Source organism: Dietzia sp. UCD-THP, assembly GCF_000349585.1.
GTDB classification, from domain to species: Bacteria; Actinomycetota; Actinomycetes; order Mycobacteriales; family Mycobacteriaceae; genus Dietzia; species Dietzia natronolimnaea_A.
The window spans coordinates 1-57,534 of sequence record NZ_AOSR01000002.1; the positions used below are offsets into that span (position 1 = coordinate 1).

Annotated in this window: 52 protein-coding genes and 3 tRNA genes (1 of these 55 only partly in view); 28 read left to right on the forward strand and 27 right to left on the reverse strand. The window is 69.4% G+C overall.

Annotated elements, in window-relative coordinates:
* Window positions 1-2: 2 nt before the first annotated feature.
* Window positions 3-85: transfer RNA gene (locus H483_RS20520), tRNA-Leu, on the reverse strand.
* A 208-nt stretch (window positions 86-293) separates the two neighbouring features.
* On the opposite strand from H483_RS20520, the gene H483_RS40430 reads away from it, so the two are divergent.
* From H483_RS40430 to pknB, 7 genes are all read left to right on the forward strand, one after another.
* Window positions 294-1,172 carry a DUF3662 and FHA domain-containing protein gene (locus tag H483_RS40430; protein WP_017835105.1) on the forward strand — a complete coding sequence of 293 codons (879 nt, stop codon included), beginning with the start codon at window positions 294-296 and terminating at the stop codon, window positions 1,170-1,172.
* An 86-nt stretch (window positions 1,173-1,258) separates the two neighbouring features.
* Complete coding sequence (locus H483_RS20530; protein ID WP_017835106.1) at window positions 1,259-1,717, forward strand: FHA domain-containing protein; 459 nt, start codon at window positions 1,259-1,261, stop codon at window positions 1,715-1,717.
* Window positions 1,714-3,228: a PP2C family serine/threonine-protein phosphatase gene (locus H483_RS20535; protein WP_017835107.1), complete on the forward strand. Its 1,515-nt coding sequence runs from the start codon at window positions 1,714-1,716 to the stop codon at window positions 3,226-3,228. Before H483_RS20530 ends, H483_RS20535 begins: the two co-directional genes overlap by 4 nt.
* Before the next feature lie 3 nt (window positions 3,229-3,231).
* Entirely contained in the window at window positions 3,232-4,674 is a 1,443-nt protein-coding gene (locus H483_RS20540) for an FtsW/RodA/SpoVE family cell cycle protein (RefSeq protein WP_017835108.1), read from the forward strand.
* A gap of 7 nt (window positions 4,675-4,681) precedes the next feature.
* A complete protein-coding gene (locus H483_RS20545; RefSeq protein ID WP_017835109.1) occupies window positions 4,682-6,154 on the forward strand; it encodes a penicillin-binding transpeptidase domain-containing protein in 1,473 nt (490 codons plus the stop codon).
* The gene (locus tag H483_RS20550) at window positions 6,151-7,722 is read left to right on the forward strand and encodes a serine/threonine-protein kinase (protein WP_017835110.1); all 1,572 of its coding nucleotides are present in this window, start codon (window positions 6,151-6,153) and stop codon (window positions 7,720-7,722) included. Before H483_RS20545 ends, H483_RS20550 begins: the two co-directional genes overlap by 4 nt.
* A complete protein-coding gene (gene pknB, locus H483_RS20555; protein WP_017835111.1) occupies window positions 7,719-9,737 on the forward strand; it encodes a Stk1 family PASTA domain-containing Ser/Thr kinase in 2,019 nt (672 codons plus the stop codon). The genes H483_RS20550 and pknB overlap by 4 nt, the downstream gene beginning before the upstream one ends.
* A gap of 170 nt (window positions 9,738-9,907) precedes the next feature.
* Here the strand turns inward: pknB and H483_RS20560 are convergent, their stop codons facing one another.
* Window positions 9,908-10,588 carry an aminodeoxychorismate/anthranilate synthase component II gene (locus H483_RS20560; RefSeq protein WP_017835112.1) on the reverse strand — a complete coding sequence of 227 codons (681 nt, stop codon included), beginning with the start codon at window positions 10,586-10,588 and terminating at the stop codon, window positions 9,908-9,910.
* A 103-nt stretch (window positions 10,589-10,691) separates the two neighbouring features.
* On the opposite strand from H483_RS20560, the gene crgA reads away from it, so the two are divergent.
* Window positions 10,692-10,958: a cell division protein CrgA gene (gene crgA, locus H483_RS20565; protein ID WP_031264343.1), complete on the forward strand. Its 267-nt coding sequence runs from the start codon at window positions 10,692-10,694 to the stop codon at window positions 10,956-10,958.
* A 334-nt stretch (window positions 10,959-11,292) separates the two neighbouring features.
* Window positions 11,293-11,799 (forward strand): PH domain-containing protein, encoded by a 507-nt coding sequence (locus H483_RS20570; RefSeq protein ID WP_238556187.1) that lies wholly within the window; start codon window positions 11,293-11,295, stop codon window positions 11,797-11,799.
* On the opposite strand, the gene H483_RS20575 is transcribed toward H483_RS20570, so the two are convergent.
* Both H483_RS20575 and H483_RS20580 read right to left on the reverse strand, forming a co-directional pair.
* The gene (locus H483_RS20575; RefSeq protein ID WP_017835115.1) at window positions 11,789-12,523 is read right to left on the reverse strand and encodes a rhomboid family intramembrane serine protease; all 735 of its coding nucleotides are present in this window, start codon (window positions 12,521-12,523) and stop codon (window positions 11,789-11,791) included. The genes H483_RS20570 and H483_RS20575 overlap by 11 nt on opposite strands.
* Before the next feature lie 118 nt (window positions 12,524-12,641).
* Window positions 12,642-13,172, reverse strand: a complete 531-nt coding sequence (locus H483_RS20580; protein ID WP_017835116.1) for a peptidylprolyl isomerase — start codon at window positions 13,170-13,172, stop codon at window positions 12,642-12,644.
* A gap of 71 nt (window positions 13,173-13,243) precedes the next feature.
* On the opposite strand from H483_RS20580, the gene H483_RS20585 reads away from it, so the two are divergent.
* The 4 genes from H483_RS20585 to H483_RS20600 all read left to right on the forward strand — a co-directional run bounded on the left by H483_RS20585 (window position 13,244) and on the right by H483_RS20600 (window position 16,791).
* A complete protein-coding gene (locus H483_RS20585) occupies window positions 13,244-13,900 on the forward strand; it encodes a hypothetical protein (RefSeq protein WP_017835117.1) in 657 nt (218 codons plus the stop codon).
* A gap of 10 nt (window positions 13,901-13,910) precedes the next feature.
* Window positions 13,911-14,393, forward strand: coding sequence for a GNAT family N-acetyltransferase (locus H483_RS20590; protein WP_017835118.1), 483 nt, complete (start codon window positions 13,911-13,913; stop codon window positions 14,391-14,393).
* Window positions 14,394-14,433: 40 nt separating this feature from the next.
* Window positions 14,434-15,765 (forward strand): TrpB-like pyridoxal phosphate-dependent enzyme, encoded by a 1,332-nt coding sequence (locus tag H483_RS20595; protein WP_017835119.1) that lies wholly within the window; start codon window positions 14,434-14,436, stop codon window positions 15,763-15,765.
* Window positions 15,766-15,861: 96 nt separating this feature from the next.
* Window positions 15,862-16,791, forward strand: coding sequence for an SDR family oxidoreductase (locus H483_RS20600; protein WP_017835120.1), 930 nt, complete (start codon window positions 15,862-15,864; stop codon window positions 16,789-16,791).
* 34 nt (window positions 16,792-16,825) lie between these two features.
* Here the strand turns inward: H483_RS20600 and H483_RS20605 are convergent, their stop codons facing one another.
* Window positions 16,826-18,691, reverse strand: coding sequence for an ABC transporter ATP-binding protein (locus H483_RS20605; RefSeq protein ID WP_031264344.1), 1,866 nt, complete (start codon window positions 18,689-18,691; stop codon window positions 16,826-16,828).
* A gap of 254 nt (window positions 18,692-18,945) precedes the next feature.
* On the opposite strand from H483_RS20605, the gene H483_RS40435 reads away from it, so the two are divergent.
* Complete coding sequence (locus H483_RS40435) at window positions 18,946-20,505, forward strand: fatty acid desaturase (RefSeq protein ID WP_031264345.1); 1,560 nt, start codon at window positions 18,946-18,948, stop codon at window positions 20,503-20,505.
* Window positions 20,506-20,548: 43 nt separating this feature from the next.
* On the forward strand, window positions 20,549-21,184 hold the full coding sequence (locus H483_RS20615; RefSeq protein WP_238556188.1) for a TetR/AcrR family transcriptional regulator: 636 nt from the start codon (window positions 20,549-20,551) through the stop codon (window positions 21,182-21,184).
* Window positions 21,185-21,212: 28 nt separating this feature from the next.
* Here H483_RS20615 and H483_RS20620 read toward each other — a convergent pair whose 3' ends face one another.
* A complete protein-coding gene (locus H483_RS20620; RefSeq protein WP_017835124.1) occupies window positions 21,213-21,971 on the reverse strand; it encodes a PaaI family thioesterase in 759 nt (252 codons plus the stop codon).
* 12 nt (window positions 21,972-21,983) lie between these two features.
* Here H483_RS20620 and H483_RS20625 point away from each other — a divergent pair, with 12 nt between their 5' ends.
* Window positions 21,984-22,805: an SDR family oxidoreductase gene (locus H483_RS20625; RefSeq protein WP_042328650.1), complete on the forward strand. Its 822-nt coding sequence runs from the start codon at window positions 21,984-21,986 to the stop codon at window positions 22,803-22,805.
* 16 nt (window positions 22,806-22,821) lie between these two features.
* Here H483_RS20625 and H483_RS20630 read toward each other — a convergent pair whose 3' ends face one another.
* From H483_RS20630 to H483_RS20640, 3 genes are all read right to left on the reverse strand, one after another.
* On the reverse strand, window positions 22,822-23,517 hold the full coding sequence (locus H483_RS20630; RefSeq protein WP_017835126.1) for a PaaI family thioesterase: 696 nt from the start codon (window positions 23,515-23,517) through the stop codon (window positions 22,822-22,824).
* Window positions 23,518-23,539: 22 nt separating this feature from the next.
* Window positions 23,540-24,103: a PaaI family thioesterase gene (locus tag H483_RS20635; protein WP_017835127.1), complete on the reverse strand. Its 564-nt coding sequence runs from the start codon at window positions 24,101-24,103 to the stop codon at window positions 23,540-23,542.
* 62 nt (window positions 24,104-24,165) lie between these two features.
* Window positions 24,166-25,617 (reverse strand): FAD-dependent oxidoreductase, encoded by a 1,452-nt coding sequence (locus H483_RS20640; protein ID WP_017835128.1) that lies wholly within the window; start codon window positions 25,615-25,617, stop codon window positions 24,166-24,168.
* 52 nt (window positions 25,618-25,669) lie between these two features.
* On the opposite strand from H483_RS20640, the gene H483_RS20645 reads away from it, so the two are divergent.
* Both H483_RS20645 and H483_RS20650 read left to right on the forward strand, forming a co-directional pair.
* Complete coding sequence (locus H483_RS20645) at window positions 25,670-26,224, forward strand: nuclear transport factor 2 family protein (RefSeq protein WP_017835129.1); 555 nt, start codon at window positions 25,670-25,672, stop codon at window positions 26,222-26,224.
* A gap of 10 nt (window positions 26,225-26,234) precedes the next feature.
* On the forward strand, window positions 26,235-26,702 hold the full coding sequence (locus tag H483_RS20650) for a hypothetical protein (RefSeq protein ID WP_017835130.1): 468 nt from the start codon (window positions 26,235-26,237) through the stop codon (window positions 26,700-26,702).
* Here H483_RS20650 and H483_RS20655 read toward each other — a convergent pair.
* The 5 genes from H483_RS20655 to gyrA form a co-directional block, all read right to left on the reverse strand.
* Window positions 26,695-27,912, reverse strand: a complete 1,218-nt coding sequence (locus H483_RS20655) for an MFS transporter (protein WP_017835131.1) — start codon at window positions 27,910-27,912, stop codon at window positions 26,695-26,697. The genes H483_RS20650 and H483_RS20655 overlap by 8 nt on opposite strands.
* Window positions 27,913-27,998: 86 nt before the next feature.
* Window positions 27,999-28,071: transfer RNA gene (locus H483_RS20660), tRNA-Ala, on the reverse strand.
* Between the two features lie 59 nt (window positions 28,072-28,130).
* Window positions 28,131-28,204 (reverse strand) — tRNA-Ile (locus H483_RS20665).
* Window positions 28,205-28,295: 91 nt separating this feature from the next.
* Complete coding sequence (locus H483_RS20670; protein ID WP_017835132.1) at window positions 28,296-28,937, reverse strand: DUF3566 domain-containing protein; 642 nt, start codon at window positions 28,935-28,937, stop codon at window positions 28,296-28,298.
* A gap of 6 nt (window positions 28,938-28,943) precedes the next feature.
* Window positions 28,944-31,466 carry a DNA gyrase subunit A gene (gene gyrA, locus H483_RS20675; RefSeq protein WP_017835133.1) on the reverse strand — a complete coding sequence of 841 codons (2,523 nt, stop codon included), beginning with the start codon at window positions 31,464-31,466 and terminating at the stop codon, window positions 28,944-28,946.
* Between the two features lie 264 nt (window positions 31,467-31,730).
* Between gyrA and H483_RS20680 the strand changes: the two genes are divergently transcribed.
* Complete coding sequence (locus tag H483_RS20680; RefSeq protein ID WP_031264347.1) at window positions 31,731-33,080, forward strand: alpha/beta fold hydrolase; 1,350 nt, start codon at window positions 31,731-31,733, stop codon at window positions 33,078-33,080.
* A gap of 74 nt (window positions 33,081-33,154) precedes the next feature.
* Here H483_RS20680 and gyrB read toward each other — a convergent pair whose 3' ends face one another.
* From gyrB to dnaA, 5 genes are all read right to left on the reverse strand, one after another.
* Complete coding sequence (gyrB, locus tag H483_RS20685) at window positions 33,155-35,305, reverse strand: DNA topoisomerase (ATP-hydrolyzing) subunit B (protein ID WP_017835135.1); 2,151 nt, start codon at window positions 35,303-35,305, stop codon at window positions 33,155-33,157.
* Window positions 35,306-35,422: 117 nt separating this feature from the next.
* Entirely contained in the window at window positions 35,423-35,977 is a 555-nt protein-coding gene (locus H483_RS20690; RefSeq protein WP_081615059.1) for a DciA family protein, read from the reverse strand.
* On the reverse strand, window positions 35,974-37,161 hold the full coding sequence (gene recF / locus H483_RS20695; protein ID WP_017835137.1) for a DNA replication/repair protein RecF: 1,188 nt from the start codon (window positions 37,159-37,161) through the stop codon (window positions 35,974-35,976). The genes H483_RS20690 and recF overlap by 4 nt, the downstream gene beginning before the upstream one ends.
* A 25-nt stretch (window positions 37,162-37,186) precedes the next feature.
* Complete coding sequence (gene dnaN / locus H483_RS20700; RefSeq protein WP_017835138.1) at window positions 37,187-38,362, reverse strand: DNA polymerase III subunit beta; 1,176 nt, start codon at window positions 38,360-38,362, stop codon at window positions 37,187-37,189.
* 657 nt (window positions 38,363-39,019) lie between these two features.
* Window positions 39,020-40,522 (reverse strand): chromosomal replication initiator protein DnaA, encoded by a 1,503-nt coding sequence (gene dnaA / locus H483_RS20705; RefSeq protein WP_017835139.1) that lies wholly within the window; start codon window positions 40,520-40,522, stop codon window positions 39,020-39,022.
* Between the two features lie 566 nt (window positions 40,523-41,088).
* On the opposite strand from dnaA, the gene rpmH reads away from it, so the two are divergent.
* The 9 genes from rpmH (at window position 41,089) to H483_RS20745 (ending at window position 47,550) form a co-directional block, all read left to right on the forward strand.
* Window positions 41,089-41,232: a 50S ribosomal protein L34 gene (gene rpmH, locus H483_RS20710; RefSeq protein WP_007629603.1), complete on the forward strand. Its 144-nt coding sequence runs from the start codon at window positions 41,089-41,091 to the stop codon at window positions 41,230-41,232.
* A gap of 18 nt (window positions 41,233-41,250) precedes the next feature.
* Window positions 41,251-41,616, forward strand: a complete 366-nt coding sequence (gene rnpA, locus H483_RS20715; RefSeq protein WP_031264349.1) for a ribonuclease P protein component — start codon at window positions 41,251-41,253, stop codon at window positions 41,614-41,616.
* A complete protein-coding gene (gene yidD, locus H483_RS38350) occupies window positions 41,613-41,906 on the forward strand; it encodes a membrane protein insertion efficiency factor YidD (RefSeq protein ID WP_081615060.1) in 294 nt (97 codons plus the stop codon). The genes rnpA and yidD overlap by 4 nt, the downstream gene beginning before the upstream one ends.
* 13 nt (window positions 41,907-41,919) lie before the next feature.
* Window positions 41,920-43,119: a membrane protein insertase YidC gene (gene yidC / locus H483_RS20720; protein ID WP_017835141.1), complete on the forward strand. Its 1,200-nt coding sequence runs from the start codon at window positions 41,920-41,922 to the stop codon at window positions 43,117-43,119.
* Between the two features lie 129 nt (window positions 43,120-43,248).
* Window positions 43,249-43,737, forward strand: coding sequence for a R3H domain-containing nucleic acid-binding protein (locus tag H483_RS20725; protein ID WP_017835142.1), 489 nt, complete (start codon window positions 43,249-43,251; stop codon window positions 43,735-43,737).
* Window positions 43,738-44,048: 311 nt separating this feature from the next.
* A complete protein-coding gene (gene rsmG, locus H483_RS20730) occupies window positions 44,049-44,756 on the forward strand; it encodes a 16S rRNA (guanine(527)-N(7))-methyltransferase RsmG (RefSeq protein ID WP_017835143.1) in 708 nt (235 codons plus the stop codon).
* A gap of 114 nt (window positions 44,757-44,870) precedes the next feature.
* Window positions 44,871-45,794 carry a ParA family protein gene (locus H483_RS20735; RefSeq protein WP_017835144.1) on the forward strand — a complete coding sequence of 308 codons (924 nt, stop codon included), beginning with the start codon at window positions 44,871-44,873 and terminating at the stop codon, window positions 45,792-45,794.
* Window positions 45,791-46,891: a ParB/RepB/Spo0J family partition protein gene (locus tag H483_RS20740; RefSeq protein WP_031264351.1), complete on the forward strand. Its 1,101-nt coding sequence runs from the start codon at window positions 45,791-45,793 to the stop codon at window positions 46,889-46,891. The genes H483_RS20735 and H483_RS20740 overlap by 4 nt, the downstream gene beginning before the upstream one ends.
* Complete coding sequence (locus H483_RS20745; protein WP_017835146.1) at window positions 46,888-47,550, forward strand: hypothetical protein; 663 nt, start codon at window positions 46,888-46,890, stop codon at window positions 47,548-47,550. The genes H483_RS20740 and H483_RS20745 overlap by 4 nt, the downstream gene beginning before the upstream one ends.
* Window positions 47,551-47,591: 41 nt before the next feature.
* Here H483_RS20745 and H483_RS20750 read toward each other — a convergent pair whose 3' ends face one another.
* The 8 genes from H483_RS20750 to H483_RS39935 all read right to left on the reverse strand — a co-directional run.
* A complete protein-coding gene (locus H483_RS20750; RefSeq protein WP_017835147.1) occupies window positions 47,592-48,782 on the reverse strand; it encodes an N-acetylmuramoyl-L-alanine amidase in 1,191 nt (396 codons plus the stop codon).
* A 91-nt stretch (window positions 48,783-48,873) separates the two neighbouring features.
* Window positions 48,874-49,215, reverse strand: coding sequence for a thioredoxin (gene trxA / locus H483_RS20755; RefSeq protein ID WP_017835148.1), 342 nt, complete (start codon window positions 49,213-49,215; stop codon window positions 48,874-48,876).
* A gap of 42 nt (window positions 49,216-49,257) precedes the next feature.
* A complete protein-coding gene (gene trxB, locus H483_RS20760) occupies window positions 49,258-50,190 on the reverse strand; it encodes a thioredoxin-disulfide reductase (RefSeq protein ID WP_017835149.1) in 933 nt (310 codons plus the stop codon).
* Between the two features lie 94 nt (window positions 50,191-50,284).
* Complete coding sequence (gene sigM, locus H483_RS20765; RefSeq protein WP_152427814.1) at window positions 50,285-50,893, reverse strand: RNA polymerase sigma factor SigM; 609 nt, start codon at window positions 50,891-50,893, stop codon at window positions 50,285-50,287.
* Window positions 50,894-50,988: 95 nt separating this feature from the next.
* Window positions 50,989-52,680, reverse strand: a complete 1,692-nt coding sequence (locus H483_RS0118870; protein WP_017835151.1) for a protein kinase family protein — start codon at window positions 52,678-52,680, stop codon at window positions 50,989-50,991.
* A gap of 88 nt (window positions 52,681-52,768) precedes the next feature.
* Window positions 52,769-54,604 carry a murein biosynthesis integral membrane protein MurJ gene (gene murJ / locus H483_RS0118880; protein WP_031264353.1) on the reverse strand — a complete coding sequence of 612 codons (1,836 nt, stop codon included), beginning with the start codon at window positions 54,602-54,604 and terminating at the stop codon, window positions 52,769-52,771.
* Entirely contained in the window at window positions 54,601-57,135 is a 2,535-nt protein-coding gene (locus H483_RS20770; RefSeq protein WP_017835153.1) for a hypothetical protein, read from the reverse strand. The genes murJ and H483_RS20770 overlap by 4 nt, the downstream gene beginning before the upstream one ends.
* Window positions 57,132-57,534: the 3' portion of an NUDIX hydrolase gene (locus H483_RS39935; protein ID WP_017835154.1), read on the reverse strand. 251 nt of this gene lie beyond the right edge of the window; 403 of the gene's 654 nt are visible here — the last part of the coding sequence; the start codon falls outside the window, past its right edge; the stop codon is at window positions 57,132-57,134. Before H483_RS39935 ends, H483_RS20770 begins: the two co-directional genes overlap by 4 nt.

The following is a 57,534-nucleotide window of genomic DNA, read 5'->3' on the forward strand; positions in this document are numbered from 1 at the left end:
TGTGGGCGAAGGGGGACTTGAACCCCCACGTCCCGAAGGACACTGGCACCTGAAGCCAGCGCGTCTGCCATTCCGCCACTCGCCCGAGTAACGCCCGGATACGTTAACACGGGCCACACCGGCCGAACTAATCCGCTGGTGGAGCACGGTTACGGCCCCCGCGGTTCTCGGAGGCGTGCTTCGGGCCGCTCCCGCCTCTATGATCGACCGGATGCCGCCCACTCCAGTGGCGGGGCAGAGGAACCAGACGCACACCGCGTACCCGGGCACACACCACAGAAGAGGAGGCACTCATGGGCATCGTCGGCAAGTTCGAACGCACACTCCAGGGTGCGGTGGGGGACGCCTTCGCCCGACTCTTCGGTGGCAAGGTGGTCGCGGCCGAGGTGGAGTCACAGCTGCGCAGGCAGGCGGAGGCCTCGCTCAAGGTGGTCGACGGTCACCTGCTGGTCTCCAACAGCTACACCATCACCCTCGCCCGGTCGGACTACGCGTCCTTCACGGAGGACGAGGCCCTGGCCGTCAAGACCTTCTCCCGCCACCTCTCGGATCACATCGCGGAGCAGGGATGGGAGACCTACGGCCCGGTCACGGTCACGTTCGTCGAGCGCGACGACCTCCATACCGGACAGCTGCGCATCAACGGGGTCGTGGACCCCGACGCCGTCCCCTTCCACATCTCGGCCGCCGCGCCGGCACCGGCACCGGGCCATCCGGCCCCGTCGTCACCGGTCCCCGCGCCGCCGGACGCCAGTCAGGAGAGACAACCCATGCAGGCACCCGCCTCGAACTATCCCGTCGCCACCCGCTCCGGGTCCGCAGGCCAGAGCACCGGGTGGGGCGGTCCGTCCGACGCCCCCACGCAGATCACCCAGGGACGCGCCTCGCTCTCGGTGACACTGCACCTCGAGGACGGATCCGGTCGGACGTTCCGCCTCCAGCGCGGCTCCAACCTGCTAGGACGCGGCCAGGACGCCGCCTTCCGCCTGCCGGACACCGGGGTGTCCCGGCAACACGCGGACATCCACTTCGACGGCCGCGAGGCGGTTCTGTCCGACCTGGGCTCCACCAACGGGACCACGGTCAACGAGGGCCCCGTGCAGGACTGGCAGCTGGCGGACGGCGACGTGATCCGGGTAGGACACTCGGAGATCACCGTCCGGTTCGACTAGCCTCGACAGGCATGGACCCCCGGGAACCGCCGGGGGCGATCACACGTTGCCCGAGGTGACCTGACCGGAGAGGGAGGACCGAACTCGTGCAGGGACTCGTTCTGCAACTCTCGCGTGGCCTCCTCCTGGCGATGCTGTGGCTGTTCATCTACCTCGTCCTTCGGGCCCTGAAGACCGATGTCTTCGGCAACGTCGGGATGAGATCGGGTGGCCAGGGTGAGCGTCGTGGTGGATTCCTCGGCCGCGGCACCAAAGCGATACGCCACCTCGTCGTCACCCAGGGCGCCCTGGCCGGGACCCGCATCACCCTGTCCGAGCAGCCGGTCCTGCTCGGCCGCGCCGACTCGTGCACGTTGGTGATCGACGACGACTACGCGTCCAACCAGCACGCCAGACTGTCCCCCCACGGGCCGGACTGGTTCCTCGAGGACCTGGGTTCGACCAACGGCACCTATCTGGACAGATCGCGGGTGACCACGCCGGTCAAGGTGGCCGCGGGCACGCCGATCCGGATCGGCAAGACCGTGATCGAGCTGCGCGCGTGACCCCGTCGCTCAGCTACGCCGCCCGCTCCCACACGGGGATGGTGCGCGAGAACAACGAGGACTCCGCCTACGCCGCTCCCCGCGTCCTCGTATTGGCCGACGGGATGGGAGGCCACGCCGCGGGCGAGCTGGCCAGTCAGATCATGGTCGCGACCCTGGCCAGGCTCGACGAGGACCAACCCGGTTCCGACCTGGCCGGCGCGCTCAGCCGCGCGATGAACGAGGGCAACCGGGCGATCGCCGCGCACGTCGAGGCGCATCCGGAGGCCGACGGCATGGGCTGCACGCTGACCGCCCTGCTCTTCGACGGGCGACGCATGGGGCTGCTCCACGTGGGCGACTCACGCGCATACCTGCTCCGCGACGGCGTCCTCACTCAGATCACCAAGGACGACACCTTCGTCCAGTCGCTCGTGGACCGCGGCGAGCTCACCGCCGAGGAAGCCCACGTGCACCCGCGACGCTCGCTCATCCTCAAGGCCCTCACCGGCGAGCCCGTCGAGCCCACCACCGCCGTCCGGGAAGCCCGGGTGGGAGATCGTTACCTCCTCTGCTCGGACGGCCTGTCCGACCCGGTGAGCACCGAGACCATCGCCGAGACCCTCGCCACCGGATCCGCCGATGCCGCCGCCGAGCGACTGGTCCAGCTCGCGCTGCGCTCCGGAGGGCCCGACAACGTGACGGTCGTCGTGGCCGACGTGGTCGACTCCCCCCGCGGCGGCTCGATCGTGCCCGTGGTCGTGGGCGCGGCCTCGACGGACGAGCCCGGCGAGATCGCCGTCAACGCCGACACCGCCGCCGGCCGGGCCGCGGCCTTCTCCCGTGCCCAGGTCGCCTCTCAGAACGGCACGGGAGGCGCCGAGGACAAGGCCGACGAGGGGACGCCGGCCGGGAGCACGGAGCAGCGAGCCGCAGACGAGTCGGACCCCGCCGCCCCCCGCGGCACCCGCTGGCGTTTCGCGGTGAGCGTCGTCGGGGTGATCGTGCTGATCGCGGGACTCGTCGGGGTCTCCGCGCTGCTCGTGCGGAGCAACTACTTCGTCGCCGAGGAGGACAGCCAGGTGGTGGTGAAGCGCGGCATCTCGGGCGAGGTCTTCGGCATCTCCCTCGCCTCCGTCAGTCAGAAGGCCTGTCTGACCGACGACGACGAGCTCACCCTTCACGACGCCGGGACGCTCCCGTCGCCCTGCAACGTCTTCACCATCGGCGATCTGAGCGAGCCGGCCCGCGAATCGGTGCGGGCGGGAATGCCGTCGGGCAGCCTCGCGGACGCCAGGGCCCAGATCTTCCGACTCGCCCAGGACAACCTGCTGCCGCCGTGTGCGCCCCGGCGCGACGGGGGCAGGACCACGGACCCGGCGGAGACCATCACCTCGCCGTCGCCCACCACCACGTCGCCCACCACGTCACCCGGCTCCGCCCCGGAACAGTCCCCCGAGCGCTCTCCCGAACCCACTCCACGCCCCTCCCCGGCCCCCGTGCCGGGAGTCGACTGCCGGGCGGTGAGCTGACCTGTGACCACCCCCGCATCCGGAACGCCCGCGGTCACCGTCCCGCCCCGCCGTGGCAAAGAACTCGTCCTCCTCGTCGCCGCGTCGGTGATCGTCGGATTCTCCCTGTTCCTCGTCCAACTGGCCCAGGAGCAGGAACTGAGCCTGACCCTGATCTGGCTGACCCTGGCCTACCTCGGCCTGTGCGGGGTGGCGCATCTGCTGATCCGGTGGTTGGCGCCGTACTCGGACCCCGTGCTTCTCCCGGCCGTCGCCCTCCTCAACGGCCTCGGTCTGGTGCTCATCTACCGCCTCGACCTGGCCTACGCGGCGCGCGCCGTGGCCAACGGCAACGACCCGCCGGGGATGGACGTCACCAGGCAGTTGCTCTGGACGCTGATCGGCCTGGCCTTCATGGCGGCCGTGTTGTACTTCCTCCGCGACCACCGGGTGCTGTCCCGGTACGGATACACCATGGGCTTCTCCGGCCTGGTGTTGTTGGCGATCCCGGCAGTCCTCCCCGCCCGGTTCTCCGAGATCAACGGCGCCAAGAACTGGATCATCCTGCCCGGCTTCACGATCCAGCCCGGCGAGTTCGCCAAGATCCTGCTCATCATCTTCTTCGCCTCGATCCTGGTCGAGAAGCGTGAGTTGTTCACCAGCGCCGGGCGTCGCATCCTCGGCGTGGACCTGCCCCGCGGGCGGGACCTCGGGCCGATCATCGTGGCGTGGTTCCTCTCCCTGGGCGTGCTGGTGTTCAACACGGACCTGGGAATGGCGCTGCTGCTCTTCGCCACCGTGCTGACCATGCTGTATGTGGCCACCGAGCGGGTCAGCTGGCTGCTCATCGGCGTCGTCCTCGTGGGCATCGGGGGCGTGTTGGCCTACGCCCTGTTCGGCCACGTGCGGGTGCGGTTCCAGATCTGGCAGGACCCCTTCGCCTACTTCGACACCGGCGGTTACCAGAGCTCACAGGCCCTGTTCGGGCTCGCCTCGGGGGGCATGGGCGGCACCGGGCTCGGCAACGGGCGGCCGGACCAGGTGCCGTTCGCGGGCACCGACTTCATCACCTCCACGATCGGTGAGGAGCTGGGCCTGATCGGCCTCGCAGCCGTGCTGATGATCTACGCGATCGTCGTCCTGCGAGGGATCCGGGTGGGCCTGACCATCAGGGACAGCTTCGGCAAGCTGGTCGCAGTCGGCCTGGCGTTCACCGTCGCCATCCAGGTCTTCGTGGTGGTCGGCGGGGTCTCCACCCTCATCCCGCTCACCGGGCTCACCCTGCCGTTCATGGCCTACGGCGGGTCGAGCCTCCTCGCCAACTACGCCCTGTTGGCCATCCTGCTCCGGTTGTCGCACGACGCCCGTCGGCCGATGCCCACCCCGCGTCAGACACCCGCCCTCGCCGAGGCGGCCACCGGCATGATGCGGACCCCGCTGCTGGCCCGCGTCCGGAAGGCCGGGTGAGCACCGGGTGAACGCCGCCATCCGCAGGGTCGCGGTCGCCGCCATCGTCATGGTGGTGGCGCTGCTCCTCCAGCTCACCTGGGTCCAGGTCTTCCGCGCCGACGAACTGCGGGCCGATCCACGCAACACCCGGATGCTGCTCGACGAGTACTCCCGCCAGCGCGGGCAGATCACCGCCGGAGGCCGGGTACTGGCCATGTCGGTGCCCTCAGACGGTAGGTACGAGTTCGAGCGCACGTATCCCACCAGCCCGGTCGCGTTCGGTCCGACCGTGGGGTACTACTCCCTGCAGTTCGCCACCTCCGGGATCGAGCAGTCCCAGGACGCCTTCCTCAACGGGTCGGACCCCAGGCTGCTCTCCCAGCGCATCTCCGGGCTCATCTCCGGCCGGACCCCCCAGGGCGGGTCGGTGGAGCTGACCCTCGACCCCGCCGCGCAGGAGGCGGCCTTCGGGGCACTGCAACGGGGCGCCGGCCAGGGGCCCTTCGTCGGCTCGGTGGCCGCCGTCCGGCCCTCGACCGGGGAGGTGCTGGCCCTGGCCTCCAGCCCGGCGTTCGACCCGAACGCGCTGTCCAGCCAGGAGCAGACCGTCCGCACCCAGGAGATGGAGCGGATCGAACAGAGCCCGGACCGGCCGCTGCTCAACCACGCCACGCAGCAGTCCCTGCCGCCCGGGTCCACCATGAAGGTCATCACGACGGCCGCCGCACTCGAATCCGGGATGGGACCGGAGACCCCGGTGTCCGGCGCGGACCGCACGCTGTTGCCCGGCACCTCCACGTTCCTGCAGAACTACGCCGGCCAGACCTGTGGTGGCGGCACCGTCACCCTCCGCACGGCGTTCGAACTCTCCTGCAACGTGCCGTTCGTGGAGCTCAGCCAGGAGATCGGCACCGACGCGTTCACCGAGATGGCCGAGCGATTCGGTCTGGACGGCGGGGAACCGGACGAACTCGGGATCCCCGCGGCACCGTCCGGACTCGGCCAGATGGAGGACGCGGCGCAGCTCGCCATGAGCTCGATCGGTCAGAGCGACGTCCGCATGACCACCCTGCAGAACGCCATGGTGGCGGCCACCGTCTCCAACGGCGGGGTACGCATGCAGCCCCAGTTGATCCGCTCCCTCACGGCGCCCGACCTCTCCGTGGTCCAGGGGTTCACCCCCGAGGACGCGGGGCGCGCCCTGACCGACGAGCAGGCCGCCACCCTCACCGAACTCATGGAGGGAGCGGAGCGCAACGCCGGCGGCGGGCTGCCCGGGGTGACCATCGCCTCCAAGACCGGTACCGCCGAGCACGGGGTGGACGCCGCGACGACCGTCCCCTACACCTGGTACATCGCCTTCGTCCCCGGCCAGGACGTGGCCGTGGCCGTGGCGCTCGAGTCGGGTCCCGGCATCACCAGGGACACCGTGGGCTCCACCTATGCCGCCCCCATCGGCCGCGAGGTCCTGGGGGCACTCCTCGGGGGCGCGGGATGAGCCTGAACTCCGGAGCGGTGCTCTCCGGCCGGTACCGACTGCTGCGCCTGATCGCCACGGGCGGGATGGGGCAGGTCTGGGAGGCCGCCGACGCGGTCCTGGACCGACACGTCGCGGTCAAGGTCCTCAAGGCCGAGTTCTCCTCCGACCAGGAATTCGTGGAGAGGTTCCGGTCCGAGGCCAAGGTGACGGCGCGGATCTCCCACCCGGGTATCGCGACGGTCTACGACTACGGGCAGATCGACGACCCGGCCTCGGGGAACCCGCTGTCCTACCTGGTCATGGAGTTGGTGGTGGGCGAGCCGCTCTCCGACGTCCTGTCGCGCGAGGGGTCGCTCCCGCTACGCCACACCCTGGACATGCTCGAGCAGACCGGTCGCGCGCTCAACGCCGCGCACGCCATCGGGTTGGTCCACCGGGACGTCAAGCCGGGCAACATCCTCATCACGCCCTCCGGGCAGGTCAAGCTCACCGACTTCGGCATCGCCAAATCGATGGGGTCCGCGGCGGTCACACAGGCCGGGATGGTCGTGGGCACGGCCCAGTACATCGCGCCCGAGCAGGCCATGGGCCACGAGACCACCCCTGCCGGCGACGTCTACTCCCTCGGGGTCGTGGGATACGAGTGCCTGTCCGGGCGTAGGCCGTTCGTGGCCGACTCCCCGGTGAGCGTGGCGATGATGCACGTCCGCGAGACGCCGCCCCCGCTCCCCGACTCGGTACCGCCGCCGGTGCGCAGGCTCCTGTCCGACGCCATGATCAAGGATCCGAACCGGCGGTACCCCGACGGGGAGGCCTTCGCCGAGGCGGTCGCGGACGTGCGCGCGGGCCGTGACCCCCGGCCCCCGCAGGCGTTCGCCGCGGCCGCCGGGGGGGTCCTCGGTGCAGCCGCCGGCGCGGGCGCGGCCACCGCCGCCACCACGGTGCTGCCCGACGAGACCCCCGGGCCGGGCACCGGGGCGCGTCCGGATCCCACCCGGGCGTACACGGCACTCCATCCCGGGTCGGCCGCGCAGGCCGGGTCACGACCGCCGTACCGGACGCAGCGGGCACCCGCCCAGTCCCCCGCACAGGCGCCCGCGCGCCGCCACCCCGCCCCGCCGGTCACCTCACGGCCCCCCCGACGACGCGGCGGTGCGGGGTGCGCCGGCTGGTTCCTCGTCGTGGTGATCGTGCTCGCGGCCCTCGCCGTCGCGGCCGCGATCGCACTGTCCAACGCCGGCGTGTTCGGGCCCGGAGGCCTGTTCGGCGGGACCACACCCACGACCCCGCCCGCGACCTCGGTTCCGCAGACCCTGACCCAGACCCAGACCACCCAGGTTCCGGCCCCCGCCCCGGAGCCCACCCCCGAACCCACTCCCCCTCCCGAGCCGACGCCGACCGAGACACCCCCGCCGCCCGACCTGCAGGACATGCTCGATTCACTGACCTCCGAGTTCAACTCCTTCGTCCCGCAGGCCCAGGCCGGTGGCGGCAACCCGGGCGGCAACGGTGGCGGCAACCCGGGCGGCAACACCGGGCCCGACGCGGCGGCCCCCGGCCCCGGCAGGGCAGGTGACCGCGGATGACCACGCCCCATCTGCTCGCAGGCCGGTACGAGATCGGCGAGGTCCTGGGATTCGGCGGGATGTCCGAGGTCCACCGGGGACGGGACACCGTGCTCGGCCGCGACGTGGCGGTCAAGATCATGCGGCCCGAACTGGCCCGCGACGAGACCTTCTACCAGCGCTTCCGCCGGGAGGCCCAGAACTCCGCGTCGCTCAACCACCCCTCCATCGTCGCGATCTACGACACGGGCGAGGAGCGCACCGACGACGGTGCACTCCCGTACATCGTCATGGAACTGGTCGAGGGCGACACCATCCGGGACATCGTCAAGATGGACGGCCCCATGGAGATGGAACGCGCTCTCGGGGTGATGGCCGACGTCTGCGGTGCTCTCGACTTCTCCCACAAGAAGGGGATCATCCACCGGGACGTCAAGCCGGCGAACATCATGATCTCGCGCGACGGGGCCGTCAAGGTGATGGACTTCGGCATCGCGCGCGCGGTCAGCGACTCGACCTCGACGCTCACCACCACCTCGTCCGTGCTCGGCACCGCCCAGTACCTCAGTCCCGAACAGGCCCGCGGCGAGACGGTCGACGCCCGATCGGACCTGTACTCGGCCGGCTGCGTGTTGTACGAGATGGTCACCGGAACCCCCCCGTTCAGCGGCGAGTCCCCTGTCGCGGTGGCGTACCAGCACGTCCGGGAGTCCCCGCAGCCTCCGTCGGCGATCAACCCCGAGGTCGGCCGGTACGTCGATGCCGTGGTCATGCAGGCGATGGCGAAGAACCCCGAGAACCGGTACGAGACCGCCGGGGACATGCGCACCGACCTGCTCACCGTCCTGAGCGGGGGTCGTCCCGCCGCGCCGCTGGTGCTCTCCGACGACGAACTCGACGACGGCCAGCGGCCCGACGCCCCCCACGGGTTCGCCGGGGCGGGCTTCGGCTCGGGCCGGCCCGACCGGATCCCGCCGTCCGAGGCGCCCACCGAGGCGCACGCACTGCCCGGGCTCACCGCCGGTGCCGCCACCGGTGTCGGAGCCTCGCGGGCTGCGGGCCCCGGCGACGGTGACGGCGGCCGGAGACGCCCCCGCGCGGCGACGATCGCGATCGCGGCCCTGCTCGTCCTCGCCGTCGTGGCGGGTCTGTCGATCTGGGCGACGTCCGACCGCAACGGCGCGGTCGTCCAGGTCCAGGAGGTGACCGTCCCGGAGGTCGCCCAGCGGCCCGTGCAGGAGGTGGTCGACGAACTGACCGCCCTCGGCCTGGAGCCGGTCCAGAACCCGCAACCGGATCAGAGGGTCCCCGCGGGCCTGGTGGTCGCCTCCGACCCGATCGCCGGCAAGCGCCTCCCCGTCGGCTCGGAGATCATTCTCCTGGTGTCCACCGGCCGGCCCATCCTCACGGTTCCCAACGTCATGGGGATGTCACCCGTGGACGCGCGGGTGGCCCTCGAGGAAGCAGGGTTCGAGGTGGTCCCGGAGAACGAGGCCCGCCCCTCGACAACCGAGGACCAGGACAAGGTCGTGGACACCGATCCGCCCCCGGGCGCCCAGGTGCCCTCAGACCGTCCCGTCAGGTTGACGGTGGGGTCCGGCCCCGAGGAACTGCAGGTGCCGGGGGTGGTGGGGCAGTCCATCGACTCGGCCCGGGCGACCCTCGAGGGCCTGGGATTCCGGGTCGACACCCGCAGGGTCGACGGCACCGCGCCGGAGGGTCAGGTGGTGGACCAGTCCACCCCGGCCGGGCAGACGCAGCTCAAGGGAGCCACGATCACGCTGCAGGTCTCGGCGGGGAACCGGTTCCTCATGCCCAACCTCGTGGGAGACACCGTGCCCGAGGCGCTGGCCGAGCTCGAGCGCGCCGGGTGGCGGGGAGGCCGCGGTCAGCTGGTCGAGCTGCCGCAGAACGATCCGGATCTCACCCGGGTGGGGCAGATCTATTCGCAACAGCCGCCTGTCGGCGAGGCCGGGGTGAACGACCAGGTCGTGGTGCGCGTGATCCGCTTCGGGCTGGTACCCGGCCCCGGCTGAGCCCCGCCCCTTCGTCGAGAAGACTGTTCCGCGCACATCGGCCGAGTGGATCTGTGCGGAACGCTCTTATCGATGAGAGCGCAGGGCCGGGTGGGGGCGGGCGCGGGCGTGCGGGGGACTCGGCGCGGGACTCGGCGCGGGACTCGGCGCGGGTGGGGCGGCGCGGCGGCTCAGGCGAGCGCGGCGCCCCGGGCCCGGTCGAGCTCCTGCTCCAGACCCGCCACCAGGGCCTCCTCCGGCTGCTCGCCACACATCCCCAACCAGTTGGCGAGCATGCGGTGGCCTCCGTCGCTCATCACCGACTCGGGGTGGAACTGCACCCCGTGCACCGGCATCTCGCGGTGCCGCATCGCCATGACCAGACCGGACGCGGTCCATGCGGTGGGCACGAGGTCCTCCGGGATGGTCTCCGGCAGCACCGTCAGCGAGTGGTAGCGGGTCGCCGTGAAGGGACTGGGGATCCCGGCGAGGACGCCGGAGTCGTCGTGGGTGACCCGGCTCGTCTTACCGTGCATGAGTTCGGCGGCCCGGTCGACCGTGGCCCCGAACGCCTCCCCGATCGCCTGGTGTCCCAGGCACACGCCCAGCACCGGGACTCCGGCGCGTCCGCAGACCCCGATGAGCGGGATCGTGGCCCCCGCCCGGTCCGGCGTACCCGGGCCGGGGCTGAGCAGGACGCCGTCGAACTCCGCGACAACGCTCGCCAGCGACGCCGGGTCGTAGCCACCGTCGGGTCCGGCGAGCCTCTCGTCGTCGTTCCTCCACACCTCGCACGTGGCTCCCAACTGGCCCAGGTACTGGACCAGGTTGTAGACGAAGCTGTCGTAGTTGTCGACGACGAGGATGCGCATAGATGCAGCGTACTGCCGTCGGTGGGATGAACGTCCGGGGTGGGGCTTGGTAGACTGCCCTGGATCAGCCCCACCAGTGCAGCCCCACCAGCGCGAGGACGTCATGCCCAAGTCAAAGGTCCGGTCGAAGACCGAGTACACAGACGCGGCCGTCAGCCGCACCCCCGTCAAGGTCAAGGGGACGCCCACGTCGCAGTGGTACATCATCGTGATGTTCGGTCTCATGATCCTGGGGCTCGCGTGGTTGGTGACCTACTACATCGCCGGTGAGCGGATCCCGTTCATGCAGTCCCTCGAGACGTGGCAGAACTTCGCCATCGGGTTCGGTCTGGCTGTCGTCGGGCTCCTCATGACGATGAACTGGCGCTGACACCCGTTCTCACGGAGCCCCGTTCCGGGTAATCCACAGTCTTATACACAGGTCACCCCCCGCATCACGCGGGGGGTGACCTGCATTTTCTTATCGAATTGACATCAACGCAGGTCAACGTGGTGCATACGGCGAAGTGACCGCTGTTACCGCTGACCCGACCCGCCCACACAGGCTGTGGACAACTCCCTCCACACTGGGGACAAACCGCCGACGACGACGACGAAGACGACTCCGCAGGTCGGGGTGCCGGGCTCTCGAACGCGGATCGAACTCCACCCGTGTGATTCATCCACACTGTGGATGCCGCCTGTGGATGAGGGAGGATGGGGGGATGAGTGAGCCAGCGGCGTCTCCCGGCGGGCACGGTTCGGGTTCGGGGGGTCCGGATTCGGCGAGTGCGGATTCGTGGGGAGCGGATTCGTGGGGTCCGGGGGTGCTGTGGCCGAGCGCGCAGATCGCCCTCGGTGTCGGTGCCGTGGCGGTGGGGTCGGCGAACGGGGACCCGCTCGGGCTCATCCTCACCGGACTCCTGGCGGTGTTCGTGATCCCCGCGGGGGTGATGCAGCTGATACGGCGTCCCCGCATCGAGGTGGTGGACGGGCAGCTCGCGATCAGGAAGCTCAGGGGCGTGGTGTTCGTCCCGCCCGCCCGGGTCGTCGAGGCGCGGGCACTGGGGGTCGCGCGATGGGGCGTGCGGCAGCACCTCATGCGGCTGGAGTACGTGGACGACCGGGGTCGGGAGGTACTCGAGGTGTTCACGCGAGGCGACCTGGGGACCGATCCGCGTGAGGTGACCGACCGGTTGGTGGAACTGGGGTTCGGGGGCTCTACCCTCTGAGGACGAACCCCGGCGACATGGTGTCGGCCGCGTACCAGGCGGCCGCCGCGACTATCGCCACCAGCACCAGGTAGCCGAGCCACGACACGGCCTCCCGTCCGCCACGGCCCACCCGCCTCGGTAACCGACGGGGCAACGCCACCAGGACCAGCGCGCCGAGCGCACCCACCAGCAGACCGCCCAGATGCGCTGCCAGCGAGACGCCCGGGACCAGGAAACTCACGCCGATGTTCAGGATCAGCAGTATCCCGATCCCCTTGACGTCCACGCGCATCGACATCGCGACGATGGCATAGGCACCCATGAGCCCGAAGATCGCGCCGGACGCCCCGGCCGTGAGCGCGTTCTGGCCGTAGAACATCACGGCGGCGGACCCGCCGAGGGCCGAGACCAGGTAGAGCGCGAGAAACCGCGCGTGGCCGATGCTGCGCTCGACACCCAGACCGAGGATCCACAGCATGTACATGTTGAGCAGCAGATGCATGGGGCCGAAGTGCTGGAACGCCGATGTCATCAGACGCCACCACTCGTCCCGGGCGGCGACCACCGGCGGATACAGCGCCGTGGCCTGGAACAGCGCGGCGGAATGGTTGGCGAGCAGACTCCGCGACTGGGCGACCGTCGCGGCGTAGACCGCGAGGTTGGCGGTGATGAGCCACGCGGTCACCGGCTGGAGGCGTAAGAAGCGGGAGACTGCGCCGCCGCTGTGGGTCTGAGTGGTCATGGCGTGGTGGGGTGTCACCGTTTCTGCATCGTCATGGAGACAGCGACGGCGCGGGACCGGGGTACCGGTGCCCGCGCCGCTGGCCGGGTCGTGTCGCCACGACCCCGGGGATCAACTGTCAGGAGATCTCGATGGACTCGATCACGATGTCCTCCACCGGACGATCCATGGCCCCGGTCTTGGTGGTGGCGATGGCGTCGATGACCTTCTGCGAGTCGGCGTCGGCGACCTTCCCGAAGATGGTGTGCCGGTTGTTCAGGTGCGGCGTGGGGCCCACGGTGACGAAGAACTGCGAACCGTTGGTCCCCGGGCCCGCGTTGGCCATGGCCAGCAGGTAGGGCTCACTGAACTGGAGCTCCGGGTGGAACTCGTCCTTGAACTGGTACCCCGGACCGCCACGACCGGTGCCCGTGGGGTCGCCGCCCTGGATCATGAACCCGGAGATGACGCGGTGGAAGATCGAACCGTCATAGAACGGGCCGCTCTTCTCGCCCTTGGCGTTGGCCTGCGAGTAGTCCTTCGAACCGTCGGCCAGGCCGACGAAGTTCGCGACCGTCTCCGGGGCGTGGTTGCCGAACAGCTCGACGACGATGTCGCCCTTGGTGGTGTGGATGGTTGCCTTCTGCGTTGCGATGCTCACGGCGACCATCCTGCCACGCGGTACCGGTGGATGTCGGTTAGGTGGTGGTCGGGGTCCGGGCCCTGTGCCACCATCTACCCATGAGCACACGAAGTGATCAAGCCGCTGAACGTAAGGCCATCAAGTCCGCCGAGAAGGACCTGGAGAAGGCCGGCACCGCCGCCCGGAAGGCATTCGACCTCAAGGATCCCCGCTTCTTGGGTGAAGCGGCGGTGGCCGCCACCCGCGGGCCCGCGGGTCTGGCCCTGTTCGGCGCCAGCCGCGGCATCCAGGTGCTGCGCGAACGGCGCGCGGAGCAGGCGGAGATCCTGGGCAACCTCGCCGCGGACGCCAAGGAACACGCCGAGTCCCTCCGGGAGCAGACCTCCGTTCTCACCGCCCCCCAGGACACGCCGAAGAAGCGGCGGCGCCTCGCGCCCCTGTGGATCGTCGGACTCGCCGGCGGCGCCGCGGTCGCGGGTGCTGCCGCGTACTTCCTGCGTGGCCAGGAGTACTCCGGGGCCGCGCCCACGACGACCCCCAGGACCACGGCCTCCACCGAACCGGCGGGCACCGCCGGTGAATCCGAGGCCGGCGAAGACCTCACCATCGAGTCCCCCGACCCCGAGGGTCCCGCAGATCAGCCCGACGGCACGGCGCCCGCGGCCGGCAGCGCCGCGCCCGGCCCGGCCGCCGGCTCCGCGCCGCAACCGTCGGACGACGACCCGGCCGCTGGTTCCCCGGCCGACAAGCCCTGACCTGCAGTTGATGGGTGAGCACGACCCTCCGTGGAGAGTCGTCGCCTCTCCGCTGGCCGGGCTGGGGCCGTTGGACGTCCACGCGCTGTACAAGCTGCGCGTGGACGTCTTCGTCGCCGAGCAGGACTGCCCGTACGCGGAGATCGACGAGGTCGATGCCGACCCCGGCACCACGCACCTGTTGGCCTGGGCTCCGGCCACCGAGTCCGGCCCGGAGGAGTTGGTGGCGACCCTGCGCGTGTTCGGGTCGGGGGTCCACGGTGGGGTCATGCACCTCGGCCGGGTGTGTACGGCGCCCGGGTGGCGAGGGCGGGGGATCGCCGGTGTCCTGATCCGTCACGGCCTCGGGCTCTGCGGCGCGATGCCCGTCGAGATAGGCGCCCAGTCCCACCTCGAGGGGTGGTACGAGCAGTTCGGGTTCCTCCGCTGCGGACCGGAGTATCTGGATGAGCGGATCCCACACCTCCCCATGCGGCGCGACCTCGTAAGATGAGGTGTGGCTCACCCCTCCCGACATCTCCCGAGGACACCACATGACGTCTGACGCTGCACCGCCGGTCACGGCCCCTCTGGTCAAGGCACTGCTCCCCGAGAGCGAGATGCCGACCCATTGGTACAACATCCAGGCCGACCTGCCCGAGCCGATGGCGCCGCACCTGCACCCCGGCACCAAGGAGCCGCTCGGCCCGGAAGACCTCGCCCCGCTCTTCCCCATGGCGCTCATCGAGCAGGAGGTCACCGCTGAGAGGTACGTCGAGATCCCGGAGGAGGTGCGGGAGATCTACCGCCTGTGGCGGCCCTCGCCCCTCATCCGTGCGCGCCGACTGGAGAAGGCGCTCGGTACGTCGGCGAGGATCTTCTACAAGTACGAGGGCACCAGCCCGGTCGGCTCGCACAAGCCCAATACGGCCGTGGCCCAGGCGTACTACAACGCCGCGGAGGGCATCACCAAGCTCACCACCGAGACGGGCGCCGGGCAGTGGGGTGCCTCGCTGGCATTCGCAGGCCAGGCCTTCGGCATCGAGGTGGAGGTCTGGCAGGTCAAGGCGTCGTTCGAGTCCAAGCCGTACCGCCGCATGCTCATGGAGACCTTCGGCGCGTCCGTTCACCCCAGCCCCTCCGACCTGACCGAGGCCGGACGGTCCTTCCTCGCCAAGGACCCCCGGACCCCCGGTTCGCTGGGCATGGCGGTGTCGGAGGCGGTCGAGGTGGCGGCGGGTGATCCCGAGTCCCGCTACTCCCTGGGTTCCGTCCTCAACCACGTGTGCCTGCACCAGACGATCATCGGCGAGGAGGCCCTCAAACAGTTGGAGATGTTCGGCGAGACGGCCCCCGACTACGTGTTCGGGTGCGCCGGAGGCGGCTCCAACCTCGCCGGTCTGGCGTTCCCGTTCATCCGCGAGAACCTGGCCGGCGCGCGGACGAGGATCGTCGCGGTCGAGCCGTCCGCGTGCCCGTCCATGACCGAGGGCGAGTTCCGCTACGACCACGGGGACGTCGCGGGGCTGACCCCGCTCATGAAGATGTACACGTTGGGCCAGGACTTCGTTCCGGACCCGATCCACTCGGGCGGTCTGCGGTACCACGGGATGGCACCCCTGGTCAGCCACGTCAAGCACCTCGGGCTGCTCGACTCGATCGCGGTGGAGCAGAACGTCGCCTTCGCGGCCGGTGTGGAGTTCGCCAAGGCCGAGGGAATCGTGCCCGCGCCCGAGTCCACCCATGCCCTCGCCGGAGCGCTCGACGAGGCCCGCCGGCACACCGGGGAAGCGGGCACGGGCCCGTCCATCGTGATCGGACTGTCCGGTCACGGGTTCCTCGATCTCCCGGCCTACGAGTCGTACGTCCGCGGCGAGCTGGGCTGAGCCCGGAGCCGGCGGGGACCTCGCGCGGTCACGGCCTCGTCGCCGCACAGCCACCCACCAACTGAACCGACCCCCTCTCGACATCAGGAGTCACCCATGGTCAATCCCATCGATTTCACCGACCGCGTCGCGATCATCACCGGCGCCGGAGGCGGCCTCGGCCGCGCCTACGCCCTCGCCCTGGCCGAGCGCGGCGCCAAGGTCGTCGTCAACGACCTCGGCGGCGACGTCCACGGCGAGGGTGGCACGTCCTCACCCGCCCAGCGAGTCGTCGACGAGATCGTCGCCACCGGCGGCGAGGCCATGGTCGACGGCAATGACATCACCGACGAGGCCGCGGTCGACGCGCTGGTCTCCTCGGTCATCGACAAGTGGGGCCGCATCGACATCCTCATGAACAACGCGGGCATCTTGCGCGACAAGTCGTTCGCCAAGATGGACAACGACGACTTCCGCAAGGTCCTCGAGGTCCACCTCATGGGTTCGGTCAACTGCACCAAGGCCGTCTGGCCCCACATGGCCGAGGCCGGATACGGCCGCATCCTCATGACCACCTCGTCCTCGGGCATCTACGGCAACTTCGGCCAGAGCAACTACGCCGCCGCCAAGTCCGGCCTGGTCGGTCTCATGAACGTGCTCGCCATCGAGGGCGCCAAGAAGAACATCAAGGTCAACTCCATCGCCCCCACGGCCGCCACCCGCATGACCGAGGACCTCCTGCCGCAGCGGGTGCTGGACATCATGGGCCCGGAGACCATCGCGCCCGGCGCGCTGTTCATGGTCAGCGAGGACGCGCCCACCAAGACCATCCTCGGTGCCGGCGCCGGCGTGTTCGCCGTCTCCCAGATGGTCGAGAGCCGCGGGGTCTACCTCCCGGACAACGCCCGCACCCCGGAGGTCGTGGCCGAGAGGTGGAACGAAATCGCCGACCTCACCGACGCCCAGAGCCTGGAGAGCGCATTTGAACAGACCTCCAAGTACGCCGCGCTCGCGGCGCGCGAACTGGGGCTCCACCTGGAGAGCTGACCACGCCCTCCCCCGCGCCGCCGCGCGGGGGTCGTCACTCCTGGTCGGCGAACTGTGTCTCGTACAACTCGGTGTACCGCCCGCCCGCTGCCAGCAGTTCGGCGTGGGTGCCCGACTCCGCCACGCTGCCGTCCTCCAGCACGAGGATGAGGTCGGCGGCGCGGACGGTGGACAACCGGTGCGCGATCACCAGCGACGTCCGGTGGGACATGGCCTCGGTCAGGGCCTCCTGGACCGCGGACTCGTTGGTGGAGTCCAGCGCGCTGGTGGCCTCGTCGAGGACCACGACGGACGGCTCCGCGATGAGCAGTCTCGCGATGGTCAGTCGCTGGCGCTCGCCGCCGGACAGGCGGTACCCGCGGTCTCCGATGACGGTGTCCAGCCCGTCGGGCAGCGACCGGACCAGGTCCTCCAGCCGCGCCCGGCGCAGGGCGTCCCACACGAGTTCGTCGGTGACCTCCGGGCGGGCGAAGGTCAGGTTCGCGCGGATCGTGTCGTGGAAGAGATGACCGTCCTGGGTGACCATGCCCACCGTCCGGCGCAGTGACGACGAGGTGACCCCACGCACGTCGAGGCCCGCGACCCGCACCGCTCCCGAGTCCACGTCGTAGAGGCGCGGAAGCAGCGACGCGATGGTGGACTTGCCCGCGCCGGAGGACCCGACCAGGGCGATCATCTGACCTGGTTCGGCACGGAAGCTGACCCCGTGCAGGACCTCCTGACCACCGCGGGTGTCGAGCACGGCGACCTCCTCGAGCGAGGCCAGGGACACCTTGTCGGCCGAGGGGTAGGAGAACCGGACGTCGTCGAACTCGATGGCGGCCGGTCCCTCCGGCACGTCGACCGCGTCGGGGGCGTCCTTGAGCAGCGGGTCCAGATCCAGGACCTCGAAGACCCGCTCGAAACTCACGACGGCGGTCACCACGTCCATCGGCGCGTTGGCCAGAGAGGTCAGGGGTCCGTAGAGGCGGGTCAGCAGGAGCGCGAGTGCCACGACGGACCCGGCGTCCATCCCGCCGGAGAGGGCGAACCAGCCACCGACGCCGTAGACCAGCGCCAGTGCCAGGGTGGAGACCAGTGTCAGCGAGTTCATGAACACGCTCATCAGCAGCGCGGTCCGGACCCCGATGTCCCGCACCCGGCCGGCGCGGGAGGCGAATTCCGCTGATTCGGCGGCGGGGCGGCCGAAGAGCTTGACCAGGGTCGCGCCACCCGCGTTGAAGCGCTCCGTCATCTGGTCGTTCATCGACGCGTTGAGGTCGGAGGCCTCGCGACGCAGCCTGGCCAGCCGCCTGCCCACGTAGCGCGCGGGGAACAGGAACACCGGCAGCAACAGCACTGACATGAGTGTGAGTTGCCAGTTGATCCCGGCCATCACGACGAGGGTCAGGATGAGCTGGACGAGGTTGGACACGACCCCGGAGAGGGTGTCCGAGAACGCACGCTGGGCGCCCATGACGTCGTTGTTGAGTCGACTGACCAGCGCACCCGTCCGGGTTCGCATGAAGAATGCGATGGGCATGGTCTGGACGTGGTCGAACACCGCACGCCGCAGGTCGAGGATCAGGCCCTCGCCGATCCGGGCCGACCAGAATCGGGTCACCACGGCGTTGACCGCCTCGACGACGCCGATCACCGCGATGGCGGCGGCGAGGAGGAACACCACTCGTACGGCGGTGCCGTCCACGATCGCCGTGACGACGCGGCCGGCGAGCAGCGGGGTCACCACCGCGAGGGAGGCGCCGAACACGGACAGGATCAGGAACAGGACGATCCGCCTGGTGTGCGGTCTCGCGAACTGTCCGATCCGCCGGAAGTTCTCGCGGGTGAACACGCTGCGGTCGAGGGTGATGTTGTTGTTCTCGGCCCGCATCAGGGTGCGCATGGCGGCCTGCTGCATCGTCACGTCCGCCACTCCTCCTGCGTCGGAGAGGGGTTTCCGACGACCTGACGGTACAACCGGGCATGTGGTGCCCTTATTCCGCGGTGGCTGAGCTGACCGGGCCACCGGGCCGACGACGCGGAGGGGCCACGGAAGGGTCACGTTTGGACAAAGCGGGAGATCGTGTCTAGACAAGCCACTGGATTTTGTCTAATCTCGACTTCATGCAGTGGCGTATGCCACATCCCGAGTGAACTTCGGAGGTCGTGACGATGTCCAGCACCGAATACATCCGCCCCCGCGGCGGAGCCCAGAATCCCGACCGGGACCACCTGACGTCTCCCGCGGGGCGGGCCGACTCCCCCGTGGGCGACGCCGCCGAGGGAGCCACCGAGGGCGCCGTCGAGCCCTACGCCTGGACCGACGCCAAGCGGTACCTGTGGCTTCTCGGGTTGATCCCGGCGATGGGCCTGTTCCTGTCGATGCCGTTCGTCGCCGGGTTCAACTCCCTGGGTCTGGGCTGGGCCGCCTCCGCCGCGTGGTTCCTGCTCCCCGTCCTGGTGTACATCGTGATCCCCCTCGGTGACCTGGCGATCGGCGCCGACGGCGAGAACCCGCCGGACGAGGTGATGGACAAGCTCGAGGCCGACCCGTTCTACCGGTGGTGCACCTACCTGTACATCCCCTTCCAGTACGCGTCGCTCATCGTCGCCTGCTACCTCTGGACCGCCCAGGACCTGTCGTGGCTCGGGTACGACGGGGGTCTCGGTATCGCGGCGTCGATCGGCGTGGCCTGGACCGTGGCCATCACCGGAGGGATCGGGATCAACACCGCCCACGAGCTGGGGCACAAGATCGCCGGGAGCGAGAAGTGGCTGTCCAAGGTCGCCCTGGCCACCACGGGGTACGGGCACTTCTTCATCGAGCACAACCGCGGTCACCACGCCCGGGTCGCCACCCCCGAGGACCCGGCCAGCTCGCGCTTCGGTGAGTCGTTCTGGGCGTTCCTCCCGCGCAGCGTCGTCGGTTCCGCACGATCGGCCTGGCACCTCGAGGTCGAGCGCCTCGGTCGTCTGGGCAAGGGGCCGTGGACCATCCGCAACGACAACCTCAACGCCTGGCTCATGACGGTCGTCCTGTTCGGCGGACTCATCGCGGTGTTCGGCTGGGAGGTCGCGCCGTGGCTCCTCGTGCAGGCGGTCTTCGGCTTCTCGCTACTGGAGGTCGTCAACTACCTCGAGCACTACGGTCTGAAGCGACAGAAGACCTCGGCCGGCCGCTACCAGCGCTGCCGCCCGGAGCACTCGTGGAACTCCGATCATCTGGTGACGAACATCTTCCTCTACCACCTGCAGCGTCATTCCGACCACCACGCCAACCCGATGCGCCGCTACCAGGTGCTGCGCAGCTTCGACCAGGCCCCACAGCTTCCGTCCGGCTACGCGACCATGATGGTTCTGGCCTACGTGCCGCCGCTGTGGCGCAAGGTCATGGACAAGCGGGTCCTGGCCCACTACGAGGGCGACATCACGCGGGCCAACATCCAGCCGTCCAAGCGCGAGAAGATCCTCGCCCGCTACGGCGTCGACGCGACCGGTGACGGCACCAGCGCGGTGGCGGAGAAGGTCGTCGTCGACACCGACATCGCCGCCGACCAGTCCTCACCGACCGGCGAGTACGTGTGCCCGAACTGCGGGCACCACTACTCCGAGGCGGCCGGTGAGCCCCGCGAGGGCTTCCCTCCCGGTACCCCGTGGTCGGCGATCCCTTCCACCTGGCGGTGCTCGGACTGCGGCGTCCGCGACAAGGTCGACTTCCTGCCCGTGAAGTAGCCCACCACTCCGCGCGGACATCAGATCAGGAACAATGGACCTCATGCCGCGCCGCCCGTCGACACGTGACCAACGCTCCTCCGGGGACTCCCAGGGGGGGCGTTGGTCGCCCCGCCTCACCGTCTTCGACGCCATGCACCAACTATTGGAGTCCCGCGACTGGTCGGCCGTGACCATGTCGGACGTGGCCCAGGCCGCGGGACTGAGTCGGCAGACGCTCTACAGCACCTTCGGCAACCGTCAGGGGCTGGCGCAGGCGTACGCGCTCCAGCTGTCGGAGAAGTTCGCCGGCGAGATCCGGGACTCGATCATCAGGCACCCAGGGCAGATCGAGCTCGCGCTGAGTGAGGGGATCAACGGGTTCCTGCGGTCCAGTAGCCGCGATCCGCTGATCCGGGCGCTCGTGACCGGGGACATCAAGCCGGACCTGCTGCGTCTGATCACCACCGAGGCCGGGCCGCTCATCGAGCGTGCCACGGAAGTTCTCATGCCGGCCCTGTCGGAGAGCTGGATGCGGATCGAGGCCAGCCAGGCCCGGTTGGCCGCGTCGATCATCGCCCGGATCGGCATCAGTTTCATCTCGCTCCCGCCCGAGGACCCGGACCAGTTGGCCTCGGGCCTGACCGAGGTGATCGCCCCCTACCTACAGAAGGTCGTGCAGGTCGACGTCCAGCAGTGACGGTGCGGCCCAGGATGCGACGGACCGGTCAGGCTCCGTCCCCCACCGTCGACCGCTGATCCGGTCGACCCGGGACCGCGACACTGGCCTCGAGGAAGAGACCACGGGCCTCCACGCACAACCGCTCCCCCGCGTGGATGGTCGCCTTGGTCCAGGTCTTGCGCCCGGCCACCTCGTCCACCCACGAGCGGAACGTCAGGGGCTTCAGGAGCGGGGTGGGTGAGCGGTAGTCGATCTCGTAGTGGGCGGTCATTCCGTACCGGCCTCCCCAGTGGTTAGCGAAACCCATCATGTGGTCGATGATGAGCGCGCTGATCCCGCCGTGAACGCATCCCGGGGGGCCCTGGTAGGCCAGTCCGAGCGTGACCTCGGCCGTCACCGAACCGTCATCACACGCGGAGAACCGCACCGGTGGGGCGATCGGGTTCTCCGGCCCGCCGACGGGATTCGCCCTGCGGGAACCGGCGCCCGTCCACATCGTCTCCAGCCGGCGGACGGGCTCCGGGACGCGCGACTCGAGGAGGTCCGCGACCTCGGCCAACCGGTCGGCGACGTCGTCCAACCGGACTTCCGAGTGGGCCAGTCCGGAGACCGCCTCGCGCAGTCTGCGCAGCTCCGCCACCGTGCGATCCAGATCGGGATCCGGTGTGGGGAGGTCGGGGACGGGGATGGGATCGAAGGTCTCCCCCAGCCGCGCCCGCATGCTGCTGAGCTGGACATCGTCCACACCCTCGATCCTCGGGAGGGGACCGCGACCGACTTCAGGGCTGTTGTTGTTCTGGGCCATACTCTGAAGACTATGTCGACACCCGTCAGAAAGAGACAGTTCGACCCTTCCACGTACGGACCCTGGGCTCTGGTCGTGGGCGGCAGCGAGGGGGTGGGGGCCGAGATCGCCCTCCGCCTGGCCGAGGCCGGGGTCTGCACTGTGCTGGTCGCCCGTCGGACCGGACCCCTCGAGGAGACCGCCGTCGAGGTCCGCGCCAGGGGCGTGGAGTGCCGTGTGCTCTCGGTCGACCTCACCGAACCGGGTGCCGCCGACGGGATCGCTGCCGCCTGCGACGGCCTCGACGTGGGGCTGGTGGTTCTCAACGCCGGGGCCAACACCTACGGGTCGGAGTTCGCCGAGTCGGACATGGACCGCGTCCAACAGGTGATCGACCTCAACATCACCGCGCCGCTGCAGATCATCCGTCACTTCGCCCCCACGCTCCGGGACCGCGGCCGGGGCGGCATCGTGGTCATGGGGTCGATGGCCGGCTACCTCGGGCACGCCGACATGAGCATCTACTCGGCCGCCAAGGCGTTCAGCCGAGTCTTCGTGGAGGGCCTCTGGCTGGAGATGCGCGACCACGGTGTGGACGTTGTCGAGGTGATCCTCGGCGTGACCCGCACCCCGGCCATGATCCGCGCCGGTCTGGACATGGATCTGCCGGGCATGACCGTGAGCGAGCCCGCCGAGGTCGCCGAGGAGGTGCTCGAGTCGATCGGGCGGGGACCCGTCCACGTCTGCGGAGGGGAGGGCAATCGCGCGGGTGTCGAGTTCAGCTCCGGGGTGGATCGCGGCCGGATCGTGGCCGGGGCGCACAGGCGCATGAAGGCCCTGCGCGGGGAGAGCTGACCCCCCGCCCGCCGGCTCAGCCCTCGACCGGCCGGTCCCGCTGCGCGTCCGAGATACCCCTGGGTTCGATGAACAACGCCTCGGCACGCGCGCACAGCGTCTCGCCGGTGTGCAGGGTGGCGCTGGCCCAGATCTTGCGGCCCTCCACCCGGTCCTGGCGCGCCTCGAACCTCAGCGGGGCGTACAGCGGTGTCGGCGAGGTGTAGATCACCCGGAGGTCGGCGGTCATCCCCACGCTCTTGGCGGCGGCGTTGGCCAGGCCCAGCATCTCGTCGAAGATCAGTGCGACGATCCCGCCGTGCACGCAGCCGGGAGGGCCCTGGTACTCGATGCCCAGTCGCAGATCCGCCCGCACGGTGGCGTCGGGGAACACCACCGGCTCCAACGGCGGGGAGACCGGGTTGCGGCTGCCGATGGCGGGGTTCGAGGCCAGATGCTCGGGAACCCCCCAGGTCGCGTAGTCCGACGGCCGCACCATGGTGCCGACGGCCTCGAGGTGGTCGGCGAGCTCCCGCACCGTCGTGACGGCGTCGTGGACGTCGTCGAAGCGCGACCCCGCCACCAGTCCCCGCACCCGGCGAAGCTCGCGGGCCAGGTCGGTGGCGCCGGTGGCGTCGTCATCCCAGGGCAGGAAGGGGACACCCGTCTCGTCGCCCGGAGCGGTGCCGGTGGTTCCGGGGAGGGGATCGGTGGCGGAGGCATCGGAGGTCACGAAAACCGAATCTACTCCGCGTTCACCCGCGCGCCGGGCTCACCCTTCCGCTCACCTGGCGACCGGTCACCACGATCGGCTCGAGGACAGGGGTGGGGCTGCGGTAGTCCACGTCGAGGTAGACGGTCATCCCGGTGACCCCGGTGTGAAAGTTCGCCCTGCCCAGGACCACGTCGAACAGCAGCGAGACCACTCCGCCGTGCACGCACCCGGGCGGTCCCTGGTACTCCAGACCCAGTGTCGCCTCGCCGCGGAGGGTGCCGTCCTCCAGGATGTCGAAGTCCACCGGCGGGGCGAGGACGTTCGAGCGGCCCACCACCGGGCAGTTGGTGACGTAGTCACCCGACGACCACGTGACCGCCTGCCTGCGCTCCGTACTCGCCGAGGCGGCCTCCAGCCGGTCGGCCACCTCGCGCACCCGGTCGGTCAGCGGGGCGAGGTCGGTGTCGAACAACCCCCCGGTGGTCAGCGCGCGGATCCGACGCACCTGCTCCACCAGGGCGTAGAGGCCGGCCTCGTCGTCGTCGACCTCGTCGATCCGCGCCCCGCCACCTCGGGACGGGTCCAGAGGACCCGTGTCCACCACGGGTCGCGCCCTCCGCGGGACAACCGGCTGCTCCACGCCCCCGCCCGGCGGTCGATCGGCCACTATGCGGTTCCCTGCGCCGCCCCGCGCCCGGCGCGGCGACCGAAGAAGGACCCGTCGCCGAGCGAGGTGCCGGAGATGTACCCCTCGCCGTGCAGGCCGTGGGTGCACCGGCCGGCGGCGAACAGACCGGGGATCGCCTCACCCGCCCGGTCCAGGACCCTGGACTGCAGATCCGTGTGGAGCCCGCCCAGGGTGAATCCCTGCGCCTTGAGGGGGAGTCCGTTGAAGGAATCCGGCCCACCGGCCCCGGTGGGATAGGCGCCGAACGGCGGCTCGAGCGGGCGGACCCAGCGCGCGCTCTTCCCGAACTGGGGATCCTCGCCATTCCGGGCGCCGGCGTTGTATCTGCGCAGGGTGTCGGCCAGTGCCTCCGCGGGCAGCCCGCAGTCCGCGGCGAGCTCCTCGATGGACTCGGCGGCGTGCATGGGCTGCATCCCCCACAGCTCGCTCTCCGGGACGTCCTCGATGCCCTTCTCGTCGATGATCACCCAGACCGGCGGCCGACGGTGGTGCACGGCGGCGTGGCAGTACAGGCCCGGATAGACCTCCTCGTTGATGAAGCGCTGGCCGTCGCCGTCGACGAGCATCGCCCCCACCGCCAGGCGGGGGATGATGAGCATCGCCGTCTCGGTCTGGTGCATGCGGCGCACGGCAGCGCCCACGTCCATCCCCATCTCGATCCCGGACCCGTCATCGCGGCCGTCGGACACCTTGTCCTTGCCGACCTGCTGCGGCGCCCACTGTTCGAGCATGCGGTCGTTGTCCACGAACCCCCCTGTCGCCAGGACCACCCCGCCGGCCGCGCGGTACTCGCGGTCCTCCCCGAACTCGGTCGCCCGGACCCCCACCACCCGACCGTCGTCCATGATCAACGACCGAGCCCTCACGTCGCAGTGCAGTGTCACCCCGGCCTTCTGCGCGGTGGCCACCAGGGCGTCCATCAGGACGTTCCCGGCGAAGTTCGGGGCGGGCGGGCGGTGACCACGAGCCGCGGGGCGCGCGATCGAGGCGTAGGGCTCGGCACGCTCACCCATCCACATCAGGCCCGAGTCGTCACCCGGCATCCAGGTGGGGGTGTCCCACAGTTTGTGGTTGAAGACCGCACCGTGGGCGACCAGCCAGTCGTGGTGCTCGACCGCACCCGCGCAGTAGTCGGCGATCTTGGCCTCGTCCGCGTTCGGACCGAGTGCCGCGGTGAGGAAGGCGCGCATGTCCTCCTCGGAATCCTCGACGCCGAGCGCCCGCTGGGTGGCGGTGCCCCCGCCCAGATAGACCTCGCCGCCCGACTGGGAGGACGATCCCCCCGGGCCGGAGGCGCCCTCCAGCACGATGACCGACGACCCCGTCTCCGCGGCCTCGATCGCAGCACACGCGCCCGCGATGCCCATCCCCACCACCACCACGTCCGCCGAGTGCACGGTCGGACGGGTGTCTGAACTCTTGTCCGTCATGCGCCACACTCTACGTGTAACGTGTTTCAGTTCGTGCATTACTGTCGGGTTCATGACTCCGGCTCCCGACACCGATCGTCTGGACGCACTCGAGGCGAGGCTCGAGTCGACCGAGCTCGCTCTCGCCTCGATCCGGGACCAGTTGCTCCGGGCCACGGATGAACTCGCGATCCTCAGACTCGTCGCCGCCTACTGCCCCCGGGTCGACTCCGGGGACGCCGAGGGGGTCGCCGAGCTCTGGGCCGCCGACGGGGTCTACGACGTGGACACCGGCGTCCTTGAGGGCCACGCGGACCTCGCGGGGATGGTGCGCGGTGACGCCCACCAGGGACTCATCGCCCACGGGTGTGGTCACGTGCCCGGCCTACCGGTGGTCCTCCTCGTCGGCGACCGGGCGGTGGCGACCGGGTACACCCAGTTGGTGGTCCGGTCCTCCCGGCCGGGGCGCTACACGGTGACGCGGGTGACGGCGAACAGGTGGGAACTCGAACGTCGCGGTCCGGTGGACGCGCCGGACCGTGGCTGGAGGGTGGTGCTGCGGACCGCCCGGGCGGTCACCGACGACGGAGAGGGCAGACGCCTGCTCGGCAGGTCCCGCGAGGGGTAGCGTGGGGCCCATGACCCGCCGACGACCCGCGGTCCCCGACCCCACCCTCCGCGCGGGACGGCTCGCCCTGCTCACCACGTGCGCGGCCCATCTGGGTTTCCAGTCGATGGTCACCTCTGTCGTCTACCCGACGCTCTTCGAGGGACCGACGCTGGAGATCGGCGAACGCCAGGCCGACCACGCCCGCCGGATCGCCCCGGTGGCCCTGACCCTGTACGCCTCGGGGTTGGGTGCCGCCGCCTGGGCCGCCTACGGATCAGTCCGCTCGCCCGGCCGCGACGGGCTGACCGCCACCGTCGTCGCGTGCCTCACCACCGTCGCCGTGCCGGCCCTCACCGCCGGGGTCGTCCCGCTCCACATGGGGATCGCCCAGGAGCAGGTCACCCGGCACCGCATCCAGACCTTGCTGGCCTCGGACCGGATCCGCACCGGACTGGCCGCGATCGGGGTGGTCGCGGCCGCGCAGTCACTCAGCTGACGGTCCGACCCGGTGGTCTGATCCGCATCACCGCGAGCAGTGCGCCGACCGCGATCACCGAGACCACCACGGACATCACATGGAACGCCGTGGTGAGACCGACGACCTCGGACAGGAGTGCCGCGACGACGGCGGGCACCCCCAGCGACAGGTAGGCGATGACGAACAGGGCGGAGAAGACCTCTCCCCGTGAACTGCCGGGAGCGTTCTGCGCGACGAGCGACGTGCCCATGAGGAACAGCAGTCCCATGCCCACCCCGGTGACGGCCGAGCCCACCACGAGAGCCGGCACCGACGCCGCCTCGAGTGCCAGTGAGGCCGACGCCAACCCCACGACGAGCATCGCGCCGCCGATGACCACTCCACTGCGCCACCGTTCCTGACCCGCACGAAGGTTCCACACCAACTGGGCCAGTGCGGCGGCGCCCTGCAGGCAGGCGACCACCAGACCGGTCACCAGGTAGTCCGAGCGACCGACGAGGTCCTTGGCGATCGCCCCGCCGAGCCCGAGGAAGACCCCGCCCACCGACCACGAGGCGATCACGCACAGTGCGGCGAGGGCGAACGCGGACCTGGCCCCCGCGGGCACCGCGACGCGTTGGAGTCGCACGGCGTCCCGGAGGGTCTGGGGCCCGGCTCCCGAGGTCTCCGGCACCAGGAAGACCACCCCGGCGAGCAGGGCGGCCAGTGCGGCGCCCATCACCACGTACGGGTGGACGAGAGGCGACGACGACGACGTGGCCACCACGCCCGACAGGAGCACACCGGCCGCGATCCCGAAGTTGGTCGTGGAGCTACTGGTGAGCGCACCGACGCGGGCGTTCCTGGCCGGATGCAGTTCGATGATCGCCGCCGCAGCCGATCCGGTGACCAGTCCGACGCCCAGGCCCTGCACCACCCGCGCGGCGATCAGCCAGGCCACCGAGGGTGCCGCGGCGAGCCCGGCCATACTCAGCACCAGCAGCACCAGTCCGGTGATCACCACCGGCCGCCGACCGATCGCGTCGGACAGGCGCCCCAACAACAGTAGTGGGACCAGGACCGCCACCGCATAGACCGCGTAGACGACCGTGATCATCGTGCCGCTGGTCCCCCACGTCTGCTGGTAGTCGACGTACAGGGGCGACGGTGTCGCGCTCGACATCAGAGCCGCGGTCACGACGAGCGCCATCAGGACGAAGGGTGTCCACGAGCGGGGTGTGCTGTCCACGGGCGGTCCTGGGGTCGGGTCCACCACGACCGGTGTCCACACCGGTGGCCACCGAGCGTGGAGGGGAGAGGCGGGAGGGGAGTGAGTGGAGCCTAGGGGATTCGAACCCCTGACATCTGCCTTGCAAAGGCAGCGCTCTACCAACTGAGCTAAGGCCCCGATCCGCAAAGCGTGAACGCCGGACCGCGGCGGGCGATCCGGCGTCTGCCGTGCGGGGGTGGGCCTAGGAGGACTTGAACCTCCGACCTCCAAATTATCAGTTTGGCGCTCTAACCACCTGAGCTATAGGCCCTCGTACCGAAGCGTTAATCTACCCGACGCCCTCGCCCCCGCCCAAATCGGCGGGCTCGGTGCAGCGGCAGGAGCTCACGCCGGACGGCGTCTCAGTTCCGACGGTCCCCCAGTGTCACCTGGACCCCGCCGCCGGTCAGCCCGGCGGCGAGGTTGTAGATGAACACGGCGAGGGTGGCGAGGATCGACAGCAGCAGGACGTTGAGCAGCCCCACGCCTCCGCTGTAGAGGAAGATCGTCGACGGCCCGATGGCGGCAGCCGATTCGTCGCCCGCGACACCGGAGAGCAGTCCACCGAGCCGGTCCCACACGCCCATGCCGGAGAGCAGCAGGTAGGTGACCCCGATCGCCACCATCCACACCAGGTACAGCGCGAACATCAGCCCGAGCACGGTGGTGAACGCCGACCACGGGTCGATGCGCCGCAACACGAGCACCGATTCCATCGGTCCGCGTCGTTCCGTCGGCGGCACCATGGGGGCGGCGCGGCCGGCCGCGCCGCCCGAGTGGGCGGTCGACACGCCACCGGGCAGCCCCTCCGCGCGGTGGTGGGTCGCGGCGGGGAACGACGCGGTCGCGCCCGCATCGTCGGGGGTGTTCTGGCCGTCGGGGGTGGTCTGGCCGGCGGGCGCCTCCGGCCCGGTCGGGTATCCGGCCGACCCGCCGAATCCCGGAGCAGGGGTGGAACCCTTGGGTGCCGGGCCGCTCGCGGGCCCGTCGCTCGGCTCGGTCATCGCCCTCTACTCCTTCTCGGACGCGGCGTCGCGCCGGTCGTCGTCGTCGGGCTCGTCGGCGTTGCGGGCGATCGCCAGCAGCGCGTCGTTCTCGGCCAGGTTCATCAGACGCACGCCCTTGGTCTGACGGCCCGCCTTGCGGACCTGCTTGGCGAACGTGCGGATCACGCCACCACTGGAGGTGATGGCGTAGAGCTCGTCCTGCAGCTCCACGATCGTCGCACCCACGAGCTTGCCGCGCTTGGGATCGAACATGAGCGTGAGCACGCCCTTGCCGCCCCGGCCCTGGGCCGCGTACTCGGCGAGCGCGGTGCGCTTGGAGTACCCGCGCTCGGTGGCCACCAGGAGGAAGAGCTGGTTCTCGTCCATCTCCGAGCGGACGACTGACATGCTCAGCAGCGCGTCGCCGTCGTTGAACCGCATCCCCATGACGCCGGACGTGGCCCGCCCCATGGGACGGAGCGTGTCGTCGTTCGCGTGGAAGCGGATCGACTGCCCCTTCTCGGAGACCAGCAGGAGGTCGTCCTCGGGTCCGGCGAGCGCTGCGCCCACGAGTTCGTCACCGTCCCGGAGGTTGACGGCGATGAGACCGCCCGACCGCGGGGAGTCGTAGTCCTCGAGGCGGGACTTCTTGACCAGTCCGTTGCGGGTGGCCAGCACGAGGTACGGAGCGTCCTGGTAGCCCTTGATCCGGATGACCCCGGCAATCCGCTCCTCCGGCTGGAACGCCAGGAGATTGGCCACGTGCTGTCCCCGGGCGGTGCGGCTGGCCTCCGGGAGCTCGTAGGCCTTGACCCGGTAGACCCGGCCCTTGGTGGTGAAGAACAGCAGCCAGTCGTGGGTGGAGGAGACGAAGAAGTGCCGGACGATGTCGTCCTGCTTGAGCTCCGCGCCGCGCACACCCTTGCCGCCGCGCTTCTGGGCACGGTAGAGGTCCGTGCGGGTCCGCTTGGCGTAGCCGGTCTCGGTGATGGTGACGACGACGTCCTCGCGGGCGATCAGGTCCTCATCGGTGACGTCGCCGTCGGCAGGGATGATCACCGTGCGCCGGTCGTCGCCGTACTTCTCGACGATCTCACGCAGCTCGTCGCCGACGATCGCGCGCTGACGCTCGGGCCGGGCCAGGATGTCCTTGTAGTCGGCGATCTCCAACTCGATGGCGGCGAGCTGGTCGACGATCTTCTGCCTCTCCAGAGCCGCGAGACGACGCAGCTGCATGTCGAGGATGGCCTGGGCCTGGTCGTCGTCGATGTCGAGGAGGTCCTTGAGGCCCTCCCGCGCGATGTCGACGGTCTGCGACCGACGGATCAGCGCGATGACCTCGTCGAGCGCGTCGAGTGCCTTGACCAGTCCACGCAGGATGTGGGCGCGTCGCTCGGCCTCGTCCAACAGGTACTGGGTGCGCCGGACGATGACCTCGATCTGGTGCGCGACGTACAGGCGCACCAGCTGGTGGATCGGGAGCGTCCGCGGCACACCGTCGACGATCGACAGCATGTTGGCACCGAACGAGGTCTGCAGCTGCGAGTGCTTGTACAGGTTGTTCAGCACGACCTTGGCGACGGCGTCACGCTTGAGCGTGATGACGATCCGCAGACCCACACGGTCGGACGACTCGTCGTCGATCTTGGAGATGCCGGCGATCTTGCCGTCGCGCAGCTGCTCGGCGATCGACAGGATCATGTTGTCCGGGTTGACCTCGTAGGGCAGCTCGGTGATCACGATGACGGTGCGGTTGCCGTCCTCCTCGATGGAGGTCTTGCCGCGCATCCGGATCGACCCACGCCCGGTGGTGTAGGCGTCCTTGATGCCCTGGTCGCCGACGATGAACCCGTGGGTCGGGAAGTCCGGCCCCTTGATGAATCCCATGCAGGCGTCGAGCGCCTCCTCGTCCCCGGCGTCCGGGTTCTCCAGAACCCAGTAGACGGCCTCGGCGACCTCACGGAGATTGTGCGGCGGGATCTTGGTGGCCATCCCCACCGCGATGCCACTGGACCCGTTGATCAGCAGGTTCGGGACCCTGGACGGCAGGACCGCCGGCTCCGTGGTCTTGCCGTCGTAGTTGGGCTGGAAGTCGACCGTGTTCTTGTCGATGTCCCGCACCATCTCCATGGCGAGCGGGGTCATCTTGCACTCGGTGTAGCGCATCGCGGCCGCGCCGTCGTTGCCGCGCGAACCGAAGTTGCCCTGGCCGTCGACCATCGGGTAGCGCATCGCCCAGGGCTGGGCGAGCCGGACCAGGGTGTCGTAGATCGCCGAGTCACCGTGGGGGTGGTAGTTGCCCATGGTGTCGGCGACGGGCTTCGCGGACTTGACGTAGCTGCGGTCGGGCCGGTAGCCGTTGTCCCACATCGCGTAGAGAATGCGACGGTGGACGGGTTTGAGGCCGTCCCGGACGTCCGGGAGAGCCCGTCCGACGATGACGCTCATCGAGTAGTCGATGTAGCTTCTCTGCATCTCCGCCTGGATGTCGACCGGCTCGATGCGGTCGTGTCCCCCGGCGTCGGGCGGCAACGTCGTGTCCGTCATGGGCTCCTCTTCGGTTCCTCGTCGCGCTGGCTTCTCTCGCAGACGATGTCGCGGGCACACGCGTGCTCAGACGGCGGCCGTAGGACCCGCCCAGTCTATAGGTCCTGCGGAAACGGGCTCGAGGGCACGCCTCGGCCACCCGATTATCTCCTCGTCGTCGTACCCACGGCCCGGGTCGTCCTGGTTGTCCGTGTGGTCCCGGTGACCGTGTCGTCTCGACGGATTTCCGTTCCCGGGCGATGTGCCGCACGTAACATTTCCATCATGTCGCCAGTCCGCAGTGAACCCGGGCTCCGTACTCGTCGTCTCGTGGCGCTGGCAGGAGCCGCGGTCTTCGCGCTCGTCAGCGGCGTTCCCGCGACCGCCGGCGCACAACCGTCGACGGCGGTGAGCGCGAACCGGGACAGCGTCCAGTTCGACCAGCCGGGCGGCTTCTACGACACCCGGGGCCTCCCCATCGGCGCTCCGGGGGAGGTCCTGCGAGCCGAGTACTCCGAACTCCCCCTGGCCGTGACCCTCCCAGGGCTCCCCCACGTGCCCTCGCCGCTACCCGCTCGCGCCCAACGAATCGTGTACCAGTCCGCAGGCGTCGACGGACGACCGGTCGCCACCTCGGGTGCACTGTACGACTCGACCGCACCGTGGAACGGTCCCGGCCCACGGCCCACCATCGTGATCGGGCCCGGCACGCAGGGTCAGGGCGATGCGTGTGCTCCGTCCCGGCATCTCGAGACCGCGCTCGGCGTGAACCCGCAGACCGGGGGCGCGGTGCCCTCGTATGAGCAGGCGTTCGCGCTGGTCCTGGCCGCCCAGGGCTTCCGGGTGATGGTGATCGACTACATCGGCCTCGGTACGCCAGGCGTCCACACCTATTCCGACCGGGTGGAACAGGCCCACGCCATGCTGGACGGCGCCCGGGCCGCACGTGCTCTGAGCGGGGACGCCCCGGTGGTGTTCTGGGGTCACTCCCAGGGTGGAGGTGCCTCGGCGGCCGCTACCGAACTCGCCCCCGTGTACGCCCCGGATGTCGACCTGCGGGCCGCCTACGCCTCCGCTCCCCCGGCGGATCTGCTGGCTGTGCTCGACCATATCGACGGATCCACGCTCACCGGCGCGATCGGGTACGCCATCAACGGGATGTCCCAGCGCTTTCCCGCCGTCCGGGACGTGGTCGACCGCCAGGTGAACGACGCCGGGCGAGCCGCGCTCGCAGACATCGCGGGCCTGTGCACCCTCGACCTGCGCTCCGCGTACGGCATGCGCACCACTCACGAATGGACCCACTCGGGCCGCAGCCTCGGAGAGCTGATCCGTTCCGAACCCGAGGCACTGCGGGTCCTCGATCATCAGCGGATCGGCCGCCTCCGACCGGACGTCCCGGTGATGGTGGCCGGGGGGGTCCACGACGACATCATCCCGCTCGGTCAGGTCGAGCAGCTCGGCCGGGACTGGTGCGAACAGGGGGCGGCCGTGCACTTCCGCTATGAGACGACCCCGCCCGTCGCCGGCGTCACGCACGCGGCGGCGGCCGCGACCAACTTTCCGGCAGCCTTGGACTTCGTCACCCGCCGGCTGGCCGGTGAGCCCGCCCCGAACGACTGCGGGACCCTGTAACACACGGGTCGGCGGGCATCCCGCGGGAAGGTCTGTGCCTCACCCGCGGGATGCCCGCCGATCGGGGCCGAGGGTCAGACGTCGAGGAAGCGGACGTCGCGGGCGTTGCGCGTGATGAAGTTGCGGCGCGCGTCGACATCCTCGCCCATGAGGATCGAGAACAGCTCGTCAGCGGCGGCGGCGTCCTCCAGGGTGACCAGCCGGAGCGTGCGCACCGTCGGATCCATGGTCGTCTCCCACAGTTCCTTGGGGTTCATCTCGCCGAGACCCTTGTAGCGCTGGATCCCGTCCTCGACGTTGATCTTGCGCTTCTTCTCGAGCCCGATCTTGAGGAGCTCGTCGCGCTCCCGGTCCGAGTAGGCGAAGTCGGGCTCGCCCTTGCCCCACTTGAGCTTGTACAGGGGCGGCTGCGCCAGGTAGACGTTCCCGTTCTCGACCAGCGGCTTCATGAACCGGAACAGCAGGGTGAGCAGGAGTGTGGAGATGTGCTGACCGTCGACGTCGGCGTCGGCCATGAGCACGATCTTGTGATAGCGGAGTTTGTCGAGATCGAACTCCTCGTGGATGCCCGTGCCGAGGGCGGTGATGATGGCCTGGACCTCGGTGTTCTTGAGAACCTTGTCGATCCGGGACTTCTCGACGTTGATGATCTTCCCGCGCAGCGGAAGGATCGCCTGGAACATGGAGTCTCGGCCGGACTTGGCCGAGCCCCCGGCGGAGTCGCCCTCCACGATGTACAACTCGGACTTGGCCGGGTCCTTGGAGCGGCAGTCGGCCAGCTTTCCGGGGAGCCCACCGATATCGGTCGCCGACTTCCGGCGGACCATCTCGCGGGCCTTGCGCGCGGCGACGCGGGCCTGGCTCGAGGCGATGCCCTTGTTGACGATAACCCTGGCCTCGGCCGGGTTCGCCTCGAACCAGTGACCGACGTGTTCTGCGACCTGTCGCTGGACGAACCCCTTGACCTCGGTGTTGCCCAGCTTCGTCTTGGTCTGCCCCTCGAACTGGGGATCGGAGATCTTGGCCGAGATCACCGCGGCCAGGCCCTCGCGGATGTCGTCCCCCGTGAGATTGGGGTCCTTCTCCTTGAGCAGCTTCTTATCCCGCGCGTACTTGTTGACCAGCGAGGTCAACGCAGCGCGGAAGCCCTCCTCGTGGGTTCCGCCCTCGTGGGTGTTGATCGTATTGGCGAAGGTGTGGACTGATTCCGAGTACCCGGAGTTCCACTGCATCGCGACCTCGACCTCATGTCCCGTGCCCTTGCCCTCGAAGTAGAGGATCGTCGGGTGGATCGCGGTCTTGGACTTGTTGATCGCGGTGACGTAGTCCTTGAGGCCCTCGGGGTAGTGGAAGGTGCGCTTGCGCTCGCGGACCTTGGGGGCCTCGGTGGTCTGGGCCTCGGACTGCTCGACCGCCTCGGCGGTCTGGGCTGTCTCGGTGGCGCCCTCGGCGAACGCCTTCTCCGCGTCCACCGCGTGCTCGATGTCCGAGCCCTCGTCGGATCCGGGAGCGGAGTCGGATCCACGCCCCTCGCTGTCCGCGATCGCGTCGAGCTCGGCGGCCTGTTCCGCGCGGGACCGTCGATCGGTCAACGTGATGGTCAGGCCCTTGTTGAGGAACGCCATCTCCTGGAGGCGTCGGGCGACCACGTCGAAGTCGTACTCGGTGGTCTCGAAGATCGACGCGTCCGCCCAGAAGCGCACGCGGGTTCCGGTCCCCTCCGCGGGGCCGGCGTCCACGAGTTCCTCGGGCTCCGCCATGTTGAAGTTCTGTTGCCACAGGCGTCCGTCACGCTTGATCTGCACCTCGACCCGGGTGGACAGAGCGTTGACCACCGAGATGCCCACACCATGGAGACCACCGGAGACCGCGTAGGAGTCGGAGTCGAACTTGCCGCCCGCGTGCAGCTGGGTCATCACGACCTGCACGGTGGGCATGCCCTGTTCGTGCATCTCGACAGGGATGCCGCGACCGTCGTCGATCACCTCGACGCCGCCGTCCTCGAGCAAGGTGACCTTGACGCCGGTCGCGTGGCCGGCCATGGCCTCGTCGATCGAGTTGTCGACCACCTCCCAGATCAGGTGGTGCAGACCGCGGGGACCGGTGGAACCGATGTACATGCCCGGACGCAGCCGGACGGCCTCGAGTCCTTCGAGAACGGTGATCGACGACGCACCGTAGTCGTTCGCACCCTGCGTGCTGGCCTTGCTCTTGGCGTCCGCCACGTGCGAACTCCTCGCGTCTCGGGGGTCTGGGACCGGCCCAGTCTACCTGCGACAACCCTCGTGGGGTCCCCGGGCTCGCCAACACGACCCCGATGGACGCCCACCGGGTCGCGCCCGTCAGCCGTAGGTGTCCCGGGGTCCGCGACCGGACACGTGCAACGGGCCCTTCCGCCAACTCGGCTTATCGGGCCCCTGGATCCTCAGGCGCCGGACGTGACCCGGCCCCATGGCCGCGGCGATCTTGCGGAGGATGTCAGCCGCCACGAGCCGGAGCTGGGTCGCCCACGCGGTGCTCGACGCACGGACGTACAGCACACCCTCCTCCAGTCGCTCCGGGGTCGCGTGCGCGGACACGTCCTCCCCGACGATGCGGTCCCACTCCGCGAACAACCTGCCGGTGGTCACCTTGTCGTCCCAGCCTCGCTTCTTGGCGACCTGGCCGACGAGCCGCCCGAGTGGCTGGGGATCCCAGGGGTCGGCGCCCGAACCGGTCCAGCCACGTCGGCGCAGTCGCTTCCCACCCCCCACCGGCCCGGTTCGGCCGCGCCCGATCTGCTTGCCGTCCGCCCGGGCACGACTACGGGCTTCCTCGAGGGCCTGTCGGGCGATGTCATAACCACGTTGCGGCCCGTCAGACGGTGTTATCGGCCGCCCACCGTGTTCGTCGGTCACGAGTGCACCTCACTGTCCGTTGCCGTGATAACCGAATGACGACCGGCTCCCTCCCCCGTCATCACGACGTCATGACGGGTCCCCCTCAGACCGTCCGGGACGTCCTCCCCGACCGCCGCCGTGACCAGGACCTGTTCCACCCCGGTCGCGGCCTCGGCGAGAGCAGCTCGTCGATGGCGGTCGAGTTCTGCGAACACGTCGTCCAGGAGCAGAACGGGCTCGACCCCGTCCGCGCGGAACAACTCGAGTGATCCGAGGCGCAATGCCAGGGCGAACGACCACGTCTCGCCGTGGCTCGCGAACCCCTTCGCGGGTTCGTCACCGAGGGACAGGATCAGGTCGTCCCGGTGCGGCCCGACGAGCGACATCCCCCTGTCGATCTCGTCCTGACGCCGGCGGCCCAACTCGGTCAGCAGGATCGCTTCGACCAGTTCCGGATCGGCGAGCTCGGACTCGTCCGGCGGGGCGGCGACGCGGAACCGGTAGGCCAGGTCCGCCGGCCGGGACTCCGGAGCCAAACCTCGGTAGGCGTCGGCGACCAGCGGCCGTAGTTCATCGAGCAGGGCGATCCGCCCCGCGACGATCCTCGCACCCAGGTGGGCGAGCCGGCCGTCCCATACGTCGAGCGTCTCCAGCGCCGCGTCCGCGCCCTCTCCCCTCCCGCGGCGCAACACGCCGGAGGCGGATCTGAGCAGGGCGGAACGCTGCTTGAGCACCGACGAGTACTCGGTGAGAACACCCCCGTGGGCGGGCCGGCGCTGGACCTGGAGCTCATCGAGCAGTTTCCGCCGCTCGGCGGGCTCGCCCCGGACCAGTGCCAGATCCTCGGGTGCGAAGAGCACGGACTGCACCACCCCGAGGATGTCACCGAGGCGGCGGCAGGGCGAGGTGTTGAGCCGTGCCCGGTTGGGCCGGCCCGAGTTGAGGGCCAGCTCCACGGTAAGTTCACGTCCGGCGTTGTGGGCGAGGGCGGCGATCATGGCCGTCTCCGCACCGGTGCGGATCATCGGTGCCTCTGTGGCCACCCGATGGGATCTCAGGGTCGAGAGCACACCCACGGCTTCGAGGACGTTGGTCTTCCCGTGCCCGTTGCGTCCCACCAGGGTGGTGACCCCCGGTTGTAGCTCCAGCTCGAGCAACGGCCAGGAGCGGTAGTCCAGAAGCCTGAGGTGACGCAGGTGCATGCCGGGCGATGTCGCGTCAGCGCGGTCAGCCCGGGAGGCGGACCGGCATGAGCAGATAGGTGTGGTCCGACTCGACGGGCGCGATCGTACCGTCCGCCTCCGGGGAGGGCAGGGCCTCGGGCGCAGGACGCAGGACCGCGGGCCGGCTGGCCTGGGTGAACCCGAACGCGACCCGGGACGAGTGCATACTGCCGAGCCCGTCGAGGAGGTAACCGGGGTTGAACGCGATGGTCAGGGGCTCACCGAGGAAGTCGACCGGAAGGGTCTCGGACGCCTGAGCCGCGTCGTCACCGCCCGCGGAGAGCGCGACCTCCCCGTCTGAGAACGCCATCCGGACCTGCACCCCCCGGTCCGCCACCAGGGCGACTCGCTTGATGGCCTGGACCAGGGCGTCCACCTGGACGAGGGCCATCGAGGTGTGTTGGGTGGGCAGGAGTTGGCGGACCTTGGGGAACTCGGCGTCGAGCAACCGGGTCGTCGTGCGCTGACCGGACACCAACACGCCCATGATGCCGTCGGCGCCCACCTCGGAACCCGCGCCCAGGCTCAGATCGACTCGCCCTCCCTGCCCCGCCGACCGGGTCACGTCGGACAGGGTCTTGGCCGGGATCAGCACCTCGACCGAGACGTCCTCGCGGGCGGGTTCCCATTCGAGATCCCGGATCGCGAGGCGGAACCGGTCGGTGGCGATGAGGGTGACACGCGACCCCTCGATCTCCATCCGGATCCCGGTGAGCATCGGGAGCGTGTCGTCCTTGCCGGCCGCCAACGCGACCTGGGCCACCGCCTCGGAGAACGCGTCGACCGCGGCCGAACCGGTGACCCCGGGCATAGCCGGGAGCTGCGGGTAGTCCTCGACGGGCATCGTCGGCAGAGTGAATTTGGCGGATCCGCAGTTGATGTACATCTTCTGCGCACTCACGGTCACCTCGACGGGACGGTCGGGAAGTGCCCGCGCGATGTCGGCCAGCAACCGGCCGGACACGAGAGTGCTCCCCGGTTCGGAGACCTCTGCCGGGACGGACACCTGAGCGGAGGTCTCGTAGTCGAATCCGGAAATCGTCAGACCGGAGTCCGCCTCGAGGAGGACACCACCGAGAATCGGCACCGACGGTCGGGACGGGAGGGTCCGTGCGACCCAGGCCACCGAATCGGCGAAGTCCTCGCGGGTGACGCGGAACGTCGGATCCGTGATCTCCATCGGTGACCTCTTTCTGGGCGGGGTGCACACCGCCGGCATCTGGACGGTGGGCCTGTTCGCGGCGGTGGCAACTGCGTTCGCTGGTGTCGTTCACTGGCGTCCGACGGGGTCCGGCGGATCATCTCCATGAGAGTAACCGCTCGCACCGACAGTGAACACACGGACTCCTGTAACCCGGTCAAGCAGGCTCGCCGTTCCACATCCCTACTTCTTACAAGAACTCTAGAGAGAGACAAGAAGTAGTAGTAGGTCCTGTGAATTTGTGAGCCGACCGCTGTCCATGCAGGTCAAAGCGTGATTAGCCTTGTGGACCGATTCTGCTGATCTTGTGACTTCTCCGCGAGCGCAGTGGAATCACAAGTCTCGGTCCACCGTCTGTCCACCGTCGGTCCACAGAAAACCACAGGGTTGTCCACAGCTGTGAAGGGTGATACCAGTGGTGTGAGGGGGGTCTCATTTGCGTAGTGCGTGGGTCGTCGACTCCGCTGAGCGGGTGGGGTTCTCGTCCCGGAGGGTCTTCCCCAGGGGCGGTCGGCTGCTGCGTCGTACCGGAGAAGGAGGTCGATCAGGGCACCGGTCGGCGGGCGCCGGACGGCGGCCAAGGGCCCGAGACGTCCGACGGAGGGGTGTAAGACGCGCAGGGAAGTCGGAAGACGGTCAGAGGGACCGCGAGCGTTCCTTGATCCGGGCGGTCAGCTCCTGGATCTGGTCGTACATCCGGCGGTCGTCCTTGATCTCCTTGAGGATCTTGCGCTGGGCGTACATGACCGTGGTGTGGTCCTTGCCGCCGAAGGTCACGCCGATCTTGGGGAGCGAGAGGTCGGTGAGCTCTCGGCAGAGGTACATGGCGATCTGCCGGGCGCGGGAGAGGGACCGGGTCTTGGAGGTGCCGCAGAGCTCGTCGATGCTGGTCGAGAAGAATTCAGCCGTCACCGCCATGATCGTCGCGGCGGAGATCTGCAGGGAGTCGTCGTCTGAGACGACGTCCCGGAGGACGACTTCCGCCAACGGGACATCGATGTCGTGACCGTTCAGCGAGGCGAACGCGACGACTCTGATCAACGCCCCCTCGAGCTCGCGGATGTTGCGTTGGACCCGGGTGGCGATGAGCTCCAGGACATCCCGCGGGACGACGTAGTTCTCCGATTTGGCCTTCTTGTCGATGATCGCGATGCGCGTCTCGAGTTCCGGGGGCTGGATGTCGGTGATCAGTCCCCACTCGAAGCGGGTACGCAGCCTGTCCTCGAGCGGCTGGAGCTGCTTGGGGGGGCGATCGGAGGAGATCACGATCTGCTTCTGCGCGTTATGGATCGTGTTGAAGGTGTGGAAGAACTCCTCCTGCACCTGCTCCTTGCCGATGAGGAACTGGATGTCGTCCACCAGGAGGATGTCCGCCTCGCGGTACCGCTTCTTGAACATGTTCTGGCGGCCGTCGCGAACGGAGTTGATGAAGTCGTTGGTGAACTCCTCCGTCGAGACGTACTTGACCTTCTGCTCGGAGTACATCCGCAGGGAGTAGTGCCCGATCGCGTGGAGAAGGTGCGTCTTCCCGAGCCCCGACTCTCCCCAGATGAACAGCGGGTTGTACGCCCGTGCGGGGGCCTCGGCCACCGCGAGAGCCGCGGCGCGGGCGAACCGGTTCGAGTTGCCCTGGACGAACGCGCTGAACGTGTATCGCTCGTTGAGACCGGGCGCGGTCGCCGCGGACAGGGCCTCGTCGCGATCGCTGCCGTGCAGCAGGCGTTCTGCAGCGATCTGCTCTTCGGTCATCCGCGTGGGGCGAGGTGTGGAGTCGGTCTGGGCCTGCTCCGGCACCGGCCGGTGGATGTCGTCGACGTCGATCGGTGGAGCGTCCACGTCGACGTGGTTGCGTTGGCCGGCGAGCGAGGTGTCGACCTTGACCGCCAGATCGACCGGTTCTCCGAGTTGGGAGCTCAGGGCCCGGGTGATCGGTCCGCGGAGGATCGATTCGATGTTGTCCCTCGCGAATGCCGACGGGGCGGCGAGCATCGCGAATCCGTTGACCACGGCGATGGGTTGGACCAGGCGTAGCCAGGCCTGTTGCTGGCGGGACAGAGCCGGGTTGTCATCGCTCGCCAGAGAGGGGTCGGTCAGCTTGTCGAGTACCGCACTCCACACGTGTTCGAGATCGGGAGACACGGTGGGCGGTCTCCTCTCGTCGATGGGTAGCGGTTCCGGGCCACCGGGCGATCTGACCCGACCGGGGACCACACTCTATCCACAGGCTCCGACCCAGGTCTACTGAGGTATCCACACGGTTGTCCACAGATGTGGAAGACAGACCACCCCGGGATGACGGGTTCGGCCTGGGTTCTGCGACGGCGGGTTCCGCCGCATGGGTGTTCTATGTGGATTCGGCGTGGTTGTTGTGCGTTGTGGTGACGTTAGGCGGCCCGCGTGGGGCTCGATGACGAATGACGGTAACAACTCCGTGAACTAGTGGGCAACCCTCAAGATCAACTGGAGGGCGGATGTCAAGCATCGACGGTTCCGGCGTGTTGCGGTGGCCTGCGGGATGGTACGGATGGTGCCTGTGGTTTCGCGCGGTTTGGTGGGCGCGGCGTCATGCGCGTAATCTTGAACGGTCTGTCGCGCGCCTGAGGGGCGCGCGTCGCGTCGCGGTACCGCCTGTCGGTTGTGTCTCGACGTCATCAGGAACCGGATCAGGCGCACACGAGGCGCCTACTTCACGTGAGGAGCCAACCATGGCCAAGGGCAAGCGGACTTTCCAGCCGAACAATCGTCGTCGTGCCAAGGTGCACGGCTTCCGGCTCCGGATGCGCACCCGCGCCGGCCGCGGCATCGTCGGCGCCCGTCGCCGCAAGGGCCGCGCCTCGTTGACGGCCTGATCCGGGCCGGGGTGGCGCGTGCTTCCCAGGACCCATCGTCTCCACCGATCCGCTGACTTCGCGACGGTGGTGCGAAAGGGTGCCAGGAAGGGCCGCCGGACCATGGTCGTACACGCCCACGTGGACTCTTCCGATGTCCGCGTGGGCGGACCTCGTTTCGGCCTGGTCGTCAGCAAAGCCGTCGGTGACTCGGTGACCCGCCACCGTGTCAGCCGGCGGCTTCGTCACATCGCATCGGAAGTCCTCCCCGGGCTCGAGTCCGATCTCCTGGTGGTGGTCCGCGCGAATCCGGCTGCGGTCTCGGCCTCCCATGCGGATCTGCTTCACGACATGCGGACCGGTCTGACCTCCGCCGTGTCCCGGGCGCGGGAGGCACGGCGATGACCGAGAGCCGCCATGGCCCCGGCGCCCGGGTGCTGCTGTGGTTGCTCGACTTCTATCAGAAGGGCATCTCGCCGCTGACCCCGCCGAGCTGCAGGTTCGAACCCACCTGCAGCAATTACGCGGTCGAGGCGGTTCGAGTGCACGGCGCCTGGTACGGGACGTGGCTCGCGGTGTGGCGTCTACTGCGGTGCGGGCCATGGACCCCCGGCGGTTGGGATCCGGTCCCCGAACCCCGCGCCCCTGACCATTGCGGGGACCACCAGCATCCCGACAATTCCGAACGAAGCTAGGACTCCACCACCGATGTCGTTCATCACCGACCCTCTGGTCTATTACCCGATCTCCGGGATCCTCTGGTTCTGGCACAAGATCTTCGCGTTCCTCGGGGGGTTCCTCCCCTGGGTGGAGGCGCCGGATTCCAACGGCGCCATCTGGACACTCTCCGTGATCTTCCTGGTGGTGACCCTCCGCATCCTGCTGTTCTGGCCGGCGGCCAAGCAGATCCGTTTCTCGCGGAAGATGCAGGAGATGCAGCCGCGGATGAAGGAGCTGCAGAAGCGGTACAAGAACGACCGGGAGAAGCTGGCGACCGAAACACGGAAGCTGCAGAAGGCCGAGGGGTTCAACCCCGTTCTCGGATGCCTACCGATGTTCATCCAGATCCCGGTGTTCCTCGGCCTGTTCCACGTCCTCCGGTCCTTCAACCGGATGGGGAACAACTTCGGCGCTCTGGGGATGACCGCCGAGGAGACGCGGAACACGGGCAACTACGTCTTCAATGCGGACGAGGTCCAGAGCTTCCTCGATGCGCGGTTGTTCGGCTCTCCCCTGTCCGCGTTCATCTCCCAGCCCATCGAGCAGTTCCAGGCGTTCGTCGATCCCGGCGCGGCGCTGGACTTCCAGCGGTGGAACATCATCGTCGTCGCCATCCCGCTGATGATCATCTCGGCGGTCACGACCCACCTCAACGCGAGGATCTCGCTCTCACGCCAGTCCCCTGAGGCCGCCGCGAACCCGCAGGCGAAGATCATGAACCAGTTGATGCTGTGGGCTTTCCCCATCGGCATCCTGGTGACCGGCGCGTTCTGGCCGCTCGCCATCCTCGTCTACATGGTCACCAACAACCTGTGGACCCTCGGACAGCAGTACTACCTGTTCGAGAAGATGGCCAAGGAGGATGACGCGGCCGCGCTCAAGCGCCGTGAGGAGCAGAAGTCCCTCGCGCCCCGGGTCGGTGTGAAGCCCGTGAATCCGAAGAGGGGCCGGCCAGCCGTGGCGGGTACCGCGGTGGCGCCCCAGGCGACGGCCGCTGGCGTCGCGTCGCCGGACGACGACGGTACGACGGCGGCCCCGGCGGTCGTCGGACATGCTGACGGATCTGCTCCCGGGTCAGCCCCGAGGCCGGGTCAGAAGCCTCAACGACCCGGCGGCCAACGCACCCGGCCCGCCCAGAAGGGTGGCGGCGGAAGCGGCAAGGGTAAGAAGAAGAAACGGAAGCGCTGACGTCAGGTCAGTCAGAAGGCCGACAAGGTCCCCGATGGTCCGCGATCGGGGACCTTGTCCCATACTTGGGAGAGTTATTCGCCGGCCAGGACGGGCCCGGCGATCGGCGGTGATGACGGAGGCGGATCCATGTCGAAGAAGAATATCGAGGTATCGGAGGAGCGTCTTGTCGAGGAGGGCGAGGTAGCCGGCGATTACCTCGAGCAGCTCTTGGACATCCTGGATTTTGACGGGGACATCGATCTGGATGTCGAGGGTGACCGCGCGATCGTGAGTATCGACGGCGGTGAGGACCTCGACCGCCTCGTGGGCTCGGATGGCTCGGTTCTGGACGCTGTCCAGGAGCTGACCAGGCTGGCCGTTCAGCAGGAGTTGGGCGATCGAAGTCGGTTGATGCTGGACATCTCGGGATGGCGGGCCGCCAAGCGCGAGGCACTGACGGAGGCCGGCCGCGTGGCGGCGCAGCGAGTGCTCGAGACGGGGGACTCGGAGGAACTCGAACCGATGACTCCGTTCGAGCGGAAGATCATCCACGATGCGATCGCGGAGATCGCAGGAGTGTCGTCGGACTCGACGGGTGCCGAACCGAATCGGAGGGTCGTCGTGTTGCCGGAGTGACTTCTAGGTTGGGTCCATGGGTTGGCGGAAGCTAGGTCGGGCGGGAGGTGTCTCGGCGGGAGGTTCAGGGGCGCGGGCGCGGAGCCCGCGCCCCTGTGTCGTGTCCGGCCGCCATCGCTGGATCTCGGCGACTTACAGGTATGTCATTCCGGCGCGGTTTCACGTGAAACCGGTTGGTCAATCGATCGATTGTGAACGTAGGGAAGATGAATAAGGACACCACCGGAGAAACGACACGTGACGGCGAAAGCGATGACCGTTCTTCAGAGCCTGCGCCCGAGGCCTCGGCGAGGACATCGCCATCGCACGGAGTGGAGGATTCCATCGACGGGGAGGGCTCCACCGGAGTCCCGGAAGGGGCGCGGTCGGTGTTCGGCGACCGTCTGGTTCTCGCCGAGAAGTACGTCCAATTCCTGGCGACCGCGGGCCTGGAGCGAGGGCTGATGGGGCCTCGCGAGCGCCCACGTCTGTGGGATCGCCACGTCCTCAACAGCGCGGCCGCCGCTGCGGCGCTCGCCGACGGTGAGACAGTGGTGGACATCGGGAGCGGTGCCGGGCTCCCGGGCATACCCTTGGCTCTCGCACGTCCCGATCTCCGGGTCACCCTGGTCGAGCCGTTGTTGCGCCGTTCCACGTTTCTCCACGAGGTGGTGGACGATCTCGGGATAGACGTGCGGGTCGTCCGTGGTCGAGCAGAGGAGAGGTCTGTCGTCGCCGAGGTGGGGGGAGCAGACGTGGTGACGTCCCGTGCCGTCGCACCGTTGGCCAAGCTCGCCGGGTGGTCTGCACCCTTGCTCCGATCGGGTGGACGGATGGTGGCGCTGAAGGGGGCGTCCGCTGCCGACGAGGTGGAGCGCGACAGGCGTACCCTCCGGAAGCTCGGGTTCGAGGACATGGGGGTCGATGTGGTCTCCGCGCCGGATGCTGAGGAGACGAGGCTGGTGATTGCGACCCTCGCGACTAGAGTGGGTACTCGTGGCGGTCGCTCCCGCGCCCGTGGTTCTCGCGGTGGGCGATGACCGCCCGGCTCGCAGGAGTGGATGTCGGTTTCACGTGAAACACTGAAGGCGCGCCCATACGCCGTGATGACCTCTGGGCCCGACATGCCCTGACACGTAGTTGAAAGGTGACGGATGTCCGAACACGACACGCCGATCTTCGCCGCCGCGCGGCAGGCGAACGAGCTTCTGCACGGGGAGGCTCGTCCGCTGTCCAGGCCGTCCCATCCCCGGATCATCACCATCGCCAACCAGAAGGGTGGCGTGGGAAAGACCACCTCGACGGTCAACCTCGCGGCCTCCCTCGCGCTCGGGGGACTCGGGGTCCTGGTGATCGACATGGACCCGCAGGGTAATGCGAGCACCGCACTCGGGGTCGACCACCGTGAGGGAACGCCGTCGAGCTATGAGCTTCTCATGTGGGAGAGTGCGATCGAGGATCTCATGCAGCGCAGCCCACACGCCGAGCGACTGTTCTGTATCCCGGCGACGATCGACCTTGCGGGTTCGGAGATCGAGTTGGTCGGGCTGGAGCATCGGGAACGCCGGCTCGCCGAGGTTCTCAACATCGACGATCTCGTGTCCTTGGGAATCGACTACGTCTTCCTCGACTGCCCGCCCTCACTGGGCCTTCTCACCGTGAACGCGATGGTGGCCGCCAGTGAGGTCCTCATCCCGATCCAGTGCGAGTACTACGCGCTTGAAGGCGTAGGCCAGCTGTTGCGCAACGTGGAACTGATCCAACAGCACCTCAACCGGGAACTCCAGATTTCCACCATCATGCTGACGATGTATGACGGACGCACCAAGCTCGCCGAGCAGGTGGCGGGAGAGGTCAGGAACCACTTCGGCGACGCCGTTCTCCGCACGGTGATCCCTCGTAGCGTGAAGGTGTCCGAGGCGCCTGGATACGGTATGACGATTCTCCAGTATGACGCGGGATCTCGAGGAGCTCTCGCATACCTGGATGCGGCAAGAGAACTGAACGATCGCAGTGATCGCCTGGTGTCACACAGTGATGGGACCCTGGATTCGGCCGGTACGGAAGGCAGTCGATGAGTCAGCAACGTAGGGGTGGGCTCGGCCGCGGGCTCGCGGCGTTGATCCCCACCGGACCGGACGACGGTCCGCGGTTGGGCAGCGACGCGGCAGATGTGATCCTCGGACCGAGAGGAAGTGGTCCCAGGACCACTCCCCCCACACCACGGTCGGGCAGATCAGGCCCGGCCGCGCCCGGTACCGACTCCACCGTGGGGTCGGGTCAGCGACCGGCCGCCGAGGATGCGAACGACACCACCGTTTCACGTGAAACCAAGGAGTTGGTGGATCCGGGGGCTGTCTACCGTGAGATCGATCCCTCTGCGATCGTGCCGAACCCGAAACAACCGCGGACTCACTTCGACGAGGAGGCACTGGCCGAGCTTGCGCACTCCGTCAAGGAGTTCGGACTTCTCCAGCCGATCGTGGTCCGCGAGATCGCGGCCGATCGCTATCAGCTCATCATGGGTGAGAGGCGGTGGCGAGCGAGCCAGCGGGCCGAACTCCAGACCGTTCCAGCGATTGTCCGGCAGACTGAGGACGAAGACCTGCTCCGGGACGCTCTGCTCGAGAACATCCACCGGGTCCAGCTCAATCCCCTCGAAGAGGCTGCGGCCTATCAGCAACTGCTGGAGGAGTTCGACGTCACCCAGGCCGAACTCGCGAACCGGATTGGTCGATCACGACCGGCCATCACCAACAGTATTCGTCTCCTTCAGTTGCCGACCGCTGTCCAACGCAGAGTGGCCGCGGGCGTCCTGTCAGCGGGACATGCGCGGGCATTGCTCGGATTGGAAGCCGGGGTGCCGGCGCAGGACGAACTCGCGGCGCGGATCGTGGCGGAGGGTCTGTCGGTCCGGGCGACAGAGGAGATCGTCACGCTGCTGAACCGAGAAGGCAACGGCTCCGCGCCGACCTCCTCCCCCGCCCCTAAGGGCCGCCGCCGGAACCCCGAGCTGGAGGCGGTCGCGGGCAGACTGTCCGACCGATTCGACACCTCGGTGTCGGTCACGATGGGCCGACGTAAGGGGCGAATCACCATAGACGTGGGTGACGCCGACGATCTTCAGCGGGTCCTGTTGCTACTCGAGGGCGGGTCGCCCGGTCCGTCACGATGAACTCGATCCGACCACTCGACCTCTCGGCCGTGGACCAGCTCGGACCGCGTGCTCGCAGGTGTGTGTACTGGCAGACCGATGGGCAGCACGGCGATCAGCCGGGAGATCCGGAGTTCGAGAAGGAGGCCTGGATCTCCCACGTCTCCCTGGAGTGGGGCGTGTGCGGTCAGATCGCGGGTGAGGGTGACCGCGCGAACGGCGCAGCCTTCTACGCGCCGCCGGCGATGGTCCCTCGTGCAGCGTGCTTCCCGACGTCACCGGTGGGCTCGGACGCCATCCTGCTGGCGGGCATGAGCATCGAGCACGGTGCGCCGGGAGGTGCACCGACCTCGTTGCTGGACGCTGTCGTGACCGACCTCCGCAGGCGCGGAATCAAGGCGATCGAGGCTTTCGGGGTCACGACGTCGGACACCGGGGACGTAATGTCACGTGACATGTGTGGAGCAGAGTCGTGCATCGCGCCGACTGGCTTCCTCGTCGAGCACGGATTCACCGTGGTGGCCGAGCACGAGACCCATCCGCGACTCCGTCTCGACATCGAGAGCGAGCACCTTTGGAAGGCCGACGTTGAGAGAGCTCTCGATCAGCTCTTCGCCGAGCGGGGTTTCGCCACCAGAACCCTGGGAGTGTTGTCCGGGGCGACAGCGCGGCACGGCTGAGACGGCACGGTCGGCGCGGGCCCTACCTCGGTCCCGCTACCTCAGTCCCGCTGACGCTGCTCGTAGTCGATCAGTTCGTTCACGGACATTGATCCCGTGGGGTGATCGTCCTCGTCGAGAAGGTAGAGACGCTTCACGCCGACCAGGATCGAGTCGACGATGGTGTCCTGGGCGGCCCGGTCCCCGAGGATGGACAGATCACGCGGGTTGTACGCGTACCCCAGGACGATCTGGATGGAGGGCATCCGCGTCATCCGGAGAAGCGGCCAACTCCGACCGTGGGTGCGACAGTCCCGCAGGTCGGTGCGGCTGACGATCTCCCGCTGGATGAAGCCGGACAGGGCTTCCCCGAGCATCGACTCCGCTCCCAGGGAGTTGCCGAAGTAGAACGTGGCGATCCCGTTGCCGACCGGGTTGGGATGGCGGTCCAGGCGGAGAGAGATCATGAGATCGGCGTTGAAGGCGTTGGCGATCTCGGCCCGTTCCGGGTCCGTCGGGATCATGGCCTCGGGCCGCGAGAGGAAGACCTCCACGCCGGCCTGGTTCATCCGCTCGGAGAGCCGGCGGGTAATGTCCCACAACAGTTCGGCATCCGTGATGGTTCCGAGCGGCGTGTCGATGCGGATCGGGTTCTCCGAACCGCTGGGTCCGGGATCCAGCACGATCCGCTTGCCGGCGAGCATCGGACCGGAGGTCCGCGCGCGCTCCCGCTCGACCAGTGACGAGACATCACCACCCTTGAACAAGGTCGAGAACTTGCTCAGGGTGTCCAGGGTCTCCGCTCCCACGACGCCGTCGGCGTGCAGACCGCAGTCCCTTTGGAAATCGGTCGCGGCGGCGTGGGTGAGAGGGCCGAAGGTCCCGTCGACCAGCCCCGCGTAGAAGCCGAGCTCACCCAGCCGTCGCTGGAACTGCGCGACGTCGTCCCCGGCCATGGGTTTGGAGACGATGTAGCTGAGGTCGCGGGTCCCCAGGACGTAGGTGGCGTCTCGGAGCGCCGCCTGGGTCGACGGGCCCACGATTCCGTCAGAGATCAGTCCACGGGCCTGCTGGAACGCCAGCACGGCGGTCTCCAGGTCCGCGTCGAAGACGGCGTCGGTCCGGGCGAGGACTGAACCCGTCTCCGGCTCGGTGAGCCCGACGGAATCGATGTTGTGCAGCAGGCCCATGCCCGCGAGGGTCGCCCGGATCGAGGCCACCTCGGGCCCACGGTCACCGCGTCGCCACGCCATGGTTCTCCTCCGCTCGACTCGACTGGGTACCCGGATGAACTTACCGCCTTCGGCGCGGACGTGCCCGGCACGCACCCGAGTGGGGCGGGGGCTAGAGCACGTCGCCGAGTTCGGTGCGCAGCGCTGACTTGGACTTGGCACCGGTGATGCGCTTGACCGGCTTGCCCTCGGAGAACAGCAGCATCGCCGGGATGGCGGTGATCTGGTATTCGGCGGCGAGCTCCTGGTTGGCCTCCACGTCGACCTTGGCGACCGTCAGCTTGTCGGACTCCGCACCGGCGAGCTCGTCGAGAACCGGGGCCATCATCGTGCAGGGACGGCACCACGTGGCCCAGAAGTCCACCAGCACGGGCTTGGACCCGCTGGCGGCGAGGACGGACTCGGCGAAGTCGTCCTCGGTCACGTCGATGATGTTCGGGGTGTTGACGGCCATTGTGGTGGGTCCTTTCGGGGTGAGGGTGTGCGGATCCGGGTGTCAGGCCTGCTCGGCGAGCCACCGTTCGGAGTCGATCGAGGCGGCGCATCCCGAACCGGCGGCGGTGATGGCCTGCCGGTAGCGGTGGTCCACCAGGTCGCCGCAGGCGAACACACCGGGGATCGAGGTCGCGGTGGTCTGCCCTGTGAGGACGTAGCCGTCCTCGTCGACCTCCACCTGGTCCCGCACCAGCTCGGATCGCGGGTCGTGGCCGATCGCGACGAACATCGCCGCGGTCTCGAGTTCGCTGGTCTCGCCGGTGACGGTGTTGCGCAGACGCAGGCGCTCGACGGATCCGCTGGCGCCGGAGAGGACCTCATCGACCGTGGTGTTGAGGACGAACGAGATCTTCTCGTTTTCCTTGGCCCGCTCGAGCATGATCTTGGAGGCGCGGAACTCCTCCCGTCGGTGCACGACGGTCACGGACGAGCCGAACTTGGTGAGGAACGTGGCCTCCTCCATGGCGGAGTCACCACCACCCACCACGACGATCGGCTTGTCGCGGAAGAAGAAGCCGTCGCAGGTCGCGCACGAGCTCACGCCGCGGCCGAGGTACTCCTGCTCCCCGGGGACGCCGAGGTAGCGGGCAGCTGCGCCCATCGCGAGGATCACCGCGCGGGCCCGGTGCTCCTCCTGGCCCACCCGGACGATCTTGACCTCGCCGGCCAGGTCCATCGAGGTGACGTCCTCCATGCGGAGGTCAGCGCCGAAACGTTCCGCCTGCTCCCGCATCTGCATCATCAGGTCGGGACCCATCATTCCCTCGGCGAAGCCCGGGAAGTTCTCGACCTCCGTGGTGGTCATGAGCGCGCCGCCGAACTGCGAACCCTCGAACACCACCGGGGCGAGCTCGGCCCGGGCGGAGTAGATGGCGGCCGTGTACCCGGCCGGGCCGGATCCGACGATGATGACGTCGTGGAGGGTGTCGCTCATGGGTTTTTCGGGCTCCTTGGCGGGTGGAAGGGCGGGTGTGAGGCTGAACCGGATCTACTAAGGCGACAACACCCCGCGGGCCCGCGTTGTTCCCTCAGCCGCTGAGGGTGACCCCTTCGAGGAGCAGGCTGAGCTTCGCCCTCCCCCGCGAACAGCGGCTCTTGATGGTGCCGGGGCGGGTGTTGAGCAGGTGGCAGGCCTCGGCCACCGAGCAGCGGAGCATGTCGACGACGACGACCGCGTCACGCTGGTCGGGGGGCAGCTCCGCCAGCGCCTCGGCGACGATGATCGCGTAGGCCGGATCCTGGTAGAAGTGATCTCGAAGTGAGATCTCCTCGTGCAGTCTGGGTGTCAGCTCGGAGTGGGTGCGCAGGCGCTGGGCCCGCATCTTGTCGAGGCAGGCGTTGACCACGATGCGGTAGAGCCAGCCCTGGACGGGACAGGCGTGACGGAAGGTGTCCGCCTTTCGGTATGCAGAGACGAGCGCGTCCTGGAGAGCCTCGGCGGCGTCCTCCCGGTTGAAGGAGGTCCGGATGGCCAGCCGCCACAGGTAGTCGTAGTGGCGTCGGACCAGTGCGGAGAAGGCGCCAGGGTCCCCCGCGACGTGGGCGTCGAGGAGCTCGACATCGGTGAGCGGGGACTCGGCCGTGGTGATGGGGCGTCCCGTGACCGCGGAGCAGTCGTCGACGGCACTGGTGTTCACGGCGGTCACGTTAACGCGGAGTGGGCCGCCGTGGGGCGGCCACCTCGGTGACGGCGGCGACGTCGCCGGCTCGCGGACGAAGTGGCCGCGGGGGCTCACCGGGTGAGCTGTACCTCGGTGATGGACGCGCTGAACGACTCGGGCCCGGAGGTGCCGAGTCTGGTGAACCACACGATCAGATACTCCGCGTCCTCGGGATCGTCGATCGTCGCCGTGCCCGACCCTCCCCGGATGGTCCCCTCACCGAGGAGCGTGGTGTCATCGAGTGAGTTCGGCGAGGAGCTCTCGGCGATCCGGACCTCGAACTCCACCCCGTCATCAGCCGAGTGGACCACCACGCGGCGGGTCTCCTGCTCGCCGTCGAGGGTCAGCAGGAGCCCCACTCCGGGCTTGTAGGCGGCTCCACTGTCGCCGAGTTGGTTGCGGTAGGTGTCGGTTGACCACGAGGTCGACCTGTCACCGTCGACGACGTTGGGGGCGCTCGAGGAGTTCTCGGCGACACCGGGTGATCCGGCGGGCTGCCACGAGGTGACATCCAGGACCGTGACGGGTGTGGTGGGCGTGGCTCGGGTGGGCTCGGTCTCCCCCGGTTCCGAGCCGTCCGGAGTCGGCTGTTCGGTCGCAGCCGACCTGCTCTCCTGGGCGGCGCGCTCGATGGCGTCGAGCTGCTGGGACAGTGGCGTGTCGTCGCCACCACCGGCGAGCGCGCCGAGCATCCAGGCGGACAACAGTGCGATGACCACCACGGCCACGGCTCCCGTGCCGGCCATGATGCGCCAGCGACGTGTCAGGGTCGCCTCGTCGGGCGGCGAGTAGGCCTCGCCCTCCCGCGCGGTGTCGTCGCCGTCCATGTGAGACCCGCCCGCGTCATACCCGTGCGGGTGGTAGGTACCGTCCGACCCCGATCCCGCGGTGGTCGGCAGGTGCGTGGTCTGCAGGTGGGCAGCGCGCCCCCGCGCCCCGCTCCCCGACCGATCGACCACACCGACGCGATCAGAGATCATCGATCGCACGGTGGCGGCCGAGCTCACCGACGATCCGTCGAGGGACCGCATGGCCAGGACCGCGGAGTCGGGCGGGACGCCGGCGCCGACGACGGCGGGGTCGACCGGCTCGTCGTCGTCGTCCAGAGGGGCGGCGGGGGGACGCCCGTCCCGGGGCTCGTGGTCCTCGGATCCCGCCGGCAGGGGGCCGGGCCACCGACCGGTGAGAAGCGCGTACAGGACCCGCCCCAGGCCCCGGACGTCACTCCTGGTGTCACTGTCGCCGGGGACGCCGGGGAACGCCATCAGCGCGCGCCCGTCCTCGGTGACGCGGATACGGTCCGGGGAGTCCAATCCCAGGATCAGGTCGTGCTGGGCCGCCCGGGTGGCGGCGTCGGCCAGGCCCCACATCGCGGCGACGGCGGAATCGGGATCCGGGTCACCGACGGCGGCGGCGAGGCTGCGGCCGGGTACCCATTCGCAGACCACGATCCCCCCGGCGCGGCCGCGGATGACGTCGAGCACCCGGGCGAGGCCGTCCGAGTACACGCGGGTCAGGGCGACCGTACGGTCGAGCACGCCCGTCGCCGAGCCCGGGGGTTCCTCCCCGGGCAGTGGATCGACGAAGATCAGCGCCACATCGCGACCGAGTCGCTTGTCCCGGGCCCGCCAGAACGACTGGCCGACCACTCCGCCGTGCTGTTCGAGGAGTTCGTACCGTCCACCCGACACCAGTCCCCCGACGGTCAGGCGCGGCGGACCCGAGGGCGAACCCTGCCCCGGAGCACCGTTCACATCGCCCACCCGTCGACCTCCTCGAAGACGCGGCCGCCCGGCCGATCCGCCCGCTCCTGATCCTCTGAGTGTACGGCCCGCGCGTCCCGGGACACGACTATCGCCTCAGACGCCCCACCAGGCCGCGGAGGACGGGCGCGACGGCGTCCAGCTCCGGGAGGCGCGACCGGGACAGGATCAGACCGGTGACCACGAGGGTGATGACCGCGGCGAGCCCGGCCCGGACGACGAACCCGATGCTTCCGACCGCGTCGGTCAGGGCGTCCATGGGCAGGAGGGTGTCGACGGCGAGGGCGACGAGCGCTCCCACGGCCGACGCCCCCAGCGTCCAGACGGCCGATCTCGCCGTCTCGCGCCCACGGAGGGAGCCGAGCCGGCGCCGGAGCAGGACGTACCCGGCGACCGCGCCCACGACCCAGCCGATCCCGTTGGCCAGGGCGAGTCCGATCACCACGTGGGAGCGTTCGTTCGCCACCATCGGGACGATGAGCGACAGGACCACGCGGACGACGGTGATCGCGAGGATCATGACGGTGGGGGTCCAGTAGTCCTCGCGCGCGTAGAACACGCGCTGCTGGAGGAGGACGACCGCGTACGGCACCAGGGTGAACGCCCCGAAGGCGAGGGTGAGGCCCAGGATCTCGGCGTTCTGGGCGTCGAAGTTCCCGTACCGGAACAGGCCGGTCGCGATCGTCGGACCGAAGGCCGTCATGACGGCGATGATCGGCACGAGTCCGAAGAGGGACAGCCTGGTCCCGAGCGAGATGTCCCGGACGACCGCGTCCGTACGCCCGGCGACGCCGTTGTCGGCCAACCGCGGGTTGATGGCCGTCAGCAGGGTCACGCCGATGATCCCGTACGGCACCTGCAGCAGGAGCCAGTACGTGCCGTAGATGGCGATGGCCGCCTCGTCGGCCGCGGAGCCGATGCGGTTGGTCATGACCAGACCGACCTGCGAGATGAACACGTACGCCAGCCCGGCGAGGGCGTTGCCGCCGAACTGGCGGATCCGGGGGTCCAGCCCCCACTGGGGGCGCAGCACCACGCCGGCGCGGCGCAGCGCGGGCAGCAGGACCGCCGCCTGGACCACCACCCCGAGGGTCGTGCCCAGGCCGAGCAGCAGGATCGGTGCGCTCAGGAGATTCACCGGTGCCGCGGGGTCGATGCCACTGCCGACGACGGCGAAGAGCGCGAGGGTCGCGATGGCCACGAGGTTGTTCCACACCGGGGCCCAGGCACCGGGCCGGAAGATCCCGTTGTAGTTGAGCACGGCGAGCATGACCGAGAAGACGCCGTAGAAGAAGATCTGCGGCAGCAGCAGGAATGCGAAGGCCGTGGCCAGGTCCGTGTTGACCTCGCCGTCGCCGAGGTTGAGCTCGGTGAGCAGCGGCGCGCAGGCCACGGCCACCACCGTCGCGACCAGCGCCAACAGCGAGGTGGCCGTGAGCAGCCGCCTGATGAACGACACTCCCCCGTCCGGGTCCTCCTGGGCGGCGCGGGCCAACAGAGGCATGAACATGGCGGTGAGGACCGACCCCAGGACGAGCTCGGTGATCATGTTGGGCAGCGTGTTGGCGGTGTTGAACGCCGAGGCGACGGCGGGGCCGAGGATGGTGAGGATCAGGATCATCCGGACGAAACCGGTGATCCTGCTCGCGAGGTTGGCCACCGCCATCGACCCGGTGGACCGCATTACCGAGGCGTCGGAGGAGTCGCGGGTGGTGCGGCCGGTCCCCCCGCCGCGGGTCGTCGGACCCGCCGGGGCCGGGACCACGGGATCCGCGGGGAGCGAGTCCGGCGCGAACGAGTCGGCCACGGGTGGCGGCGAGACCGGGCGGGTCGAGACGCAACTGCCTGATTCACGGCGGCGGCCCCGCAACCCGGGGTCCGGTCTACGCAGCCCGGGTTCGCGGGAACCCTGCTCGTCGGTCACGGTCGGTGCCCTTCGTCCGCGGGGTCGAGGATCCCCCGACGGTAGCGCAGGTACCGGCGGCCCCCGAGGACGAGGGCGAGCGCGGCCGCCGCGATCGCGAATCCCTGGGCGACGGGATACCCCCCGGACTGGACCGACAGTTCGACCGGGTCGGACAGCCGCGTCCCGTCCGGCCCGTGGAGGGAGAAGACCACGGTGCGGCGCACCCCGCCCTCGGAGTCGGACTGGGTGGGGACCTGGAGCGTCCGGGAACCCGCGGCCGGGATCTGGATGAGGCCGACCGGGTCGACGGTGATGTCCTCGGGCGCGGTCACCGTCACGTCGACGCGGACGGGGAACGGCAGGGCGTTGCGGGTCACCAGCATGAGCGGACTGTTGGGACTGGCCATGGTGAACACGCTGCCCGGGGTCAGGAGATCGACACGCGCGAGCGACGCGGACACCGTCTCCCCGAGCCGGACCAGACGGGCCGCGCCCCGGTCCCGGGCGACCGCGCCGGTTCCCGTCTCGAGGGTGAGCCCGTCGCCGCCGGCGCGCCGACCGGTCTCCGAGATCGCCCGCAGGGCGTCACCCACCAGCGGGGAGAGGTGGGCGGCCGCCTCCACCGCGGTCGGGTCGGAGGTGTCCACGAGGGACCGCAGCGTGCCGGCCCCCGCGAGCGCCCCGGTCAGCCGTCCGACGGTGTCCCCTGCGGGATCCTCCGCGAAGGGGTCGGCCAACCCGGGGTCCGGGGCCCCGGTGGGATCCTCGGCGAGGCTCCCCTCGGGGATCGTCACGGGACCGGCCAGCCGATCCGGCAGCGACACCGCACGCATGCGACCGCTGGAGAGCTGGTCACCCAGCGTCTCGAGGAGCGACCCCGCGGAGTCGGCGTCGATGTCCCAGACCTGGGGCGGGACCGCGAGGACCCCCTGCTCGACCGCGGTGGCGGTGGCGTCGGGTGCGGTGGCGCCGGCGGCGTCGATCACCGGGGCCAGGATCGCCGCCTTCGCGTCCTGCAGTCGGGCGGGCGGGGTGTCCGCATCGAGCCAGTACCGGGTCGAGGGGTCCGAGTAGCGGGGGTTCTCCGGTCTACCGCCGGTCGCCGCGAGCGACGCCCCCACCGCGGCGGAGTAGGTGAGGGCCCGCCCACCGTCGGTCCCCGCCACCGCGACCATCCCGGGGGGCGGGACCACCCCGGTGTCGGTGCGGGTCGACGGGGCGGCGACGACCGCCGTGACCCCGCCACCGGCCAGTGCCCGGGCCGTCCCCGGGGCCAGCGCGCCCGAGGCGGGGACGAGGACGCCGGGGACCGGGGCCACCTCCAGGATCCGTTGCACCGAGTCGGAGCGATCCAGCGCCGCGGCGGTCAGAGCGGTGTCACCGACGGCGGCCACCACGTCCAGGTCCGCCTGCGCTGCCGGCAGGGACACCACGCACGCGCCCTCGGACAGCGCGCGGAGCTCGGTCAACCACCGCGAGGCGTCCTCCCTCAGGGCCTCGTCGACGGCGGGGTCCGCCTCGTCGCTGCCGCCATCCCGCTCCCCGGGGACGTGGGGGCCGCTGCCCTCGTCGATCACGACCGCACGACCGTCCGCGATCTCGGCGACGGTTCCGAGCAGATCGGGATCGACCCCGAGGCAGGTCGCCCGGCGGAGCTCCTCACCCGCGGGACCCTCGAAGGCGGCCGATGCCGCGCGGACCAGGCCGGTGAGTCGCCCCTCGTCCGCGAGGTCGTGTGGCAGCGATCCGTCGGTGAGGGCCACCACGGGTTCGGGACCCGCCTCGCCGGGCACCAGGGCAATGCGGGTGGGCGCGGCGGCCAGCGGCCAGAGCACGGTCAGCGGGACCGGCGCCGGGTCCGGTGCATCCGCCGGCGCAGCGGCGCCCACCTCGTCGTCGTCGACACCCGGTATCGGCGCGGGAGGCGGGGCCCGGAGGACGGGGATCAGGGTCCGGGCATCGTCGAGACGCGCCGGCGACCCGCCCTCCGGCGTGCCGTTGACGTTCACGAGGAGCGGATAGACGCCCGGCTCGGTGAGTTGCAGGTCCGGACCGGGGTCACCGGGGATCTCCCGCGCGGGCATGGAGACCCGGTAGGGCACCGACTCCCCGGGAGCGAGGCTCACCGCCACCCGGAGGAACTCGCCCTGCACGGGGAACGACGGCTCCGACCACACGAGGGGCTCGCGGACGGACTCCGCGTCGGGAGAGCCGGGACCCCGTTGGAGCCGGACGTCCACCGATTCGAGCGGGACGTCACCGACGTTGATGATCGTGCCCGACACGGTGACGGTGGGGACCCCGGCCTCAGTGCCGACGGCCACCTGCCCTCCGGCCCCGGCGCCGTCCAGTACGCGGGGCGTGATGTCGTCGATCGTGATCCGCGCGAGGGCCGGCGCCGGGTTGGGGACGTATCCCGCGTCGATCGCCTGCTCGGGGGTGACGGCGCGGACCGGCTGGACACCCCACAGCGGGGCCGACACCAGCGCCGCGCACAACGACACCGGGACGACCGCCCGGACGAGCCGCCCACCCGGCCACCGGTTCACGGCCGGGGGTCCTCCGGATCGTCCCGGGGCGGGCCGTCACCGCTCCCGGGGGTTGTTCCGGTCCGCCCGGCCGCCGCCCCGGGTGACCCGGCGTTCGTGGATCGACGGACCGGTGCGGGGCCGCCCGAGCGCCGGGACGGGTCCACGACCTGTGAGGTCTGCGCCACCGGGGATCGACCCGCCAGCTCGGCGCGGGCCAGGTCCGGCAGCAGGGACCGCGCGGACTCCACCAGTCGCCGTTCGTCCGGATAGGCGAGCCGCCGAGGGAGGTGGTCGAAGGCGACCCACTCGACCTCGGTGATCTCCGGGTCCTCGTCGCACAGCTCGCCGTGGTCGTAGCGGATGAGATGGTGGTGGACCGTCTTGTGGATGCGCCGGCCCTCGGCGACGAACCAGTAG

Excerpts from the sequence above, each read along its gene's own strand:
- H483_RS40430 (WP_017835105.1), top strand. The coding sequence starts at position 294 with ATGGGCATCGTCGGCAAGTTCGAACGCACACTCCAGGGTGCGGTGGGG.
- H483_RS20550 (WP_017835110.1), top strand. The coding sequence starts at position 6,151 with ATGAGCCTGAACTCCGGAGCGGTGCTCTCCGGCCGGTACCGACTGCTG.
- pknB (WP_017835111.1), top strand. The coding sequence starts at position 7,719 with ATGACCACGCCCCATCTGCTCGCAGGCCGGTACGAGATCGGCGAGGTC.
- H483_RS20560 (WP_017835112.1), bottom strand. The coding sequence starts at position 10,588 with ATGCGCATCCTCGTCGTCGACAACTACGACAGCTTCGTCTACAACCTG.
- crgA (WP_031264343.1), top strand. The coding sequence starts at position 10,692 with ATGCCCAAGTCAAAGGTCCGGTCGAAGACCGAGTACACAGACGCGGCC.
- H483_RS20570 (WP_238556187.1), top strand. The coding sequence starts at position 11,293 with ATGAGTGAGCCAGCGGCGTCTCCCGGCGGGCACGGTTCGGGTTCGGGG.
- H483_RS20575 (WP_017835115.1), bottom strand. The coding sequence starts at position 12,523 with ATGACCACTCAGACCCACAGCGGCGGCGCAGTCTCCCGCTTCTTACGC.
- H483_RS20580 (WP_017835116.1), bottom strand. The coding sequence starts at position 13,172 with ATGGTCGCCGTGAGCATCGCAACGCAGAAGGCAACCATCCACACCACC.
- H483_RS20585 (WP_017835117.1), top strand. The coding sequence starts at position 13,244 with ATGAGCACACGAAGTGATCAAGCCGCTGAACGTAAGGCCATCAAGTCC.
- H483_RS20590 (WP_017835118.1), top strand. The coding sequence starts at position 13,911 with ATGGGTGAGCACGACCCTCCGTGGAGAGTCGTCGCCTCTCCGCTGGCC.
- H483_RS20595 (WP_017835119.1), top strand. The coding sequence starts at position 14,434 with ATGACGTCTGACGCTGCACCGCCGGTCACGGCCCCTCTGGTCAAGGCA.
- H483_RS20600 (WP_017835120.1), top strand. The coding sequence starts at position 15,862 with ATGGTCAATCCCATCGATTTCACCGACCGCGTCGCGATCATCACCGGC.
- H483_RS20605 (WP_031264344.1), bottom strand. The coding sequence starts at position 18,691 with ATGCAGCAGGCCGCCATGCGCACCCTGATGCGGGCCGAGAACAACAAC.
- H483_RS40435 (WP_031264345.1), top strand. The coding sequence starts at position 18,946 with ATGTCCAGCACCGAATACATCCGCCCCCGCGGCGGAGCCCAGAATCCC.
- H483_RS20615 (WP_238556188.1), top strand. The coding sequence starts at position 20,549 with ATGCCGCGCCGCCCGTCGACACGTGACCAACGCTCCTCCGGGGACTCC.
- H483_RS20620 (WP_017835124.1), bottom strand. The coding sequence starts at position 21,971 with ATGGCCCAGAACAACAACAGCCCTGAAGTCGGTCGCGGTCCCCTCCCG.
- H483_RS20625 (WP_042328650.1), top strand. The coding sequence starts at position 21,984 with ATGTCGACACCCGTCAGAAAGAGACAGTTCGACCCTTCCACGTACGGA.
- H483_RS20640 (WP_017835128.1), bottom strand. The coding sequence starts at position 25,617 with ATGACGGACAAGAGTTCAGACACCCGTCCGACCGTGCACTCGGCGGAC.
- H483_RS20645 (WP_017835129.1), top strand. The coding sequence starts at position 25,670 with ATGACTCCGGCTCCCGACACCGATCGTCTGGACGCACTCGAGGCGAGG.
- H483_RS20650 (WP_017835130.1), top strand. The coding sequence starts at position 26,235 with ATGACCCGCCGACGACCCGCGGTCCCCGACCCCACCCTCCGCGCGGGA.
- H483_RS20670 (WP_017835132.1), bottom strand. The coding sequence starts at position 28,937 with ATGACCGAGCCGAGCGACGGGCCCGCGAGCGGCCCGGCACCCAAGGGT.
- gyrA (WP_017835133.1), bottom strand. The coding sequence starts at position 31,466 with ATGACGGACACGACGTTGCCGCCCGACGCCGGGGGACACGACCGCATC.
- H483_RS20680 (WP_031264347.1), top strand. The coding sequence starts at position 31,731 with ATGTCGCCAGTCCGCAGTGAACCCGGGCTCCGTACTCGTCGTCTCGTG.
- recF (WP_017835137.1), bottom strand. The coding sequence starts at position 37,161 with ATGCACCTGCGTCACCTCAGGCTTCTGGACTACCGCTCCTGGCCGTTG.
- dnaN (WP_017835138.1), bottom strand. The coding sequence starts at position 38,362 with ATGGAGATCACGGATCCGACGTTCCGCGTCACCCGCGAGGACTTCGCC.
- rpmH (WP_007629603.1), top strand. The coding sequence starts at position 41,089 with ATGGCCAAGGGCAAGCGGACTTTCCAGCCGAACAATCGTCGTCGTGCC.
- yidD (WP_081615060.1), top strand. The coding sequence starts at position 41,613 with ATGACCGAGAGCCGCCATGGCCCCGGCGCCCGGGTGCTGCTGTGGTTG.
- yidC (WP_017835141.1), top strand. The coding sequence starts at position 41,920 with ATGTCGTTCATCACCGACCCTCTGGTCTATTACCCGATCTCCGGGATC.
- H483_RS20725 (WP_017835142.1), top strand. The coding sequence starts at position 43,249 with ATGTCGAAGAAGAATATCGAGGTATCGGAGGAGCGTCTTGTCGAGGAG.
- H483_RS20735 (WP_017835144.1), top strand. The coding sequence starts at position 44,871 with ATGTCCGAACACGACACGCCGATCTTCGCCGCCGCGCGGCAGGCGAAC.
- H483_RS20740 (WP_031264351.1), top strand. The coding sequence starts at position 45,791 with ATGAGTCAGCAACGTAGGGGTGGGCTCGGCCGCGGGCTCGCGGCGTTG.
- H483_RS20745 (WP_017835146.1), top strand. The coding sequence starts at position 46,888 with ATGAACTCGATCCGACCACTCGACCTCTCGGCCGTGGACCAGCTCGGA.
- H483_RS20750 (WP_017835147.1), bottom strand. The coding sequence starts at position 48,782 with ATGGCGTGGCGACGCGGTGACCGTGGGCCCGAGGTGGCCTCGATCCGG.
- trxA (WP_017835148.1), bottom strand. The coding sequence starts at position 49,215 with ATGGCCGTCAACACCCCGAACATCATCGACGTGACCGAGGACGACTTC.
- trxB (WP_017835149.1), bottom strand. The coding sequence starts at position 50,190 with ATGAGCGACACCCTCCACGACGTCATCATCGTCGGATCCGGCCCGGCC.